Origin of the sequence: Bradyrhizobium sp. 147, assembly GCF_023073935.1 — a bacterium.
Classification (GTDB): domain Bacteria; phylum Pseudomonadota; class Alphaproteobacteria; order Rhizobiales; family Xanthobacteraceae; genus Bradyrhizobium.
Map to the genome: position 1 here is coordinate 1 of NZ_JADPKL010000020.1, position 56,266 is coordinate 56,266.

The 56,266-nt window shown below is 64.5% G+C and carries 50 protein-coding genes, 2 tRNA genes and 2 pseudogenes (1 of these 54 cut by a window edge); 28 read left to right on the forward strand and 26 right to left on the reverse strand.

Features of this window, described 5'->3' with window-relative positions; all coding sequences use genetic code 11:
* The first annotated feature begins 366 nt into the window (after positions 1–366).
* Together IVA87_RS04385 and IVA87_RS04390 are read left to right on the forward strand one after the other, a co-directional pair.
* Positions 367–729: a hypothetical protein gene (locus tag IVA87_RS04385; RefSeq protein ID WP_247307495.1), complete on the forward strand. Its 363-nt coding sequence runs from the start codon at positions 367–369 to the stop codon at positions 727–729.
* A 371-nt stretch (positions 730–1,100) separates the two neighbouring features.
* Entirely contained in the window at positions 1,101–1,778 is a 678-nt protein-coding gene (locus IVA87_RS04390) for a ParA family protein (protein ID WP_247277487.1), read from the forward strand.
* A gap of 158 nt (positions 1,779–1,936) precedes the next feature.
* Here the strand turns inward: IVA87_RS04390 and IVA87_RS04395 are convergent, their stop codons facing one another.
* The 5 genes from IVA87_RS04395 to trxB form a co-directional block, all read right to left on the reverse strand.
* The gene (locus IVA87_RS04395; RefSeq protein ID WP_247332833.1) at positions 1,937–2,083 is read right to left on the reverse strand and encodes a hypothetical protein; all 147 of its coding nucleotides are present in this window, start codon (positions 2,081–2,083) and stop codon (positions 1,937–1,939) included.
* 128 nt (positions 2,084–2,211) lie between these two features.
* Positions 2,212–2,361 carry a hypothetical protein gene (locus IVA87_RS04400; RefSeq protein ID WP_164934661.1) on the reverse strand — a complete coding sequence of 50 codons (150 nt, stop codon included), beginning with the start codon at positions 2,359–2,361 and terminating at the stop codon, positions 2,212–2,214.
* Positions 2,362–2,512: 151 nt separating this feature from the next.
* On the reverse strand, positions 2,513–3,421 hold the full coding sequence (locus IVA87_RS04405; RefSeq protein ID WP_247332835.1) for a 4-hydroxy-tetrahydrodipicolinate synthase: 909 nt from the start codon (positions 3,419–3,421) through the stop codon (positions 2,513–2,515).
* Positions 3,422–3,867: 446 nt separating this feature from the next.
* A complete protein-coding gene (locus tag IVA87_RS04410; protein ID WP_247277484.1) occupies positions 3,868–4,791 on the reverse strand; it encodes a LysR family transcriptional regulator in 924 nt (307 codons plus the stop codon).
* A 4-nt stretch (positions 4,792–4,795) separates the two neighbouring features.
* Complete coding sequence (trxB, locus tag IVA87_RS04415; protein WP_247307488.1) at positions 4,796–5,761, reverse strand: thioredoxin-disulfide reductase; 966 nt, start codon at positions 5,759–5,761, stop codon at positions 4,796–4,798.
* Between the two features lie 265 nt (positions 5,762–6,026).
* On the opposite strand from trxB, the gene IVA87_RS04420 reads away from it, so the two are divergent.
* Positions 6,027–6,506 carry an Lrp/AsnC family transcriptional regulator gene (locus tag IVA87_RS04420; protein ID WP_026312113.1) on the forward strand — a complete coding sequence of 160 codons (480 nt, stop codon included), beginning with the start codon at positions 6,027–6,029 and terminating at the stop codon, positions 6,504–6,506.
* A 146-nt stretch (positions 6,507–6,652) separates the two neighbouring features.
* Here the strand turns inward: IVA87_RS04420 and greA are convergent, their stop codons facing one another.
* From greA to IVA87_RS04435, 3 genes are all read right to left on the reverse strand, one after another.
* Entirely contained in the window at positions 6,653–7,126 is a 474-nt protein-coding gene (gene greA / locus IVA87_RS04425) for a transcription elongation factor GreA (RefSeq protein WP_247277482.1), read from the reverse strand.
* Between the two features lie 220 nt (positions 7,127–7,346).
* Positions 7,347–10,811: a carbamoyl-phosphate synthase large subunit gene (carB, locus tag IVA87_RS04430; protein ID WP_247332837.1), complete on the reverse strand. Its 3,465-nt coding sequence runs from the start codon at positions 10,809–10,811 to the stop codon at positions 7,347–7,349.
* A 141-nt stretch (positions 10,812–10,952) separates the two neighbouring features.
* A complete protein-coding gene (locus IVA87_RS04435; protein WP_247307474.1) occupies positions 10,953–12,122 on the reverse strand; it encodes an MFS transporter in 1,170 nt (389 codons plus the stop codon).
* Between the two features lie 109 nt (positions 12,123–12,231).
* On the opposite strand from IVA87_RS04435, the gene IVA87_RS04440 reads away from it, so the two are divergent.
* On the forward strand, positions 12,232–12,609 hold the full coding sequence (locus IVA87_RS04440; protein ID WP_247307471.1) for a helix-turn-helix transcriptional regulator: 378 nt from the start codon (positions 12,232–12,234) through the stop codon (positions 12,607–12,609).
* A gap of 124 nt (positions 12,610–12,733) precedes the next feature.
* Here the strand turns inward: IVA87_RS04440 and IVA87_RS04445 are convergent.
* Both IVA87_RS04445 and IVA87_RS04450 read right to left on the reverse strand, forming a co-directional pair.
* A tRNA-OTHER gene (locus tag IVA87_RS04445) sits at positions 12,734–12,809 on the reverse strand.
* Between the two features lie 76 nt (positions 12,810–12,885).
* Complete coding sequence (locus IVA87_RS04450; RefSeq protein ID WP_247332839.1) at positions 12,886–13,587, reverse strand: class I SAM-dependent methyltransferase; 702 nt, start codon at positions 13,585–13,587, stop codon at positions 12,886–12,888.
* 114 nt (positions 13,588–13,701) lie between these two features.
* Here IVA87_RS04450 and IVA87_RS04455 point away from each other — a divergent pair, with 114 nt between their 5' ends.
* Positions 13,702–14,226: a DNA starvation/stationary phase protection protein gene (locus IVA87_RS04455; protein WP_247307467.1), complete on the forward strand. Its 525-nt coding sequence runs from the start codon at positions 13,702–13,704 to the stop codon at positions 14,224–14,226.
* Positions 14,227–14,371: 145 nt separating this feature from the next.
* Here the strand turns inward: IVA87_RS04455 and IVA87_RS04460 are convergent, their stop codons facing one another.
* Together IVA87_RS04460 and carA are read right to left on the reverse strand one after the other, a co-directional pair.
* Positions 14,372–14,896, reverse strand: coding sequence for a cupin domain-containing protein (locus IVA87_RS04460; RefSeq protein ID WP_247307464.1), 525 nt, complete (start codon positions 14,894–14,896; stop codon positions 14,372–14,374).
* A gap of 169 nt (positions 14,897–15,065) precedes the next feature.
* The gene (gene carA / locus IVA87_RS04465) at positions 15,066–16,256 is read right to left on the reverse strand and encodes a glutamine-hydrolyzing carbamoyl-phosphate synthase small subunit (protein WP_247277475.1); all 1,191 of its coding nucleotides are present in this window, start codon (positions 16,254–16,256) and stop codon (positions 15,066–15,068) included.
* Between the two features lie 228 nt (positions 16,257–16,484).
* Here carA and IVA87_RS04470 point away from each other — a divergent pair, with 228 nt between their 5' ends.
* The 3 genes from IVA87_RS04470 to IVA87_RS04480 all read left to right on the forward strand — a co-directional run bounded on the left by IVA87_RS04470 (position 16,485) and on the right by IVA87_RS04480 (position 19,993).
* A complete protein-coding gene (locus IVA87_RS04470; RefSeq protein ID WP_247307451.1) occupies positions 16,485–16,940 on the forward strand; it encodes a GatB/YqeY domain-containing protein in 456 nt (151 codons plus the stop codon).
* Positions 16,941–17,030: 90 nt separating this feature from the next.
* Complete coding sequence (locus IVA87_RS04475; RefSeq protein WP_247307448.1) at positions 17,031–18,170, forward strand: epoxide hydrolase family protein; 1,140 nt, start codon at positions 17,031–17,033, stop codon at positions 18,168–18,170.
* A 212-nt stretch (positions 18,171–18,382) separates the two neighbouring features.
* Positions 18,383–19,993 (forward strand): acyl-CoA synthetase, encoded by a 1,611-nt coding sequence (locus IVA87_RS04480; protein ID WP_247307445.1) that lies wholly within the window; start codon positions 18,383–18,385, stop codon positions 19,991–19,993.
* Between the two features lie 173 nt (positions 19,994–20,166).
* Here IVA87_RS04480 and IVA87_RS04485 read toward each other — a convergent pair whose 3' ends face one another.
* The 3 genes from IVA87_RS04485 to IVA87_RS04495 are packed head-to-tail and all read right to left on the reverse strand — an operon-like array spanning position 20,167 to position 21,453.
* Positions 20,167–20,679: an SRPBCC family protein gene (locus IVA87_RS04485; protein WP_247307442.1), complete on the reverse strand. Its 513-nt coding sequence runs from the start codon at positions 20,677–20,679 to the stop codon at positions 20,167–20,169.
* Positions 20,676–21,146 carry an SRPBCC family protein gene (locus IVA87_RS04490; protein ID WP_247277471.1) on the reverse strand — a complete coding sequence of 157 codons (471 nt, stop codon included), beginning with the start codon at positions 21,144–21,146 and terminating at the stop codon, positions 20,676–20,678. Before IVA87_RS04490 ends, IVA87_RS04485 begins: the two co-directional genes overlap by 4 nt.
* Positions 21,139–21,453 (reverse strand): metalloregulator ArsR/SmtB family transcription factor, encoded by a 315-nt coding sequence (locus IVA87_RS04495; protein WP_247307438.1) that lies wholly within the window; start codon positions 21,451–21,453, stop codon positions 21,139–21,141. The genes IVA87_RS04490 and IVA87_RS04495 overlap by 8 nt, the downstream gene beginning before the upstream one ends.
* Positions 21,454–21,641: 188 nt before the next feature.
* On the opposite strand from IVA87_RS04495, the gene IVA87_RS04500 reads away from it, so the two are divergent.
* A complete protein-coding gene (locus tag IVA87_RS04500; RefSeq protein ID WP_247307435.1) occupies positions 21,642–22,262 on the forward strand; it encodes a LysE family translocator in 621 nt (206 codons plus the stop codon).
* Positions 22,263–22,265: 3 nt separating this feature from the next.
* On the opposite strand, the gene IVA87_RS04505 is transcribed toward IVA87_RS04500, so the two are convergent.
* A complete protein-coding gene (locus IVA87_RS04505) occupies positions 22,266–23,069 on the reverse strand; it encodes an N-formylglutamate amidohydrolase (protein ID WP_247307432.1) in 804 nt (267 codons plus the stop codon).
* A gap of 197 nt (positions 23,070–23,266) precedes the next feature.
* Here IVA87_RS04505 and IVA87_RS04510 point away from each other — a divergent pair, with 197 nt between their 5' ends.
* Complete coding sequence (locus IVA87_RS04510) at positions 23,267–23,665, forward strand: gamma-glutamylcyclotransferase family protein (RefSeq protein WP_247307601.1); 399 nt, start codon at positions 23,267–23,269, stop codon at positions 23,663–23,665.
* Here the strand turns inward: IVA87_RS04510 and IVA87_RS04515 are convergent.
* Positions 23,662–24,224 (reverse strand): annotated as a pseudogene (locus tag IVA87_RS04515) (chlorite dismutase family protein). The gene IVA87_RS04510 and the pseudogene IVA87_RS04515 overlap by 4 nt on opposite strands.
* Before the next feature lie 261 nt (positions 24,225–24,485).
* On the opposite strand from IVA87_RS04515, the gene dnaG reads away from it, so the two are divergent.
* Positions 24,486–26,498, forward strand: coding sequence for a DNA primase (gene dnaG / locus IVA87_RS04520; RefSeq protein ID WP_247307426.1), 2,013 nt, complete (start codon positions 24,486–24,488; stop codon positions 26,496–26,498).
* Positions 26,499–26,874: 376 nt separating this feature from the next.
* Positions 26,875–29,007, forward strand: coding sequence for an RNA polymerase sigma factor RpoD (gene rpoD / locus IVA87_RS04525; protein ID WP_247307423.1), 2,133 nt, complete (start codon positions 26,875–26,877; stop codon positions 29,005–29,007).
* A gap of 166 nt (positions 29,008–29,173) precedes the next feature.
* Here rpoD and IVA87_RS04530 read toward each other — a convergent pair whose 3' ends face one another.
* On the reverse strand, positions 29,174–29,410 hold the full coding sequence (locus IVA87_RS04530; protein ID WP_247277465.1) for a hypothetical protein: 237 nt from the start codon (positions 29,408–29,410) through the stop codon (positions 29,174–29,176).
* 740 nt (positions 29,411–30,150) lie between these two features.
* On the opposite strand from IVA87_RS04530, the gene IVA87_RS04535 reads away from it, so the two are divergent.
* Positions 30,151–30,957: a lytic murein transglycosylase gene (locus IVA87_RS04535; protein ID WP_247307420.1), complete on the forward strand. Its 807-nt coding sequence runs from the start codon at positions 30,151–30,153 to the stop codon at positions 30,955–30,957.
* A gap of 58 nt (positions 30,958–31,015) precedes the next feature.
* Here the strand turns inward: IVA87_RS04535 and IVA87_RS04540 are convergent.
* A pseudogene (locus IVA87_RS04540) lies at positions 31,016–31,147 on the reverse strand (acetoin dehydrogenase); the annotation flags it as partial.
* Between the two features lie 154 nt (positions 31,148–31,301).
* On the opposite strand from IVA87_RS04540, the gene IVA87_RS04545 reads away from it, so the two are divergent.
* The 4 genes from IVA87_RS04545 to IVA87_RS04560 all read left to right on the forward strand — a co-directional run bounded on the left by IVA87_RS04545 (position 31,302) and on the right by IVA87_RS04560 (position 34,802).
* Positions 31,302–31,676 carry a response regulator gene (locus IVA87_RS04545; protein ID WP_247332842.1) on the forward strand — a complete coding sequence of 125 codons (375 nt, stop codon included), beginning with the start codon at positions 31,302–31,304 and terminating at the stop codon, positions 31,674–31,676.
* 55 nt (positions 31,677–31,731) lie between these two features.
* Entirely contained in the window at positions 31,732–32,343 is a 612-nt protein-coding gene (locus IVA87_RS04550) for a LysE family translocator (protein WP_247307415.1), read from the forward strand.
* Positions 32,344–32,932: 589 nt separating this feature from the next.
* Entirely contained in the window at positions 32,933–34,141 is a 1,209-nt protein-coding gene (locus IVA87_RS04555) for a GGDEF domain-containing protein (protein ID WP_247307595.1), read from the forward strand.
* Positions 34,142–34,181: 40 nt separating this feature from the next.
* Positions 34,182–34,802, forward strand: coding sequence for a peptidoglycan recognition family protein (locus tag IVA87_RS04560; protein WP_247332844.1), 621 nt, complete (start codon positions 34,182–34,184; stop codon positions 34,800–34,802).
* A 200-nt stretch (positions 34,803–35,002) separates the two neighbouring features.
* Here IVA87_RS04560 and rpoH read toward each other — a convergent pair whose 3' ends face one another.
* Both rpoH and IVA87_RS04570 read right to left on the reverse strand, forming a co-directional pair.
* A complete protein-coding gene (gene rpoH, locus IVA87_RS04565; protein WP_157328162.1) occupies positions 35,003–35,902 on the reverse strand; it encodes an RNA polymerase sigma factor RpoH in 900 nt (299 codons plus the stop codon).
* 220 nt (positions 35,903–36,122) lie between these two features.
* On the reverse strand, positions 36,123–37,130 hold the full coding sequence (locus tag IVA87_RS04570) for an RluA family pseudouridine synthase (protein ID WP_247307410.1): 1,008 nt from the start codon (positions 37,128–37,130) through the stop codon (positions 36,123–36,125).
* Here IVA87_RS04570 and IVA87_RS04575 point away from each other — a divergent pair.
* Together IVA87_RS04575 and IVA87_RS04580 are read left to right on the forward strand one after the other, a co-directional pair.
* The gene (locus IVA87_RS04575) at positions 37,129–37,470 is read left to right on the forward strand and encodes a hypothetical protein (protein ID WP_247307406.1); all 342 of its coding nucleotides are present in this window, start codon (positions 37,129–37,131) and stop codon (positions 37,468–37,470) included. The two genes, IVA87_RS04570 and IVA87_RS04575, sit on opposite strands and share 2 nt — an antisense overlap.
* A gap of 56 nt (positions 37,471–37,526) precedes the next feature.
* Positions 37,527–37,601: transfer RNA gene (locus tag IVA87_RS04580), tRNA-Glu, on the forward strand.
* A gap of 101 nt (positions 37,602–37,702) precedes the next feature.
* On the opposite strand, the gene IVA87_RS04585 is transcribed toward IVA87_RS04580, so the two are convergent.
* Positions 37,703–38,728, reverse strand: coding sequence for an alpha/beta fold hydrolase (locus IVA87_RS04585; RefSeq protein WP_247307403.1), 1,026 nt, complete (start codon positions 38,726–38,728; stop codon positions 37,703–37,705).
* 1,022 nt (positions 38,729–39,750) lie between these two features.
* Here IVA87_RS04585 and IVA87_RS04590 point away from each other — a divergent pair.
* Both IVA87_RS04590 and IVA87_RS04595 read left to right on the forward strand, forming a co-directional pair.
* A complete protein-coding gene (locus IVA87_RS04590; protein ID WP_247307400.1) occupies positions 39,751–41,241 on the forward strand; it encodes an amidohydrolase family protein in 1,491 nt (496 codons plus the stop codon).
* A 3-nt stretch (positions 41,242–41,244) separates the two neighbouring features.
* Positions 41,245–42,171 (forward strand): GTP-binding protein, encoded by a 927-nt coding sequence (locus IVA87_RS04595; RefSeq protein WP_247307397.1) that lies wholly within the window; start codon positions 41,245–41,247, stop codon positions 42,169–42,171.
* 19 nt (positions 42,172–42,190) lie between these two features.
* Here the strand turns inward: IVA87_RS04595 and IVA87_RS04600 are convergent, their stop codons facing one another.
* On the reverse strand, positions 42,191–42,568 hold the full coding sequence (locus IVA87_RS04600; RefSeq protein ID WP_247307394.1) for a tautomerase family protein: 378 nt from the start codon (positions 42,566–42,568) through the stop codon (positions 42,191–42,193).
* Positions 42,569–42,731: 163 nt separating this feature from the next.
* On the opposite strand from IVA87_RS04600, the gene IVA87_RS04605 reads away from it, so the two are divergent.
* Positions 42,732–43,331 carry a TetR/AcrR family transcriptional regulator gene (locus IVA87_RS04605; RefSeq protein ID WP_247307391.1) on the forward strand — a complete coding sequence of 200 codons (600 nt, stop codon included), beginning with the start codon at positions 42,732–42,734 and terminating at the stop codon, positions 43,329–43,331.
* A gap of 154 nt (positions 43,332–43,485) precedes the next feature.
* On the opposite strand, the gene IVA87_RS04610 is transcribed toward IVA87_RS04605, so the two are convergent.
* Positions 43,486–43,986 carry a hypothetical protein gene (locus IVA87_RS04610; protein ID WP_247307387.1) on the reverse strand — a complete coding sequence of 167 codons (501 nt, stop codon included), beginning with the start codon at positions 43,984–43,986 and terminating at the stop codon, positions 43,486–43,488.
* Positions 43,987–44,280: 294 nt separating this feature from the next.
* Between IVA87_RS04610 and IVA87_RS04615 the strand changes: the two genes are divergently transcribed.
* The 3 genes from IVA87_RS04615 (at position 44,281) to IVA87_RS04625 (ending at position 51,439) form a co-directional block, all read left to right on the forward strand.
* Entirely contained in the window at positions 44,281–45,963 is a 1,683-nt protein-coding gene (locus tag IVA87_RS04615; RefSeq protein WP_247307383.1) for a cache domain-containing protein, read from the forward strand.
* Positions 45,964–46,157: 194 nt separating this feature from the next.
* Entirely contained in the window at positions 46,158–49,463 is a 3,306-nt protein-coding gene (locus tag IVA87_RS04620) for a carboxyl transferase domain-containing protein (RefSeq protein WP_247332846.1), read from the forward strand.
* A 107-nt stretch (positions 49,464–49,570) separates the two neighbouring features.
* The gene (locus tag IVA87_RS04625) at positions 49,571–51,439 is read left to right on the forward strand and encodes a sigma-54-dependent Fis family transcriptional regulator (protein WP_247332848.1); all 1,869 of its coding nucleotides are present in this window, start codon (positions 49,571–49,573) and stop codon (positions 51,437–51,439) included.
* A 60-nt stretch (positions 51,440–51,499) separates the two neighbouring features.
* On the opposite strand, the gene IVA87_RS04630 is transcribed toward IVA87_RS04625, so the two are convergent.
* Together IVA87_RS04630 and IVA87_RS04635 are read right to left on the reverse strand one after the other, a co-directional pair.
* Positions 51,500–52,054, reverse strand: a complete 555-nt coding sequence (locus tag IVA87_RS04630; RefSeq protein ID WP_247307377.1) for a flavin reductase family protein — start codon at positions 52,052–52,054, stop codon at positions 51,500–51,502.
* A 56-nt stretch (positions 52,055–52,110) separates the two neighbouring features.
* On the reverse strand, positions 52,111–53,208 hold the full coding sequence (locus IVA87_RS04635) for an LLM class flavin-dependent oxidoreductase (RefSeq protein ID WP_247307375.1): 1,098 nt from the start codon (positions 53,206–53,208) through the stop codon (positions 52,111–52,113).
* Positions 53,209–53,421: 213 nt separating this feature from the next.
* Between IVA87_RS04635 and IVA87_RS04640 the strand changes: the two genes are divergently transcribed.
* The 3 genes from IVA87_RS04640 to poxB all read left to right on the forward strand — a co-directional run.
* Positions 53,422–54,336, forward strand: a complete 915-nt coding sequence (locus IVA87_RS04640; protein ID WP_247332850.1) for a 2-dehydro-3-deoxygalactonokinase — start codon at positions 53,422–53,424, stop codon at positions 54,334–54,336.
* 13 nt (positions 54,337–54,349) lie between these two features.
* Entirely contained in the window at positions 54,350–54,982 is a 633-nt protein-coding gene (locus IVA87_RS04645) for a 2-dehydro-3-deoxy-6-phosphogalactonate aldolase (RefSeq protein WP_247307371.1), read from the forward strand.
* Between the two features lie 80 nt (positions 54,983–55,062).
* Positions 55,063–56,266, forward strand: partial view of a ubiquinone-dependent pyruvate dehydrogenase gene (poxB, locus tag IVA87_RS04650; protein ID WP_247307366.1) — the 5' portion only. Its footprint extends 533 nt past the window's final position; the window shows 1,204 of its 1,737 coding nt (coding positions 1–1,204); it begins with the start codon at positions 55,063–55,065; its stop codon lies beyond the right edge, outside the window.

Below are 56,266 nucleotides of genomic sequence, written 5' to 3' on the forward strand. Positions count from 1 at the left end.
TGCCCTAGGGGCCTTCTGGACAAATATACAGCCTCCGCTCGCAATCGGCCGGCACGCACCCGCCTCACTCCGCTAACGAGTAATTCTTGCCCAGCCTCGACGAGTCAAATTCGAATTCGTGAAATCCTAATACTGGAAATGCTGAGGGATTGCCGTGACTTGCCTACTGTGCATGGGGTTGTTTTCGCGGTTTTTGTTTGGGGCCTGCTGAACCAGCACGCTGTAGGCCGCTTTCGCCCGTGGGAACTGCAGGCCCTCACCGCCTGTTGCCGAGACCGCACACGTTGCGCCTTTCGCATCCCCCTCCGGTTGCCAATCAACCGCCGTTCACCCACTATCTCACCTGTTCGACATGTGGGGGGATCGATGCCGGCGTTTCGCTCGAAGAAGTCCTTTGCAAAACCCTTGGCCGTTGCCAGCCTCGGCATTGCCCTGGCCGTCCTGGCCCTGCCGCGCGCCGGCTTCGCCTACACCCAGGAAGAGCAGCAGGCCTGCTCGCCCGACGCGATGCGGCTGTGCGGCGAGTTCGTGCCGAACGTCGATGCCATCACCGCCTGCATGATCGCGAAGAAGTCGCAGCTCTCGCCGCAATGCCGGGTGTTCTTCCGGCCAGGACCCGAGCCGGGCGAGGTCCGTGCCGGCAAGCCGACCAACATCGCGCCCAAGGCCGCGAGGAAGAGCACCAAGCCGGCGCCGAAAGCCAAGAAGAAGAAATCCGAGCAGGGCTGAGCGCGACAGCGCGCTTTCTTCCCTGAAGTTCGGCAGCCGCGTTTCCTCCCCTGGACTCGTTTTGTTCGCGCGACCGGCGCGCCGGCTTGCGGCAATTCCAAGCGCACACGACAAAAGAAGAGTCGCGAATCAGTTTGCGCGGCAAGGTTGCGTTCCGCTTTGTCCCGCTTCGCTGCTCAAAAAGCGCATGATCGCTCGCGCAGGCCGCATTTCATTGCGATTGTATCGGGCGTCGCACCAGGCAGTGTGACTCAAAAGCCAACACGCCTTGTTATTTCGTGGCGGCAACGCAACTCTCGATAAATTTTTCTTTCACGAATCAGCGCGCTGATTCATTTTCGAGCCACGGGGTCAATCTGGAGGCCGAAGGTATGAACGTTATTGTTTTTGCATCACGTAAAGGCGGTTCGGGCAAGAGTACCCTCGCTGCCCATCTCGCCGCGCAGATCAAGGCGAGCAAGCAGGTCATGCTGGTGGACGCCGATCCGCAAGGCTCGCTCACGCTCTGGCACAAGCTGCGCGGCACCAACGAGCCGTCGATCAAGGCGGCCGTGAACTCCGTCAGCGGCATCGTCTCCGCGGCCAGGCGCGACGGTTATGAATGGGTGTTGATCGACACGCCGCCGAACCTGTCGGCCGTCGTCGACGACGCGATCAGGAACGCGACGATGGTGATCATTCCGGCGCGTCCCGGCGTGTTCGACGTCAACGCGGTGCAGGAAACCATCCAGATGTGCCGCGCCGCGCGCAAGCCCTATGCGGTCGTGCTCAACGGTGCGCCGGCGCGCCGCGACGAGACCGAAAGCCCGATCGTCACCATCGCCCGCGAGGCGCTGGCGAAATTCCGCGCCCCGGTGTGGGGCGGCCAGATCACCAACCGTTCGGATCTCCTGATGGCGCTCAGCCACGGCGAAGGCGCGCGCGAGTATCAGGCCGAGAGCCGCGCGGCTCAGGAAATTGCAAGACTGTGGGCGGCGATCGAGCGTTCAGTGAAGGCTATTCGCGGCACGGCGTCGGCTTCCGGCGCAATGCACAAGCAGGCGGCATAATTTCATTATTCATTTCCCCCGACGAAAAAACGCGCGGACGAGCCGCGCGTTTTGCGTTTCTGCCGTCACCTGTCTTTCCGCGATGGCGCGCAAGCGCCAGACCCGGAATCTCGCGAGTCCGGATTCGCCCTTCGGTCGATCCGGAATGACGAGCTGAGCTACGCCACCATCAGCATGTAGAACACGATCACCGGCGACAGGGTGAGGATCACCGACCAGATGCCGACGGCCCAGAGAATGTCCTCCGTGGTAAAGCTCTGCTGTCCGGCGTCGTAATGCGACGCCATTTCATTCTGACTATTCACAAACGCCTCCGCGATTTCTTCGCTTATGGGCGCCAGTGATACGCGGGATGTTTTAAAATTCCGGGTCGCAGCTGGCCGTGCATTTTGAACACAGGTGCTACCACGGGTTAACCATCCGCGTGGCGCTGTCAGCCCGCCAGCCAAACGCGAAACAGCAGCACCGGCATCAGGCCGAGCATCACCGCCCAGAACCCGAACGACGACACCACCAGAATTCCCTGCAAGAGATCGGCCGGCGCGAATTGGCTCGCGGCCGTCGGCCGGGTGCGATGTCCCATGGTCATTCCCCCGTTTGAAAGTCTTGGCGGAAACGATAGGCGCGATTGCGTAAACGAGGCGTGGATGCACCATGCGGCAGACGCGAAGGCGGTTGGCGCGCGGTTAACCATGCAGGCGTTCTTACCCTCCTCCGAAGGCGGAGGGTAAGCGCTAGGCCGCGGCTTTCATCCGTCGCTCGATCTCGCGATCGATCGTGGCGGCGAGCTCGCTGCTCACTTCCACCATCGGCAGGCGCACTTCGGGGCTGTCGATGAGGCCGCTGCGCCACAGCCAGTACTTCGCCGGCGCAGGGCTCGGTTCGGCGAACAGCAGCCGTGTGAGCTCGGCGACCTCCTGCCAGCGCGCCATCGCGGCATCGTGATTGCCGCGCTTGAGTTCCGCATACACCGCCGCAAATGTCGCGGTCTCGACATGGGCTGACAGCACGATGCCGCCGTCGGCGCCGTCGGTGAGCGCCTCGAAATAATTTGCGTCCTCGCCGGTGAGCACGCGAAAATCCTTCGGCCTGTCGCGCAGCAGCGCGATCGATTGTTCGCGGCTCGCGCCGCAATCCTTCAGGCCGACGATGTTCTTGTGTTCGGCAAGCCGCAGCATGGTCTGGTTGGTGACGTTGACCGCGCAGCGGTAGGGAATGTTGTAGAGCGCAATCGGCCAGGCGGCGTGATCGGCGAGCGACTCGAAATGCGCCAGCAGCCCGCGCTGCGACGGCCGCACATAGTATGGACTCGCGATCAGATAACCGTCGATCGGCCAGTCCGCGGTCTCGTCGAGGCGATCCTTCAGCCGCGAGGTGTCCGCGCCCGACAGCCCGAGGCAGATCGGCAAGGTGCGGCGGCCCGCCGCCACCTCGTCGCGGACGACGGCGACGAGGCGCTCGAGTTCAGTGTCGCGCAGCGTCATGCCTTCACCCGAAGTCGCCCCCAGGATGAGGCCGTCGATGGCCTGTGCGCCGTAGTGCCGCGTCAGCCGCCGCAGTGACGTCTCGTCGAGACGGCCGTCGCGAAACGGCGTCACCAGCGGCAGCCACAGCCCGTGCAATTGGTCTCGTAGTTCGGTCATGTTTCCATCTCCTTCTCGGGAAAAAGGCCTGAGACGGAGGGCACATGAAAAAACCCCGTCCAGGCGGCGGGGTTTCGGGATTTGCTGCGATGAGGAAGCCGGTATTAGCGCGCGCAAAAATCCGAGGTCCCCGCATGGGGACCTTTTTTCGAGATGACTGCGCACGACTTCGTGATCATCCGCAAATGATGCGGGGTATGCCCAAGCCTGTCAATACACGCGGAAGGCGAAAGGCAATTTTGACGAAAAAAAGCCGGACCCGAAGGCCCGGCTTAGGTATTGGCCACGTGAGGCCGACACAATCACCTTCCAAGAGGGATTACTGAACTCCCGCGCCACTGGAGGAGGGGGACAAATGCGCAACGCGAAGGCTCAGCGCGCAAACAGTATGGGCTTGACGAGCGCCGTCCAGCAACAGCCGAGGCCGCATGTCAGTCATGCGGAAATCAGGACGGCCAGCGCTGCGCCTTGCTGACCACGAAGTCGCGGAACACTTGCACGCGTGCAACCGTCTTCAACTCCTCGGGATAGACGAAATAGGTGTCGAGCTGGATCGAATCCGATTCACCGAACAGCTGCACCAGTTTGTTCTGTTCCTCGACGAGGTAGTCGGGCAGGGCGGCGATGCCGAGGCCCTGCTGACAGGCGCGCACGAGGCCGAGGATGTTGTTGACCTTGAAGTAGGCTTCGCGCGGACCCGAGCCGTTGCGACCGGCTTCGATCAGCCAATTGCGGTTCTGAAGATGCGGGGCGAAGTTGCCGTCCGACAACGTGATGATGCGGTGGGAGTCGAGCTCCTCCAGCGTGCGCGGCGTGCCGAAGCGCTTGATGTATTCCGGCGAGCAATAGGCGTGGAAGCCCATCGCGAACAGCTTGCGCTGGATCAGATCTGGCTGGGTCGGCTTGCGGGTGCGGATCGCGACGTCCGCCTCGCGCATCGACAGGTCGAGCTCCTCGTCGGTGACGATCAAGGAGATCCGGATCTCCGGATAGAGCGCGGTGAACTCGCCGAGCCGCGGGATCAGCCAGTTGATGCCGACGCCAGGCGTGGTGGTGATCTTGAGGTCGCCGCTCGGCCGCTCGCGGCTGTCGGTCAGCTTGGCGCGCGCCGCCTGCAGCTGCATGAACACGTCATGCGCGGTGCGGAACAGCAGGTCGCCCTGCTCGGTCAGGATCAGGCCGCGGGCGTGGCGGTGGAACAGCGAGACCGAGAGCTCCTGCTCCAGCGCCGAGACCTGGCGCGATACCGCCGATTGCGACAGGCCGAGCTGCTCGCCCGCATGCGTGAAGCTGCCCGCTTCCGCCGCCGCGTGAAACACCTTCAGCTTGTCCCAGTCCATATCCGTAAATCCGTCGCGTGTTCGGGGCATGATTCTATTCCGCTGCCGCGCGCTCGCTGGCGCGAAGGGCCAAGAAACGTTCGGCTTCGAGTGCGGCCATGCAGCCGAGGCCGGCGGCCGTCACGGCCTGGCGATAAGTCTCGTCGGCCACATCGCCGGCGGCGAATAGGCCGGGCACCGAGGTCGCGGTCGAGTTCGGGGCAACCTCGACGTAGCCCGACGGCTTGAGCTTGACCTGGCCCTTGACGAGCTCGGTCGCCGGGGCGTGGCCGATGGCGATGAAGATGCCGTCGGTCTTCACGTTCGTGAGCGCGCCGGTCTTGACGTTCTTGAGGCGCACATGGGTGACCTTGTTCGGGTTCTCGGTGCCGCAGATCTCGTCGACGGCTGAGTCCCAGATCACCTTGATTTTGGGGTGCTTGAACAGACGCTCCTGCAGGATGCGCTCGGCGCGGAAGTGATCGCGACGATGCACGATGGTGACCTGGGAGGCATGGTTGGTGAGGTACAGGGCTTCCTCGACCGCGGTATTGCCGCCGCCGACCACCACGACCTCCTTGTTGCGGTAGAAGAAGCCATCGCACGTGGCACAGGCCGACACGCCGCCGCCCTGGAATTTTGCTTCGGACGGCAGCCCGAGCCAGCGCGCCTGCGCGCCTGTGGCGAGGATGACGGTGTCGGCAAGATAGACGTCACCGCTGTCACAGGTGAGGCGGAACGGCCGCTGCGCAGTTTCCAGCTTGGTGACTAGGTCGGAGACGATCTTGGTGCCGACATGGACCGCCTGCTTCTCCATCTGCTCCATCAGCCAGGGGCCCTGGATCACGTCGGCGAAGCCTGGATAGTTCTCGACGTCGGTGGTGATGGTGAGCTGGCCGCCCGGCTGGATGCCCTGGATCAGGATCGGCTCGAGCATCGCACGCGCGGCGTAGATCGCCGCCGTGTAACCGGCGGGGCCGGAGCCGATGATGACGACCTTGGCATGAACAGGAGCGGACATTTCGGTGGACGCCTTTCACGGGGGATTTGCAGCGCGGGCGCGGAACGTGCCGGGAGGCCTCGCGGAGGCGCTGAAATATCAGAGCTAATCTAAGCCTTCTGGTGAGCTATGCAAGAATTGCATTCCCTATCGGCGGATTTTTCCAACAAGGAACAAAAGTCGATTGCGCTGCACGCGCAATAAAATTGCGCTGGGCGTGTGGACTGGGTATGAGGATTGCGACAAGCCACCCAATACCGCCGCCGAGGCCAGGAGTTCCAATCACGTGTCGCGGAGCCTAGACGAGATCGACCTGAAAATTCTCACCGAGATTCAGGCCGACGGTCGAATCACGAATGTCGAGCTGGCAAAACGCGTCGGCATCTCGCCGCCACCCTGCCTGCGCCGCGTCCGGGCGCTGGAGGAGGAGGGCTATATCCATGGCTATCGAGGCCTGCTGGACGCCCGCAAGCTCGGCTTCGACGTCACCGTATTTGCCGCCGTGCACCTGTCCAGCCAGGCCGAAGCGGATTTGCGCGCCTTCGAGGAATTCGTCCGCGCCGAGCCCTTGGTGCGGGAATGCTGGATGCTGTCGGGCGAGGTCGATTTCATCCTGAAATGCGTCGCCCCCGACATGGCGACGTTCCAGGATTTCGTCACGCACCTGACCGCTGCGCCCCATGTGCGCAACGTGCGGACGTCGCTGGTGCTGCACAATTCGAAATATGAGGCGGCGGTGCCGCTCGAGGTGAAGGGGCGACGGTAGCTGGGGTGATCGCATGCCCCGGATGAAGCGCAGCGCATCTTCAGCGATGCGCTGCAGCGCCGGGAGATGACCGAGGGCCACAAACGAGAAGGCCGCCGCGCATTGCGCGGCCTTTTCGCAATGGCGTCACGGGCAGCGGCAAATCTCTACCGCCACTCCACCTTGGTGATCTCATATGCCTTGGCGCCGCCCGGCGTGTTGACCTCGACGGAGGCGCCCTTCTTCTTGCCGATCAGGGCGCGGGCGAGCGGCGAGGTGATGGAGATGCGGCCCTTCTTGGCGTCGGCCTCGACCTCGCCGACGATCTGCCACACCGTCTTCTTGTCGGTGTCCTCGTCGACCAGCGTCACGGTGGCGCCGAACTTGATGGTGTCGCCGGAGAGCTTCGAGATGTCGATGATGTCGGCGCGCGCGAGCTTGTCCTCGAGCTCGGCGATGCGGCCCTCATTGTGGGACTGCTCTTCCTTCGCGGCATGATATTCCGCGTTCTCCGACAGGTCTCCGTGCGAGCGCGCCTCCGCGATATGCTCGATGATCCGCGGACGGTCTACAGACTGGCGCTGCTTCAATTCTTCCCCGAGCGCGACAAAGCCGGCCTGGGTCATCGGAACCTTTTCCATCTCTTCTCTCGTCCTCCAGCTGCGCGCCCATAAAGGGTGGGCGCGGCAACCTTGATGCGTCGGTGTTCCCGGGGCTGAACATGCGCCCACCGGGATATTATTTCGGGTCTGGCGCCGGAACAGAACACTCACATGGCCGGACAGTTCCTCCCGCCATTGTGGCTTCCTTGCCAATCACTTAGCGGAAGGCTGAGCCCTCAAGGCCCAGCCCCGCTAGCAATCAGGTTTCCGAAAAGTAGCTCTGCAGGGTCCGAACCTCAAGGTCCCCGCCCAGATAGGCGCGGATGCCCTGCGCGGCCGCCACGGCCCCGGAAAGAGTGGTGTAATACGGCACTTTATGCAAGAGGGCCGCGCGCCGCAGCGAGCGGCTGTCGGCGAGCGCCTGCGGGCCTTCGGTGGTGTTGAAGACGAGCTGGACGTCGCCATTGGTGATGGCATCGACGATATGCGGCCGGCCCTCCAGCACCTTGTTCACCTTCTCGGTCGGGATGCCCTGACCGGTCAGGAAGCGCTGGGTGCCCGAGGTCGCCAGCACCTTGAAGCCGAGCGAATGCAGTTCGCGCACAGCCTCGGCGATGCGTGTCTTGTCGCTCTCGCGCACCGAGACGAACACCGTGCCCTTGCGCGGCACCCGCGTGCCGCCGCCGAGCTGGCTCTTGGCGAACGCCACCGCAAACGAGCGGTCGATGCCCATGACCTCGCCCGTCGAGCGCATCTCCGGGCCGAGCACCGTGTCGACGCCGGGGAAGCGCGCGAACGGGAACACCGATTCCTTGACGCCAACGTGCTTGAGCTCCGCCTTCTTTAGCTTGAAATCGGCGAGCTTCTCGCCGGCCATGATGCGCGCGGCGATCTTCGCGACCGGCGTGCCGATCACCTTGGCGACGAACGGCACCGTGCGCGAGGCGCGCGGATTGACTTCGAGCACGTAGATCTCGCCGTCCTTGATGGCGTATTGCACGTTCATCAGGCCGACCACGTCGAGGCCGAGCGCGAGTTCGCGGGTCTGCCGCTCCAGCTCCTCGATCATCCCGGCATCGAGCGAATGCGGCGGCAGCGAGCAGGCGCTATCGCCGGAATGGATGCCGGCTTCCTCGATGTGCTCCATGATGCCGACGATGAAAGTGTCCTTGCCGTCACAGAGGCAGTCGACGTCGATTTCGGTCGCGTCCGAGAGATAGCGGTCGAACAGCAGCGGGTTCTTGCCGAGCACGGTGTTGATCTGCCCGGTCTTGTCGTTGGGATAGCGCGCCTTGACGTCGGCGGGCACCAGCTCCGGCAGCGTGCCGAGCAGATAGTCGTTGAGCTGGTTCTCCTCGCGGATGATCTGCATGGCGCGGCCGCCGAGCACATAGGACGGACGCACCACCAGCGGCAGGCCGAGATCGGCGGAGACGAGCCTCGCCTGCTCGACCGAATAGGCGATACCGTTCTTCGGCTGCTTGAGCCGCAGCTTGTCGAGCACGCGCTTGAAGCGGTCGCGATCCTCGGCAAGATCGATGGCATCGGGCGAGGTGCCGAGGATCGGCACTTCGGCCGCTTCCAGCGCGCGCGCCAGCTTCAGCGGGGTCTGGCCGCCAAACTGCACGATCACGCCGTGCAGCGTGCCCTTGCTGCGCTCCTTGGCGATGATCTCCAGCACGTCCTCGGCGGTGAGCGGCTCGAAATAGAGCCGGTCGGCAGTGTCGTAATCGGTCGATACGGTCTCCGGATTGCAGTTGACCATGATGGATTCGTAGCCGGCATCGTGCAGCGCGAAGCAGGCGTGACAGCAGCAATAGTCGAACTCGATGCCCTGGCCGATGCGGTTCGGTCCGCCGCCGAGGATGATGACCTTCTTCTTGTCGGACGGAGTGCTCTCGTCCGCAGGCGCACCCGCAAACGGCGCCTCATAGGTCGAATACATATAGGCGGTGGGAGAGGCGAACTCGGCCGCACAGGTGTCGATGCGCTTGTAGACGGGACGAACGCCGAGCGCGTGGCGCTTCGCCGTCACCTCGGCTTCCGTCGTCCCGGCGAGCACTGCGAGGCGCGCATCGGAGAAGCCCATGGACTTGAGCGTGCGCATGCCGAAGGCATTGCCCGGCAGGCCGTTCTTGCGAACCTTCTCCTCCATGTCGACGATGCCGCGCATCTCGCCGAGGAACCACGGATCGATCTTGCAGGAGTTGAAGATGTCCTCGTTGGACCAGCCGAGCCGCATGGCCTGGGCGACCTGGAGCAGCCGGTTCGGCGTCGGCGTGCCGAGCGCGGCGCGGATCGCATTCTTGTCGTCGTCGCGGCCGAGACCCTCGATCTCGATCTCATCGAGGCCGGTCAATCCGGTTTCGAGCCCGCGCAAGGCCTTCTGAAGACTTTCCTGGAAGGTGCGGCCGATCGCCATGACTTCGCCGACCGACTTCATCGAGGTCGTCAGCGTGGTCGAGGCACCCGGAAATTTCTCGAAGGCGAAGCGCGGCACCTTGGTGACGACGTAGTCGATCGTCGGCTCGAACGAGGCCGGCGTGGCGCCGCCGGTGATGTCATTGGCGATCTCGTCGAGGGTGTAGCCGACCGCGAGCTTGGCAGCGACCTTCGCGATCGGAAAGCCGGTGGCCTTCGAGGCCAGTGCGGATGAGCGCGACACGCGCGGATTCATCTCGATGACGACCATGCGGCCGTCTTCGGGATTGACGCCGAACTGCACGTTGGAGCCGCCGGTCTCGACCCCGATCTCGCGCAGCACCGCCAGCGAGGCGTCGCGCATGATCTGGTATTCCTTGTCGGTCAGCGTCAGGGCGGGCGCCACGGTGATGGAATCGCCGGTATGCACGCCCATCGGATCGAGGTTCTCGATCGAGCAGACGATGATGCAATTGTCCTTCTTGTCGCGCACCACCTCCATCTCGTACTCTTTCCAGCCGAGCACGGATTCTTCGATCAGCACTTCGTTGGTGGGCGATGCATCAAGGCCGCGCTCGATGATGTCGAGGAACTCTTCCTTATTGTAGGCGATGCCGCCGCCGGTGCCGCCCATCGTGAAGGAGGGCCGGATGATTGCGGGCAGGCCGATCTCGGAGAGCGCCATCATCGCCTGGCCCAGCGCATATTCCTGATAGCGCTTGCGGCGGTCGCTTTCGCCAAGCGTCCATTGCCGGTCGAGCTCTTCGAGCGCCGCGCCCGACAGCTTCTCGCGTTCGGCATGGTATTTGTCGCGGAACGACTTCTTCAGCTCGGACGCGTTGGCGAGCCGCGACTTCGGCGTCTGCAGACCGATCTTCTCCATGGCGTTGCGGAACAACTGGCGGTCCTCGGCCTTGTCGATCGCATCCGCGGTCGCGCCGATCATCTCGACGTCGAACTTTTCCAGCGTGCCCTGCCGGCGCAGCGATAGCGCGCAGTTCAGCGCTGTCTGGCCGCCCATGGTCGGCAGCAGCGCGAAGCCGCCGGGAACGACGTGGCGCTCCTTCTCGATGATCTTGGCGACGATCTCGGGCGTGATCGGCTCGATATAGGTCGCATCGGCCAATTCCGGGTCGGTCATGATGGTGGCCGGGTTGGAATTGACGAGGACGATGCGATAGCCCTCTTCCTTCAGCGTCTTCACCGCCTGCGTGCCGGAATAGTCGAATTCGCAGGCCTGGCCGATCACGATGGGACCGGCGCCGATGATCAGGATGGTGGTGATGTCTGTACGTTTGGGCATCAACTCTCGCCGGACTGGGATTTGGGCAAAAAAAAGGGCGCGCTACCGCGCGTCCCTGTGGCCGAGAGCGCGGTGGTCTCCCTCGCGCGCGGGTGGGTCTTAGACCAGTTTTCGGGGCGGCGAAACCCCGAAAAACGCCCATCAACCGGCAATTTTGACCGGTTTTGGCCGCGCCTGCCAGCCGCGGCCGAGGTGCACCAGAAGCGAGGCCGCAACGCTCATACCGCCGATCCAGCCGAGGTCATTGGGCGAGAGAGTGGCCAGCACCGCGCCGCCCAAGGCGCCCCCGATGGCGAAGCCGAGATACATTGCCGAGGCGTTGAGCGAGAGCGCGATCATCGAGGCCTGCGGCTCGATCCGGATGATGCTGGCGATCTGGGCTGGATAGAACGCCCAGCCCGAGACGCCCCAGAGGAAGATCGCGCCCAGCACCGCATAATGCGCCTGTCCGGGCATCAGCTTCAGCACCAGCGAATGCAGGATCAGCGCACTCGCCATGCCGGCGAGCCCGAGCGCGGCGGTGGCGAGCGTGCCGAGCCGGTCGGCCAGGACGCCGCCGAGCATGTTGCCGATCGCGGCGGCGCCGCCGAACACCAGCAGTGCCAGACTGATCTGCGAGGCGTCAAAGCCGAGGCTGCGCAGGGGAACGGCGAAATAGGTGAACACGGTGAAGCCGCCAAGCGCCCATAAAATTGTGATCACAAGCGCGATCAAGACATTGCTGTGACGCGCCACCGCCAGCCGCTCGCTCAGCGAGGCAGTGTTGCGCGGCAGGCCTTTGGGAAGCCCAAGCAGAAGGCCGGCGAGTGCCAGCGTGCCGATCAGGGCGACCATGGCAAAGGTGGCGCGCCAGCCGAGCAGGCTGCCGACGAGATTGCCAAGGGGGACGCCGATGACGGTTGCGACCGTAAGGCCCGAGGTGACGAGGGCCACCGCACGTCCGCGCCGTTCGGGCGAGGCGACCGCCACGGACACCGCCAGCGCGGTCGGCATGCACAGTCCCGAGCCCAGCGCCATCAGCATGCGCGAGGCCAGCAGCAGGGTGTAGCTGGATGCCACCATTGCGGCGAGGTTGCCGGCGACGAAGGTCGTCAGCGCCAGAGCCAGCACGGTGCGGCGGTCGATATTGTTGAGCGCCACCGCCAGGATTGGCGAGCCCACGGCATAGGTGAGGGCGTAAGCCGTGACCAGCTGCCCGGCGGCCGAGACCGAAATCGAGAGCTCAGTGGCGATCGCGGGTAAAAGTCCTGCAATGACAAAGCCTTCAGTGCCGATCGCGAAAGCCGCCAAGGCCAGCCAGAACACGCTCATGAGAGAGATCCTTATGTTCAACGTTTATTGAACTATCGGTTGGGCCGGTCGAGGTGTCAATTGGTTCAAGAACTATTGAACATTGCGGCCTTGTCGCTATGATGGACCCATGAGCCGCATGCCGCTTCACCCGACCCGCGAGCAGATCGAGCTGCCGATGGTCCTGGATTGCCTAAGCGATCCGATCCGATTGGCGATCGTCTACCAGCTCGCGCAGCAAGAACGTGTCAGCAGCGAGCTCTGCTGTGGCGATTTCAGCGGCCTCGGCGGCAAGTCCAACCTCGCCTATCACTTTGCCAAGCTGCGCGAATGCGGCCTGATGCAGACCCGCGTGGCCGGCACCAACCGTTTCATGCGGCTGCGCCGGGAGGATCTGGATGCGCGCTTCCCGGGCCTGCTCGATGCCGTGATCAAGTCGGCGGCTAAAGATGCGGATCGGCTTCAATTGCTGCCGGAGTGCGAAGTGGTCAGCGCGGATCGCAAGTGAGCGGATTGCGCGATTGGAGCGCCAGCCTGTCTTCTCTTCCGCTGCGCTCCAGCTACGCCGGACACGCTTCGCCCCTACGCGTCGTGCGTGGCCGCGCCACGCGTAGCCCCGCAGGGGCGAAGCGTGGAGACCCGGCCTGGATTTGAACCAGGATGAAGAGCGTTGCACCGCCCTCGCGTAGACGCTTCCGCCACCGGGCCGCATCGATCATTACCGATCGGAGGCGCGGCAGGCCACCTCGGCTGGTCGTTATGCTTAACGGATCAGAGATGATGCTTAACGGATCAGAGATTGCCGCACGATGAAGGTCATGCGCCAGCGATTATGGCCGATATTGGTGTGCGCGCGCTGGACCACGAACCCGGCCGCCGTCAGCTTCGCGGTGATCTCCGCCTCGCTGTAGCGCTGGAGCCCGATGCGCGAGCGCAGCTGGCGATAGTCCGAGAGCGCGGTGCTGATCAGCCCGATCAGCGCGTCCTTCAGGAAGCCGTGCCGCCGGCCGAAGCTGAGCAGCGCCATCACGTCCCTGACCATGCCGACATTGGGCTGGAGGATATCCCCGAGCACCAGCTTGCCGGAGGGTTTTAGGATCCGGCGGATGTTGAGGAGAGCGCCATCCAGCTCGTCCGGCGTCATGTATTGCGCGACCGAGTTCATCACGACGAGATCGATCGACTGGTCCTGCATCTTGCGGACGTCATCGAGCGAACGGACGCGGATCTTGGTGTTCGGAGCGAACCGCGCGATCAGCCGGCCGCGCACTCCCGGCGCGGGCTCCGCGAGGATCAGCTTGCCACAGGCGGCGGCCACCTGGTTCGCCGACAGCGCCTCGCCGCAGGCATAGTCCAGCACCACGGCGTCGGACGAGGGGATATAGCCGATGATGTCCCGCGCAATGATCTGGAAGTGCAAGTCGCGATGCAGCTTGCTGACATAGATCGTATGCGTGGAGTCGTAATAATCGATCCAATCGTCCATGCTATTCGAAGGTCCCGGCCAAACGGTTCCGCCAACGGAACCGGCGCTGCCCGCCTTGCGTTAGGGGTGCGACGGCGCGCCGTCAATGTCCGCGTCCTAACAGGAAGGTCTCCCGTGAGCAAAACCAACAACAAGGTCTCGCCCGATCTCGACACCCCCACCGATCTGCCGCCCGATGGGGTCAAGAAGGTCTCGGAGGCGCTCAACGTGCTTCTGGCCGACGCATTCGCGCTGTATCTGAAAACCAAGAATTTCCACTGGCACATCAGCGGCCGGCATTTCCGCGATTATCATTTGCTGCTCGACGAGCAGTCCGACCAGATCTTCGCCACCACCGACCAGCTCGCCGAGCGCGTCCGCAAGATCGGCGGCACCACGCTGAGGTCGATCGGCCAGGTCGCAAAACTCCAGACCATCAAGGACAACAACGAGGACTACGTTCCGCCGCGCGAGATGCTGCGCGAGCTGATGCAGGACAACAAGCATGTCGCGGCGGCGATGCGTAAGGCGCACGAGGTCTGCGACGAAGCCGGCGATGTCGCCAGCGCCAGCATCCTCGAAAACTTCATCGACGAGACCGAGCGCCGCACCTGGTTCCTGTTCGAAGCCACAAGGCAGGAGGGCAGCAACGCGGCATAGGGCGAGCTTGTAGGGCTTGCTTGTAGGGTGGGTTAGCCTTGCGGTTGCGCGAAGCGCAGTCGCTGGGCGTAACCCACCGCTCTTGCATCCGCGATGACAGAGATGGTGGGTTACGCCTTCGGCTAACCCGCCCTACGCGCTCGATTCACGAGTGCCACAACCTCATCAGCGCGCCTTCCTTGCCCGTCACCGGATCGGCCGGTGGCATCGCGACTTGCGGAATCGTCTTCAGCGCCTTGGCGTGATTTTCAGCCGTCGCCCGCGTGATCTCCATCTTGGCGCCTGGCGGATAAGCTCCGATCACGCAGAAATCGTCGCTCGCCTTGATGCATTGGTGGCCGGTACCGGCCGGCAGGATCGCGACGTCGCCCGCCTTGATCTGAAGCTCCTGGCCATGGTCGCCGCCGAAGCGGACGCGAGCGCTGCCGCGCGCAACGCCGAGCACCTCATGCACGGTCGAATGATAGTGCAGATAATCGTAGATGCCGTTGCGCCACGTGCCGCCCCAGCCGTTCGCTTCGAACAGCTCTTCGATAGTCTCTTCCGGCTGCTCCGGATCGAGCTTCACCGCGCCCTGGTAAACCAGGAACGGGAGGATGTTGTTTGGCACGAGCCCGTCATCTTCGAACACGATGGCGAGCGGCTCGGCCTTGTCGCGGACGACGGACATGGCGGGCTCCTGCTACACGAGAGTGCCCGGACAACATTTCACCCTGTGCAGGCGTTCCTCGATAGGTCTCGTGTCCCGGACGCGATGCGTCGCTGAGCCCGGACACGAAACGCCGTGTCTATAGGCCCCGGTTCAGCAGCGGATCACGCCGCAAAGGCGATAGCGCGCCTTACGCGCTCTTCTTCTGCCGCATCAGATCGGCAAAGCGCTGGAACAGATAGTGCGAGTCACGCGGGCCGGGCGAAGCCTCCGGGTGGTACTGCACCGAAAACACCGGCTTGCCGTCGAGCTGGATGCCGCAATTTGAGCCGTCGAACAGCGAGATGTGGGTCTGCGTCGCACCCTTCGGCAAAGTCGTCTCGTCCACGGCAAAGCCGTGGTTCATCGAGGTGATCTCGACCTTGCCGGTGGTCTCGTCCTTGACGGGATGGTTGGCGCCGTGATGGCCCTGGTGCATCTTCTTGGTCTTGGCGCCGACGGCGAGACCGAGCATCTGGTGACCGAGGCAAATGCCGAAGGTCGGCGTGCCCGACTTGATCACGTCCCGGATCACAGGAACGGCATATTTGCCGGTTGCGGCCGGATCGCCCGGGCCGTTCGACAGAAAGACGCCGTCCGGCTTCATCGCAAGGATATCCTCAGATGAAGTCGTTGCCGGCACCACCGTCACCTTGCAGCCGACACCGGCGAGCAGGCGCAAGATGTTGCGCTTGATGCCGTAATCGATCGCCACCACGTTGAACTCCGGCTTGTCCTGGCGGCCGAAACCCTTGTCCCACAGCCAGGGAGTCTCGTCCCAGGTGAAGCGCTGGCCGGAGGTGACCATCGGCACGAGGTCCATGCCTTCGAGGCCCGGCCACTCGCGCGCCTCTTCCTTGAGACCGTGCAGATCGAACTCGCCCTTCTTGGAATGCGCGATCACGGCGTTGGGCATGCCGTTGGAGCGGATCAGCGCGGTCAGCGCGCGGGTGTCGATGCCGGAGAGGCCGATGATGCCGCGGGCCCTCAGCCACTGGTCGAGGTGCTTGGTGGCGCGGTAGTTCGAGGGATCGGTGATCGCGGTGCGCAAGATCACGCCGCGCGCCCCGGGCGTTGCCGCCATGTTCACCGTCTCGATATCTTCCTCGTTGGTCCCGACATTGCCGATATGCGGGAAGGTGAAGGTGATGAGCTGGCCGGCATAGGAGGGATCGGTCAAAATCTCCTCATAGCCGGTCATCGCGGTGTTGAAGCAGACCTCGCCGACGGCGTGGCCTTCGGCGCCGAGACCGAAGCCTTCAAGCACCGTGCCGTCGGCAAGCACGAGGAGCGCGGTCGGTTTGTGGTCCGGCCAGGCGGGATCGTTGTCATGTTGTGTCATGAGCGCGTTTCATAGTCTGCGCGGGCGCCGCCGTCAAAGCGGGACAGGCCGGATTCACATGCGTTTTTGCATATTTGACGGGCGGCTTCGGGCACTTAAGGCGGAACTGGCAACTTTGCGCCATTTCGAGCCCCGGCAAGGAAACAATGCACCGGAGGGCCGGTCCGGTATGGCCTCTTGCCCGCGAACGGCTTAGATCAGGCGCGACAGATTGAGAGGACCCGACCAATGCTGCGCGACGACATCAACAATGCGGTCAAGGAGGCCATGAAGGCCAAGGACGAGCGCAAGCTGTCCACGCTGCGCATGGTCAATTCGACCATCAAGAATGCCGACATCGATGCTCGTGGCAGCGGCAAGCCGCCGCTGTCGGACGCCGACATCCTTGCGGTGCTGCAGAAGATGATCAAGCAGCGCCAGGAGGCCGTTGAGCTTTACGACAAGGGCGGCCGCGCCGAGCTCGCCGCCCAGGAGCGCGAGGAGATCGCGGTGATCTCGGCGTATTTGCCGAAGCAGATGTCGGACGACGAGGTGAAGAAAGCGATCTCGGATGCGATCACTGAAACCGGCGCGGCCGGCATGAAAGACATGGGCAAGGTGATCGCAGCGTTGCGGGCGAAGTACGCGGGACAGATGGATTTCGGTAAAGCCAGCGGCTTGGTGAAGGCCGCATTGTCGGGCTAGGCTTTTCCCTCTCCCTTCTGGACGAGGGTGGCTCGCTTTGATGCCGCATCAGTTCGGTCTATTCTCTCAAAACGAAAATGGGGAGGCATGATGACCGGCGCCATCAAACCGTTCCGCATCGCCATCAGCGACGACGTCCTCGCCGACCTCAAGTCGCGCCTCGCCCGCACCCGCTGGCCGGAGGCGGAGCTGGTCGATGATTGGAGCCAGGGCGCGCCGCTGCAATGGATCCGGGAGATCTGCAGCTATTGGGCTGATGGCTACGACTGGCGCGCCCGCGAAGCAAAGCTGAACCGCTTCGAGCAGTTCACCACCGAGATCGACGGACTCGACATCCATTTCCTGCATGTGCGCTCGACGCAGCCGTCCGCGCTGCCGCTGATCATCACCCATGGCTGGCCCGGCTCGATCGTCGAATTCCAGAAAGTGATCGCGCCGCTGGTCGATCCTGCCGGGCATGGCGGCAATCCGGCTGATGCGTTTCATGTCGTCTGTCCCTCGCTGCCGGGCTTCGGCTTCTCGGCCAAGCCGAAGACCACGGGCTGGGGCGTCGACCGCATCGCGGCGACCTGGGCGAAGCTGATGGACCGGCTGGGCTACGCGCGATACGGCGCGCAGGGCGGCGACTGGGGCTCGGCGGTGACGAGCTCGCTCGGCGCGCAGGACGCCGAGCATTGCGCTGGCATCCACATCACATTGTCCTTCAACTCGCCGCCACGCATCGAGGGCCAGCCGACGGCGGAAGAGAAGCGCGCGCTCGCCGGGCTCAAGCATTATGTCGATCTCGATTCCGGCTATTCCAAGCAGCAGTCGACGCGGCCGCAGACGCTCGGCTATGGCCTGACGGATTCGCCGAGCGGGCAGGCGGCCTGGATACTGGAAAAATTCTGGGCCTGGACCGATTGCAACGGCCATCCCGAGAACATCTTCACCAAGGACGAGCTGCTTGACAACGTCATGCTGTACTGGGCGACGGAGACTGCGACGTCCTCTGCGCGGCTCTATTGGGAAAGTTTCGGCAAGCGCCGCGCCACGCCTGTCGTCAAGCTGCCGACGGGCGTCGCGGTGTTTCCCAAGGAGATCATCACGCCGGTGCGACGCTGGATGGAGCCCAACTTCCTCAACATCACGCATTGGAGCGAGATGGAGAAGGGCGGCCATTTCGCCGCCTTCGAGCAGCCCGAGCTGTTCGTGCGCGATGTCCGGACGTTTTTTGCGACGGTGCGGTAAGTCTCACCGTCATGCCGGGGCGCCCCGGCTTGTCCGCCGAAGCTTGATGAGCGAGGGCGGAAGGGCGAGCCCGGAATCTATCGCGCCACGGGAAATGCCGCATGATGGATTCCGGGTTCGAAGCTGGTGTCGGCCCGCAATGACCGCGTGGGGCTTGTCCCGAGCATCCACGGCTCTAGACTGGGCGACAACTCCCCTGGAAACGTGCTGCCATGCTGACCGAAGCCGCAACTTACGACGAGCTCTATCGCAATTTCCGCTGGGACATTCCGGCGCGATTCAACATCGCGGAGGCGTGCTGCGATCGCCACGCCGACGGCAGCGGCCGGCTCGCGCTGATCTATGTCGACGAGAACGGCCTGACCACGCGCACGTCCTTTGACGAGATCGCCGAGATGTCGCGCCGCTTCGCCAACGTGCTGAAGGCGGATGGGCTGTCGCGCGGTGACCGCGTCGCGGTGTTCCTGTCGCAGTCATTGGAGCTGCCGATCGTACACATGGCTGCGTTCCGCACGGGCCTGATCTCGATTCCGCTATTCGCGCTGTTCGGCGAGGACGCGCTGGAATTCCGCCTGTCGAATTCCGAGGCCAAGGCCATCGTGACTGACGAAGGAGGCTGGGAGAAGCTGGCGAGGATCCGCGATCGCCTGCCGGAGCTGACGAACGTCTATGTCGTCGGCGAGCGCGTTCCGGCAGGCGCGAAATCGTTCTGGGATTCGGTGAAAGCGGCCTCACCCGACTTCATGCGGGTCGACACCTCCGCCGATGATCCCGCACTGATCATCTATACCTCTGGCACGACCGGCAATCCCAAAGGCGCCCTGCATGCGCACCGCGTCGTGCTCGGCCATCTGCCGAATGTGGAGATGTGCCACAACTTCCTGCCGCGCGCCGGCGATCTTATGTGGACGCCGGCGGACTGGGCCTGGATCGGCGGCCTCGTCAACGGCCTCTTGGCGTTCTGGTATCACGGCATTCCCCTGGTCGGTCATCGCGCGCGCAAATTCGAGCCGCAGGCAGCGATGCAGATGATGGCCGATCTCGGCGTGCGCAATGTCTTCCTGCCGCCGACGGCACTGAAGCTGATGCGACAGGCCGGCGTGAAGCACCCCGGCGTCAAGCTGCGCAGCATTTTTACCGGCGGTGAATCTCTGGGTGGCGAATTGCTCGGCTGGGTGCGCGAGACCTTCGGCATCGATGCGCACGAAGTGTTCGGCCAGACCGAGTGCAACCTGGTGATCGGCAGCAATTCCAACCTGTTTCCGATCCGCCCCGGCGCGATGGGCAAGGCAACGCCAGGCTTCGACGTCCGCATCGTCAACGACAAGGGCGAGGAATTGGCGCGCGGTCAGCGCGGCATCATCGGTGTGCGCCAGCCATGTCCCGTCACCATGCTCGAATATTGGCGCAATCCGGAGGCGACGGCGAAGAAATATGCCGGCGAATTCCTGCTCACCGGCGACCTCGGCGTGCAGGATGAGGACGGCTATTTCTGGTATGTCAGCCGCGAGGACGACGTCATCACCACCGCCGGCTATCGCGTCGGCCCGTCCGAGATCGAGCATACGCTGATGAAGCATCCGTCGGTGGCGATGGCCGCGGTGGTCGGCATTCCCGATCCGATCCGAACCGAATCGATCAAGGCTTGGATCGTGTTGCGCCCCGGCTTCACCCGCAGCGACGCACTCGCGCGCGAGATCCAGGAGTTCGTCAAGGTGCAGCTTGCCGCCCACGAATATCCCCGCTTCGTCGCCTTCGCGGAGACGCTGCCGATGACCGCCACCGGCAAGGTGCTGCGGCGCGAGCTGCGGGCGAAAGGTTAGCCTCTGACAATGGCAAAGACGCCTCAAGCCCCCGGGGCCCATAACCGTACGAGATGTTGTGGGCGCGAAGCCGTAACCACGAGTCTTCGCCAAAACTTCACTCTTCGCTATGGCGCCCGGATCGGCGCCCGCTGAGGCGCGCTTGTCTGGGACGAACACGGAAACCGTCGCACCTACGGCGTCTTGATGCCCATCGCCTTCAGCGCATCGAGCATCCGCTGTGGCGGGCCCGGCTTGACGACCAGCGGCTTGCCGGTCTCGAGCAGGCTCTTGAGGCTGGACAGGATCGCCGGCCAGCCGGAGCGCCCGCCTGCGAGTATGTCGTCGCTGAGCGGGCGGTCGTGGCCTTCGCTCATGGTGAGCCGGACCGCATCGCCGGCCTGTGCGATCTCGTAGGTGACGAGGGTCGGGCCGAGCTTCTCGATCAGATCGGGCCAGTTCACGTTGAACGTGACCGCGAGCTTGCGCGGCGGATCGTAGGCGAGAACCTCGCCGCTGATGTGCACGGCGCCGTCGGGCGTGCGCACGATGAAGGTGCCGCCGAGCCGTGGCTCGACCTCGACGGCATTGCCGAAGAAATACTGTCGGCTGAACTCCGCCGAGGTCAGCGCCTCCCACACCTTCTCGGGCGTGGAGGCGATGTAGATGGTGTAGACGGTCAGCGGCGTGAACTGCTCGAGCTTCATTTTGCGTCGAATCCCTTGTTGAGCGCCGTGCGCGGGATGGCGAGTACTTTGCCTCTCTCCAGCAGGCTCTTGAGCCCGGACAGGATCGCCGGCCAGCCATTGGAGACGGCGCCGAGATACTTGCCGCCCTCGACAAACCCGTCATGCAGCACGGTCAAACGCACCAGCGAGCCGAACGGTTCGATGGTGAAGACGACGCGCGATATCGGCTCGCCGCGCAGCTCCTCGTATTTCTGGTGCTTGAAACTGTAGGACAATCGCCGCGGCGGATCGGCTTCGAGGATTTCGCCGGAATCGGTGATCTCGCCGTCGAGCGTGAGGGCGAAGGAAGAGCCTACCTTCCAGTCGGATCTGACCTCGGCGCCGAACCAGTATTGCCGCGTAAACGCGCTGTTGGTTAGCGCCTCCCAAGCTTTTTCCGGCGTGGTCTCGATGTAGGTGACGTAGACGAATTCCGGCTTACTCATCGCGTTTCTCCAGCTGACGTTTCAATTCGCTGAGTGCGGCGAGCTTGCCGCGCTCGAATTTCCTGATCCAGCGTTCGCCGATCTGATGGATCGGCACGGGGTTGAGATAGTGCAGCTTCTCGCGGCCATGCCTGATGGTGGTGACGAGATTGGCCTCCTCCAGAATGCCAAGGTGCTTGGTCACCGCCTGACGCGTCATGGCAAGGCCTTCGCAGAGCTCGTTCAGCGTCTGGCCGTTCCGGGCGTGAAGCCTGTCCAGCAGCGACCGTCGTGACGCATCGGCGAGCGCTTTGAAGACCTCATCCATGGTTATGATGATAGGCAACCAAATGGTTGCATGTCAAGCGGGCTCGAGAAATCATGTTGGTCGCGTGCAGTCTCTCCGCGTGCGGGACGAGGCGAAGAGCTTCCCGCAAGCGGGAACACGAGATCTGCGAGCTTCCGTTCCCGCCTCCGCCATGCATTAATGCGTACAAACCGCAGCGAGTCCTCCCCATGATGTCCATGCAAGCCTATCTCGCCTTCGTCGCCGCCTGCATCGCGCTGGCGTTGCTGCCGGGGCCGATCGTCACCCTCGTCATTGCCAACGGCCTGCGGCACGGCACCCGCGCGGCGCTCACCAACGTTGCCGGCGCGCAAGCGGGTCTTGCCATCGTGATCGGCATCGTCGCGGTCGGTCTGACCTCGCTGATGGCGACCATGGGGTACTGGTTCGACTGGGTGCGCTTTGCCGGCGCCGCCTATTTGGTGTGGCTCGGCATCAAGTTGATCTGGACGCCGGTCGACGGCGTCGACGTCGACGCGCCGCCTCCGCCGCCGCGCGGCGGCTTCTTCCTGCAAGGATTCCTGGTGCTGCTGTCGAACCCGAAAGTGCTGGTGTTCTTCGGCGCCTTCATTCCGCAGTTCATGGACATGAACCAGCCGCACTTTCCGCAAGTCGCGCTGCTTGGTGCCACCTTCATGGTCACGGCGGTCATGACCGACGCGCTCTACGCCATCGCCGCCGGCCGCGCCCGAAAATTCTTCTCGGCCCGCCGCACGCGGATGATGTCGCGCATTTCCGGCGGCTTCATGATCGGCGGCGGCATCTGGCTGGCGCTGACCAGGGCGAAGTGAGGCTCACACCAACATCTGAGTCTTCAGCTCAACCTCGATCTCGGCAAGGATCCGCGCCAGCCGTTCCGCCCATTGCTGCTGGCCGGACTGGTCGGCGATCAGATCCTGGCGGATCTCGATGCCGGTGTTGACGAGGCCGCGCGCCTCGCCGTGCACGGGGATGGTGTAGTCGGTGAGGTCGTTCACCGCATAGGGCTCGTTGTCGCCGACGACGAGATCGCTTTCAGCGCGGAGATGTTTCAAGAGGAGCTGCGGCAGCACGGTGTCGCGGTTATAGAGGGCGCCGACGTGCCAGGGCCGCGCGACGCCGGCATAGACCGGCGTAAAGCTGTGCAGCGACACCAGTACTGTCGGCCGCTTGTCGCGCAGGCGGCGGTTGATCGCGGCGTCGATGCGATGATGATAGGGCGCGAAGATCTCGCGCCGCCGCGCCTCGCGCTCCCATTCCGAAATGCCCTCGTTGCGCGGAATCGCGGTGGCTTCGGAGATCACGGGAATCGAGCTCACAGCCGCGGGCGGGCGGTTGCAGTCGATCACGAGCCGCGAATAGCGCTGCGCGATCAGATGCACGTCGAGCATTTTTGCGAGCCGCTCGGCGACGCCGGCGATGCCGATGTCCCAAGCGATGTGCCTGACAAGCTCGTTTTCCGCGACGCCAAGATTGCCGAGCGTGCGCGGCAGCACCCGCCCGTAGTGATCCGCGGTGAGCAGGAAGGGTGATTGGCCTGCCGCATTCACCTCATGCACTGGCGCAATGTCGCCCTCGCCGAGGAGTTGATCGGTCGCGTCGGCCGTATCTAAAGCCATCCTGATTGCCTATGGAAAAGCTGTCGCCCTGAAGTTCGAAGAAAATCGGTATAGATTGGTTCGCTTCAAATCACCATGCTTGACCGAGGATGCCGCTGAGAGCGTCATTGCCTGCACATCGTCCTACTGGCTTTCGCCAGGACGACAGCGAATATGCGACGTTGTCGTTCCGCGCCATTGCCAGCTATACACACCGGATGACCTGCGATCGTCTCTTCGTCTACGGCACCCTGATGCGCGGCTTCGATCATCCGATGGCGCGGCTGCTCGCGGCACATGCGGATTTCCTTGGCGATGCGACCTGCCGCGGTCGGCTGGTCCTGGTGAAGCATTATCCGGGGCTATTGCTGTCGGACGCCCCGTCCGACATCGTCCATGGCGAGCTGTTTCACTTACGCGCGGGCGACGAGCTGCTGCGCGAGCTCGACATGTACGAGGCCTGCGGCGAAGGCTTTCCGGAGCCGACCGAATATCTGCGGCAGCTGATCGACGTGTCGCTGCCGGACGGCACCAGCAGCAAGGCCTGGACCTATGTCTACAACTGGCCCGTCACCGATCTTCCGCGCATCGAGTCCGGCCGTTTCCTGGAGCATTAGGCCGACAGCACCTCCTTCACCATGCGGATGTCAACCTCGCGCTCGACATAGGTCCACTCCTCGGTCTGCCGCAGCATCGCCACCAGCTCTTCGAACAACGCGGCATCAACCGGTGCGAATTCGAACCAGGTCAGAAAGTCGAAAGGCCCGCCGAGGTCGCGGCAATGATAGAGCTGGCGCGCGATGGCGGGCAGGTAGCGCAGGCTGCTCGCGATGTGGTGCGATCTGTCCTCGAAGATCTTGCGGCGCTCTTCCTGCGTCAGCTCCCACCAGGCCTGCGACTTGCGGATCGGGATCAGCGCTGCGCTGGTCGCCTCTAACCGGCCGAGGCCGGCCTGCACGGCGACGAGCTGCTGCTTCTCAGGCCGCTCGGTGTAACGCAAGCTGCTCGCGACGCCGACCAGCCGCCACGCGTTGCGCGAGGGCACCAGCGGCAACGAGACGGCCTCACTGTCGGTCACCGACAGTGCCGGCACGAAGGGCAGGGGCTCGCCCGCACGGGCGAGATCGACGTCACGCGCCAGCCCCCGCTCTGGCCGCCTCGAAAGGTCCTGAACATGGGGGTATGGAAGCGTGGAACCGGGCGCGGTTCAAGGCCTCTCTCCAAGTCATTTGCGGGGCGTTCGAAGCGCGAGCCCGGAAATCCATTTCCGCCAGCGGTCCGGTGGCGCGATGGATTCCAGGGTCGCGCTCTGCGCGCCCCGGAATGACGCGGGCTGTGAACAGCGCGTATAATCCCGACAAACCTGACTTTTGTGCAGGCGGCACCTATATGCCTGATCTTGGCCCGGCTCATCTCGCTCGGGCAAGACTGGATCTCATGCGCTTCACGCCCCAATTCCTCGACGAGCTTCGTGCCCGGCTTTCGGTCTCCGAAGTCGTCGGCAAGCGCGTCAAGCTGAAGAAGGCGGGGCGGGAGTGGAAGGGGTTGTCGCCGTTCCAGCAGGAGAAGACGCCGTCCTTCTACGTCAACGACCAGAAGGGCTTTTACCACGACTTCTCCTCCGGCAAGCACGGCGACATCATCAGCTTCGTGATGGAGACGGACGGCGTGCCGTTCGCCGAGGCCGTCGAGCGGCTCGCGGGCATGGCGGGCCTGCCGCTGCCGGCCGTGACGCCGGATGCGGCCCGGCATGAGCAGCGGCGCAAATCGCTGCATGACGTCATGGATCTTGCGGCAAAATTCTTCGCCGAGACGCTGGCCTCGCGCTTAGGTGCCAAAGCGCGCGGCTATCTGGCCGACCGCGCCATTTCGCCGGCGACGCAACTGCAGTTCCGCCTCGGCTATGCGCCGCCCGACCGCTTCGCGCTGAAGGAGCATCTCGGCAAGCTCGGCGTGTCCGTTGACGACATGGTCGAGACCGGACTGCTCGTCGCCGGCGACGATATTCCGGTGCCGTACGACCGCTTCCGCGACCGCGTGATGTTTCCGATCACGGATTTGCGCGGCCGCGTCATCGCCTTCGGTGGGCGCGCGCTGGAGAAGGACGTTCCGGCCAAATATCTGAACTCGCCGGAGACGCCGCTCTTCCACAAGGGCGACAATCTCTACAACCACCAGACCGCGCGCAAAGCCACCCATGACGGCGGCGCCCTGATCGTGGTCGAAGGCTATGTTGACGTCATCGCCATGGTCGCCGCGGGCTTCGCAGGCACCGTCGCGCCGCTCGGCACCGCGCTCACCGAAAGCCAGCTCGGGCTGCTGTGGAAGATGGCGGACGAGCCGATCCTCTGCTTCGACGGCGACCGCGCCGGCCAGAAGGCGGCTTACCGCGCCGCGGACCTTGCCTTGCCGTTCCTCGCGCCGGGCAAGAGCCTGCGCTTTGCGCTGCTGCCGGAGGGGCAGGACCCCGACGATCTCGTTCGCTCGGGTGGCCGCGGCGCGATCGAGGACGTGATCGCGGCGGCGCGACCGCTCGCGGAGATGATCTGGTCGCGCGAGCTCGAAGGCGGCAATTTTGCCACGCCCGAGCGCCGCGCCGCTCTGGAGGCGCGCATCAAGGAGCTCTCCAACGGCATCCGCGACGAGGTGGTGCGGCGCTATTACCGCGACGACTTTGCCAATCGGCTCCAGCGCGCCTTTGCCCCCGAAGGCGGGCGCGGCGGCTTTGGCGGCCGGGGCAGTTTCCGCCAAGGTGGCGGCGGTCGGCCATTCCAGCCCAGGGCTGGGGGAGGCGCGAATCGATTCGGTGGCCATGGATTTGGCGGCGCCCGCCGCGGCCCGCCCGGTCCCGTCCCGCTGCCGTCCGGTCCATACCAGGCGGCGAGCCCCCAGCTGGCGGCAAGCCCGATCATGCGCGGCCAGCGCAGTGCCATCTCCCGCCGGGAGGCCTTGATCCTGCAATGCCTGATCAACCACCCCTGGCTGCTCCATGAGCACTTGGAGGAGGTGGCCGCCCTGGAGCTGGCCCATCCCGAGGCCCATAAGCTCAGGGCCGGCATCATCGCCGCCTTCGCCAACGATCATCACCACTCACCGGACCCGGGCGAGCAGGCCGAGAAGATGCGGGGCGACCTTGAGAAGGGCGGGTTTTCGCAAGTTCTTCAAAGGGTTGAGAACGGCATCACCACCGTGGCGGTGTGGGGCGCCCGGGAGGGCGCGGCGCGGGATGACGTTCTTGCCACTTGGCATCAGCTGGTTGCCTTGCATCGGCAATGGCATTCACTACTTAGAGAGCTGAAAGACGCTGAGCTGGCCCTGGGGGAGGACCCCAGCGAGGCCAATTTGGCGTGGCTGCGTGACGTCAAGGCTCGGATAGGCGAAGTCGACGGTACCGAGGCTCTGATCGAGGGTTTTGGCGAACTGTCGGGTCGGCTCCAGAAGAGCATGTAATGAAAGAATCATGCGGACGGCCGGGGTCGGAACCGCTAAAAGACTCGCCAAATCCTTGGTTTGGCGGCAGAAACAGGGTTAATCGAGGCTTAACGGTCTTGTAGCACTTTGGCCCGAAGGCGGCCGCAGGCAGAACAGATGCGTCAGGAATGAATCCGCGCAACCGCTGTTGGCACTACACCTGCATCCGCTGCGACAAAGAGGCTCACGAAGCGTTAGGCAAATCCGGCGAGAGAAAGTTGGGGGTGGCGAGAAGTTTGTGCGCCGCCCTTTCCGTGTCGAGAGCTGCCGAAGCGAGAGCGTCGAGCAACAGGTTCATGTGAATTCAGGCAGGCGGGGCGCGCCGTCTGCATTGAAGCGCGTTGAGGAGCAATGGATGGCCACCAAGGCAAAGACGCTGCAGGCGAAGGACAAGGAAAAGGACGACAAGGCAGCGGATGCGCCGGAGAAGGACTCCCAGGACGCGCCCTCGCCCTTGCTCGACCTGTCCGACGCCGCCGTGAAGAAGATGATCAAGCAGGCCAAGAAGCGCGGCTTCGTCACCTTTGATCAGCTCAACGAGGTCCTGCCGTCCGACCAGACCTCGCCCGAACAGATCGAGGACATCATGTCGATGCTCTCGGACATGGGCATCAACGTCACCGAAGCCGACGACACCGAAGGCGAGGAAGACAAGGACGAGGGCGAGGACGAGACCGACAACGAGCTCGTCGAGGTCACCCAGAAGGCCGTCACCGAGGTCAAGAAGAGCGAGCCGGGCGAGCGCACCGACGATCCGGTGCGCATGTATCTGCGCGAGATGGGCACGGTCGAGCTGCTGTCCCGCGAAGGCGAAATCGCCATCGCAAAGCGCATCGAGGCCGGCCGCGAGGCGATGATCGCGGGTCTGTGCGAAAGCCCGCTGACATTCCAGGCCATCATCATCTGGCGGGACGAGCTCAACGAAGGCAAGATCTTCCTCCGCGACATCATCGATCTCGAAGCGACCTATGCCGGCCCCGACGCCAAGGGCGGCATGAACACCGCGATGATCGCCGGCCCGAACGGCGAAGCGTCGGCCGAGGGTGGCGAAGCCACCGCGTCCGCCGCTGCCCCCGCGCATGTCGCGCCGCCCGCCGCGCCGCCGTCGCCCACCCCGTTCCGCGCCGCGCCTGCGCCCGGTGCCACTGAGGCCGGCGAGGACAAGGATCCAGCCGAGTCCGCCGCCGAGTCCGACATGGACGACGACGAGTTCGAGAACCAGATGTCGCTCGCGGCAATCGAGGCCGAGCTCAAGCCGAAGGTGGTCGAGATCTTCGACAAGATCGCCGACAGCTATAAGAAGCTGCGCAAGCTTCAGGAGCAGGACATCCAGAACCAGCTCCAGAACGAGTCGCTCTCGCCGCACCAGGAGCGCAAGTACAAGAAGCTGAAGGACGAGATCATCGTCGAGGTGAAGTCGCTCCGCCTCAACCAGGCCCGTATCGACTCGCTGGTCGAGCAGCTCTACGACATCAACAAGCGCCTCGTCTCCTACGAGGGCCGCCTGATGCGTCTTGCCGACAGCCACGGCGTCGCGCGCGAGGACTTTTTACGCAACTACACCGGCTCGGAGCTCGATCCGCGTTGGCTCAACCGCGTCTCGAAACTCTCGGCCAAGGGCTGGAAGAATTTCGTTCATCACGAGAAGGACCGCATCAAGGACCTTCGTCACGAAGTGCATCAGCTCGCCGCCCTCACCGGCCTCGAGATCGTCGAGTTCCGCAAGATCGTGCACTCCGTGCAGAAGGGCGAGCGCGAGGCACGCCAGGCCAAGAAGGAGATGGTGGAAGCCAATCTCCGTCTGGTGATCTCGATCGCCAAGAAGTACACCAACCGCGGCCTGCAATTCCTCGACCTGATCCAGGAAGGCAACATCGGCCTGATGAAGGCGGTCGACAAGTTCGAGTATCGCCGCGGCTACAAGTTCTCGACCTACGCCACGTGGTGGATCCGGCAGGCGATCACCCGCTCGATCGCCGACCAGGCGCGCACCATCCGCATCCCCGTGCACATGATCGAGACGATCAACAAGATCGTGCGCACCTCGCGCCAGATGCTCAACGAGATCGGACGCGAGCCGACGCCGGAAGAACTCGCCGAGAAGCTCGGCATGCCGCTCGAAAAGGTCCGCAAGGTCCTCAAGATCGCCAAGGAGCCGCTGTCGTTGGAGACGCCGGTCGGTGACGAAGAGGATTCGCACCTCGGCGATTTCATCGAGGACAAGAATGCGATCCTCCCCATCGATGCCGCGATCCAGTCCAACCTGCGCGAGACCACCACGCGCGTGCTGGCATCTCTGACGCCGCGCGAAGAGCGCGTCCTGCGCATGCGCTTCGGCATCGGCATGAACACCGACCACACGCTGGAAGAAGTCGGCCAGCAGTTCAGCGTGACGCGCGAACGCATTCGTCAGATCGAGGCGAAGGCGCTGCGCAAGCTGAAGCATCCGTCGCGGTCGAGGAAGCTGCGGAGCTTCTTGGATAATTAATTCTGATCGTCATGCCCCAGCCTGACCCGGGCATCTATCCGAACGAAACGGCGGGCGCAAGCCCGCCGTTTTTGTTCGTGCCTGTCTGCCAGCAGCGTTCAGCCAAGAAGCGTCATCTGCTTCTGTCAGCTGCTTGTCTGCAAGATGGGGCGCTGGCGATGTTTGCCTATTTCTTCTTCACCCCGACCCGCTCAATCCGCTTGATCTCGAGCGGTGGCCGACCGCTCTTTTCGGCGATCTCGCGGTCCTGCTCCATGATGAAGCCGCGCGCGGGCTCGTCGCCGTCGAGGCCGCCGAGCAGCTCGGTGGGCACGCGGCGGTTGGAGCGCTGGGTATCGTCCTCATAGACGACGTTGAAGAAGGCGAACTCGCCTTTGGGATTGGTTCCGGGTTTCTTGGCCATGGCGGCTTGTCGTCGATCAGGGCGCCGCAGTCAAATGACTTCGGCGGTTATCGACGTTGGCGATGCATTGAAGGCGAGGGTGCCCGCCGCGGCTGCCGGATCAGATGTCGTTGCCTCGGAGTGCCAGGCGTGATGTGAACTCCCAATCAACGGCGGGCCGCGAAGCCCGCCGTTGATCTTTAGTCTTCAGTTATCTTTGGTCTTCGGTGTCGCCCGGGGCTGGCGGGGTGACAACCTAAAATAGAAGACTATCGAAGGCGCCATGCGATGGCAAGGCAAATCGTGGCGGCGTTGAGGTCGCAGCGGGCGGATCAGATATGCGTTGGCCGCGGCATGCCGACTTGATGCGCGTCGCAACAATCGTTTGGATCACCAAATCACTTTGTTCATTGTTCGGGCCGTCGCAATGCAGCGCGACTGGCTCGCAGCGAGGCGCGCCAGGCTGTATGTCTTCCCGCCTGCCTGCAATGTGTGATCGCGAGCGCCGAATCGAGGTCCACTATCGCGATAAATCATGCGGTCACCGGGCCGCTGCGCGCGTCTCGTTAAACGCCGCCCGGAAGACGAGAGGAGAGTGTCGGAATCGTCCATCTCGCGTCGCTTGGATACGATGTCGAGGCGGATCAAGCTCGCGCGCCTTCACGGCGAGGCTTTGCTGCTTTGACGCGAATTCGGTTCCCGGGCATGATCGCGCGCTGCTTTCCGCGCTCATTCTTCAGAGGATTAGAGGATTCTCCGGTATGTTGAGACACGCTTTGGCCACCGCCTCCATCGTCTGTCTGGCCGGTGGGTCGGCGCAGGCCGCGCGCTGCGGCGGCGACTTCAACGCTTTCGTCGCCAGCATGGCCGCGGAGGCGCAAGCCTCCGGCGTCTCGGCGAGCGTGACCAATGCGGCGCTCAGCGGTGTGACCCAGGATGGCGCCGTGCTTGCCTTCGATCGGCGCCAGCGCCACACCTTCAATAAGAGCTTCGAACAGTACGTCTCGACCCGCGTCGGCCCCGGCCGCATCAATGGCGGGCGGGCGCTGCTCCAGCGCCATGCCGCGCTGCTCTCGCGGATCGAGCAGAAGTTCGGCGTGCCCCGCTACATCCTGGTCGCGATCTGGGGGCTGGAGAGCGATTTCGGCAAGGGCGATACCGGCAAGCTGCCGGTGATCCGCACGCTGGCGACCCTGGCGCATGACTGCCGCCGTACCGATCTGTTCCAGGGCGAACTGCTCGCCGCGCTCAAGATCGTGCAGCGCGGCGACCTGCCGCTGCGCGATCTCATCGGCGCCTATGCCGGCGAGATCGGCCAGACCCAGTTCCTGCCGTCGTCCTACATCAAATACGGCGTCGATTTCGACGGCGACGGCCACGTCGACCTCCGCCACAGCGTCCCCGACGTGCTCGCCTCGACTGCGAACCTGCTCCACACCAGCGGCTTCAAGATGGGCCAGCCCTACGGTGAAGGCACGCCGAATTTCGAGGCAATGCGCGAGTGGAACAGGGCGGTGGTCTATCGCAAGACGATCGGGTATTTCGCGGATCGGCTGATGGGGCAGTGAGGGGGCGCACGGCTAACGCTCGCAAGTGACGGGGGGCGTCGCGCTGCTGTCGCGCCGCGCCCGGGCGGAAGCGCTGGAGCAGATCCATGAAGCGGGCGTCGTTGCCGATCAGGATGCGGGGCTCGTTCCTCTCGATGCCTCGGCTCATGCGCAGGGCGGCATCCTTCGGCGTGGTCTTCGCCGCGTTCTCGGGTCATGGCGGCGGCGCCGCGAATCGCAGACATGGATCTCCCCGTCAGTCCGGAAAGCGGGAACTATGATTTACATTTTTTCAGAATGGAACTGAACCACGGCCGATTTGGGCTTTTAACATACGATACGAAGCAAGCATTGGGAGCCGCTCCATGGGACAGGCACAGCCATTTCGTGCAACAGCGCTGATTGTCGAAGACGACCACATGCAGCGGGAGATGCTTTGCGTTCTCCTCGAGGAAAGTGGGTACGACGTGATCCAGTGCGAGAGTGCGGAGGCGGCCGAACGCGTGCTGGAGAAGAATGCGCGCGCACTCTGCCTGATGCTGACGGACGTTCAGCTCGCTGGCCGCATGAACGGGGTCGAACTCGCTCACCTCGCCAAGGGCCATAATCCGAAGCTCGACGTCGTCGTCACCTCCGGGCGGCCCCTGATGCAGCCGCTGCCTGACGGTGCCAAGTTCTGGGCCAAGCCGTGGGCGCCGCTCGACGTGTTGCGCGAGGCCGAGATCGCGCAGCTGTCCTGAGGGCGGTCGCCGACCATCGCTTTTCCGACGTAAGGCGCGGTGATAAGGTCCAATCATGACCTGGTCGTTCCTGCTCACCTCGCTCATGGTGGTCGCCTCGCCCGGCACCGGCGTGCTCTACACGCTGGCGGCGGCGCTCACCCGCGGCTCGCGCGCCAGCATCGCCGCGGCCTTCGGCTGCACGCTGGGGATTGTGCCGCACATGATGGCGGCGATGCTCGGCCTTGCCGCGGTGCTCCACACCAGCGCGCTTGCCTTCGCCGCGCTGAAATGGTGTGGCGTCGCCTATCTGCTCTACATGTCCTGGCAGGCGCTGCGCGAGCGAGGTGCGCTCGCGGTCGAGGGCAAAATCAAGGAGCGGTCGAGCGGCCGCGTCATCGTCACCGGCTTCCTGATCAACATCCTCAATCCCAAACTGTCGATCTTCTTCCTCGCCTTCCTGCCGCAGTTCATCGCGCTCGACGAGGCCCATGTGCTGGCGCGGATGCTGGAATTGAGCGGCGCCTTCATGGCGATGACCTTTGCGGTGTTCGTCGTCTATGGCCTCTGCGCCGCCTCGGTGCGCGAGCGCGTCATCTCCCGGCCCCGCGTCATGGCCTGGCTGCGCCGCAGCTTCGCCGCCGGCTTTGCCGCACTCGGCGCCAAGCTGGCGTTCGCGGAGCGGTAGTCTTTCTTTCTCCCAATAAAAAAGCGGGCCTTGCGCCCGCCACCTTCAAACTCTCGATCTTGCCCGACGCCCGGGCGGAGCGAGGCTCCACCCGGGCAAAGAAAAAGAAGCTGCGTTACTTCTTCTTCGCCTTCTTGGCCTTCTTCGCCTTCTTCTTCGCCGCCTTCTTCGCTTTCTTAGCCATAGTATCCTCTTAGGGTTTAATGGTGGGAACGCGACACGAGGGATGCTCGGCGGAGGGCCAGCCTCGCAACATCCTCGACGACAAACTCAGCAGATTCGCGCTCCTCTGCCCCGTGCCGTCACATCTGTGTCATCGTGTTATCCACAGCTCAGATGCATTTTCAGGTGATTTTGCTGCGCGAATCCGCATCGCCGCGTCGGCGCACCGTCGCTTGCGACAGGCTTAACGATCCGACAACAGCCAGGCGCCGTTCATGAATCCAAAACCAAAGGCGCGTTTTCAAGAGTCGCAGTGAGACTCCATTAAGCGCAACTCGCGCATTGTCGCCGGAAGAAAACGGGGATGGGTGATGGACGGACGGCTGCCAGGGACGGGGGGCGCGACGCTGCGCGTGCCGCACGCGCCATGCTGAACGTACCGACATTGTGGACGGTCTTCGTCGTCAACTTCCTGGCGCTCGGTGTGATCTGGGCCTACGTGACGCGCTCCTATCCGAAATTCGCAGCCGCGCGATTCTGGATGGCCTCGTCCTTCGTCGGCGCCGCCGGCGCGATGACGGCCCTGATCCGTCTGTTCGTCGCCTCGCCCCTGCCGCTTCTGCTCGGCGCAGCCGGCGTCATTGCCGCGAGCTGCCTCGCCGCCATGGGCATTCAGCGCTTCTATGACCGGCCGGTCTCGTGGCGTCTCATGACCGCAACGGGAGGCTTGAGCCTCACCGGCGTCATGGTCTTTACAGTCAGCTTCGAGCACATGCAGCTGCGCATGCTCAGCTACACGCTCGGCCAGGCCTTGCCGCTGGTGCTGGCGCTGCGCCTCCTGCTGTCGCCGGAGGGGCGTGTCAGCCCCGGCGCGCGGCTGTCCGGCATCGTCATCCTCGGCATCATCGCGATCCTGTTCGCCCGTATGGTGGGCAATCTGCTCGGCCACGATCTCTCGGCGCGGGCCGGCGGCCAGACCCATGCCGTCATGGTGCTGGGGCTGCTGTTCCTGTCGATGACGCTGAATTTCGGTTTCCTGCTGCTGGCAATGGACAGCTTGCGCAACGAGGTTGCCGACCTCGCGCTGCTCGACGATCTCACCGGCGTCGCCAACAGGCGGCATCTGCTGCAGCGCCTGACCGAGGAATGCGCCCGCTCGGAGCGCGGCGGCGCGCCGTTCTCGCTGCTGGTGATCGATCTCGACGGCTTCAAGACCATCAACGACACGCATGGCCATGCCGCGGGCGACGCCTGCCTGAAGCACTTCACGCTGATGGCGCAGACGCGCCTAAGGCCCGGCGACATGCTGGCTCGTACCGGCGGCGACGAGTTCTGCATCGTGCTGCCGTCGTCGTCGCTGCGCGAGGCTGCCGCGATCGCTCGCCGCGTGCTCGAGGTCTGCCGTCAGGACGCCGCGGCCTGCACCGGCCGCGACATTCCGATCGCGATCTCGATTGGGGTTGCACAGTGGGACCGCGGCGTCGGTCAATTCCCGGACCGCCTGATCGCGCATGCCGACCACGCCCTCTACGCTGCCAAGAAGAACGGCAAGAACGATCTTGCCGTCTACGATCCGGCCCCGCCGCTCTCGCCCGAGCCGATCGGTCCCGGTGAGGCCGCGCACCACTTCGCGTAAGGGCGTGCTACATCAGGGGTCGCATTGGACCCGCATCACGATGTCCCGCCTGCTCGCGGTCGTTCTTGCCGCCCTGTACCTGACCGTCCCCGCCGCCGCTGAGAATGCCGAGCTGGAAAAACTCGCGCGCGCCTCCGGCACGCCCGAGATTCCCGGCCTGAAGATCGTGTGGCTTGCGCCATGGCGCGACGTCGACAGCGCAAACCGTTGGCGCAACATCATCGTGCACCAGACCGAGGGGCCCGCCGGTTCGGCGCGGGGCGGCGCGCTGGCGCAGGCGAAGAACCCGACCCGGCGCGGGGTCACGGTGTGGGTCGAGACCGACGGCACGGTCTATTGGGCGGTGGCGGAGAATTTGGTGCCGACCCATGGCGACGGCGCCAACCGCAACGACAACAAATACATCGATAACAGGTCGACCTATCGCCAGATCGTGCGCGACAATTCGATCGGCGTCGAGTTCGCCGGCAATTATCCTGACGTTGCGGCCGGGCCGACCGAGGCACAGGTCGCAGCCTGGAAGATCCTGGTTAGGGTGCTGCGCACGCGCTACGGCATCCCGGCCGATCGCGTCTACGCGCACAATTGGATCGACTACAAGGACGCCCGCTATTGCGAAGGCTGCTGGCTCGCGACGCTGGCGAGGGTTTGGGGGGAGTGAGCGCCCGATCGTGCATCAATCCCGCTCGCTGCGGCACTTCCGCCGGCCCGTCTGCCGCCAGCACGCGCGGCGCATGACAGCGCGCGTGATGCTGCACTTCGCACCGCTCAACAAGGCACCGCCCCAAACAAAAAAGCCGGCGTTGCCGCCGGCTTTTGTCTCTCTTCGACCCGCCAATTCCTGGCGCCGACAAAGCCCGCTTAATGCGCGGCTTCCAGCGCAGCCTGTTCCTGTCTTGCGATCGTGCCCTTGACCGCGGACTGCACCTTCTCGAAGGCGCGGACCTCGATCTGGCGGACGCGCTCGCGCGACACGCCGAACTCGGCGGCAAGGTCTTCCAGCGTCATCGGCTCATCGGCGAGGCGGCGGGCCTCGAAGATGCGGCGTTCGCGCGGGTTGAGCACGCCCATGGCGCCGTTCAGCGCGTCACGGCGGTGATCATACTCCTCGTGCTCCGCCATCATGGCTTCCTGGTTGGGCGTATTGTCGACCAGCCAGTCCTGCCATTCGCCGGCTTCGCCGTCGTCGCGGATCGGCGCGTTGAGCGAGGCGTCGCCGCCGAGACGGCGGTTCATGTCGATCACGTCCTGATCCGTCACGCCCAGCCGCTTGGCAATGGTCGCGACCTGGTCGGGGCGGAGATCGCCTTCGTCCAGCGCGTTGATCTTGCTCTTCGCCTTGCGCAGGTTGAAGAACAGCTTCTTCTGGTTCGCGGTGGTGCCCATCTTCACGAGTGACCAGGAACGCAGGATGTACTCTTGAATCGACGCCTTGATCCACCACATCGCGTAGGTGGCGAGACGGAACCCCTTCTCGGGTTCGAATCGCTTCACCGCCTGCATCAGGCCGACATTGCCTTCCGAGACGACCTCGGAGATCGGCAGGCCGTAGCCGCGATAGCCCATGGCAATCTTGGCCACGAGGCGGAGATGGCTGGTGACGAGTTGGTGCGCCGCGTCGCGATCGTCATGCTCGCGCCAACGCTTGGCGAGCATGTATTCCTGCTGGGGTTCCAGCATCGGAAACTTGCGGATCTCGGCGAGGTAGCGAGAAAGGCCGGATTCTCCATTGAGGACCGGCAAAGCAGCGGTACGGGCCATAGTGCGCCCTCCAAAAGGTTCAGGCCCCCGATAGCGGCGGGCCAGGCAGACGACCGCTGTGTTAAAGCCGGCCGTAGCTGCGATGTTCCGCGTTGGGTCAATTTCAACGCAGGCGCAATATAGCCTATCGGGGCTCGAAAAGGGAAGGATTGCTGACGTCACGTCCCCGTGTGGCAGCTATAACTTTTTGTAATGTAAAGGCTTTCTGAAGGGGCCTGCGTCATAGCGCCGCTTTGAGGCAGCTTTGAAGGAGAAGCAAATCCTCCGGCAGCGGTGCCTCCCAGTGCAGTAATTCTCCGGTTCTTGGGTGCTCAAATACGAGCAGGTAAGCGTGTAAGGCCTGTCGCCCCAGCGCCGTCAAGGCCGCCTGCGACTCAGGCCCGAGCTGGTTCGCCTTGGTCTTGAAATGCGGACCATAGACCGCGTCGCCCAGCAGGGGATGGCCGATATGGGCGAGGTGGACGCGGATCTGGTGGGTGCGTCCGGTCTCGAGCTCGCAGGCGAGCAGGGCAGCGACGGGTTTGCCATCGCGGCCGGCAAAGCTCTCCAGGATTTCCCAATGCGTCACTGCCTCGCGGCCGCCCTGGCGCACCGCCATCTTTTCGCGTGCATGCGGATGGCGGTCGATCGGCGCGTCCACCGTGCCGCGATGCCGGTTCGGCACGCCCCAGGCGAAGGCCATGTAGCCGCGCCGCATCTCGCCGGTGCGGCCGTGGTCGGCGAATTGCGCGGACAGCGAGGCATGGGCGAGGTCGTTCTTGGCGACCACCATCAGCCCTGTCGTGTCCTTGTCGAGCCGGTGCACGATGCCGGGCCTGCGCACCCCGCCGATGCCGGATAGGGAGGCGCCGCAATGGGCGATCAGTGCGTTCACCAGCGTGCCGGTCTCGTGCCCGGCCGCGGGGTGCACGACCAGGCCCTTCGGCTTGTTGATGACGATGATGTCGTCGTCCTCGAACACGATATCGAGGGCGATATCCTCGCCTTTCGGCTCCGCCGGCGCCGCCTCCGGCACGTCGATTGTGATCGTATCGCCGGGACTGACGTGATAAGCGGGGTCGCGGACCGCGGAGGCCTTCAGGTGTACTGCGCCCGCCAGGATCAGGGCTTTCAGCCTCGATCGCGACAGTTCGGTAAGGTGCGCCGCCAGCACGCGGTCGAGCCGGGCCGAGCCCTCGTCGCCGGCGACGACAACCTCCAACCTTTGCGCAGAGCCCGAGCTTTCCATGACGACCGAAACCGCTGTTCCCGAACCGACCCCCGAGCAGGCCGCGCTGTTCGCGCGGGTGCGGCGGATGATGCTGATCGCGGGGTTGACCACGGCGCTGGCGATCTGCGCCGTCCTGATCGCGGTGGGCTACCGTCTTTTCAAGTCGGAGGGAAGGGCGGTCGAGGTGGCCGGCGACGTCATCGCTACCCTGCCGAAAGGCGCCAGGATCGTCTCGACCGGCGTGGCGGGCGATCGCCTCGTGGTCACACTGGACATCGGCGGCGTCACCGAGCTCCGCACCTTCGATGCCCACACCTTGAAACCGGCCGGAATGTTGAAATTTGCCAATGAGCCCTAAAACGGCTGCTGGGTCCTTGCGGCGGACAAATTTCGAGGTTATTGGCTAACCCTCACGCTCCCTTCGTCTAGCGGTTAGGACGCGGCCCTCTCAAGGCTGAAACAGGGGTTCGATTCCCCTAGGGAGCGCCATTTGCCTACGAGCTGGGCACTCCAAAATCGGCCGTTTTTACGGCTCGAAGCCGCAACGAGCGCTTGAGCAAGCTCTTCATGTGGCTTGGCACGGCGCGCCCTTACGCGGTCGTGCCGTCGATCGAGCGGCGGATCACCCGCTGCACTTCCGCATTCGATAGAAACAGGTCGTGGTTGACGATGCCCCAGCCTTCCTGGGAGGCATCGATCACGCGCACACCAAGCCGCGCGATGGCGGCCTTTTCGGCGGCGCCGACCCTCGTCATTCCACCTGCGATTTGTCCCGACAGCGCCAATGCGCGATCGTTCGTCGCAGCAATCACGGTGATCTTGCCGGCGAGCGGGCCGATGCGCTGGATCGCCGACGAGAATACGTCCATGTCGATATCAGGCGCGGCAAACACGACCGAGCCGATCTTGCTCGCAACGGTGTCGCCGTAGCGGGCATAGAGCTGACGCAGGCTTTCGAGCGTCAGCATGGTTCCCATGCTGTGCGCAACGATGTGCACTCGACCGGCGCTTGGAGCCGACACCAGCGCAGAGAGCACGCGTTCGAAATCGTCGCGAGACCACATCGCGCTGTCGCGGTCATAGGCATAGTCGAACAATCCTGCCTTGGAGGGCCAGGAGAACACCATGGTCCGGCCGCGGAACTTGATCCCATCGGAGAGATGGGCGCCGTCCAGCACCGCCGTCTCGAATGTCTGCTTGAAGCCGTGCACATAGATCAGCACGTCTCCTCCGCCGGCCTGCGCAACGAGATCGGCAAGGTCGGCCGACACCGGCTCGACCCGATCCACGCGCCAATCGCCAAGTCCAACAGAGGCAAGAGAAAGACGGCTTTCGTCCGGCGCCACCAGCTTCGCCCGCGCGACCGTCATGCTGGTCGCGCGCTCCGGCCCGAACCAGGGTTTCGTGCGACCGCCGCTCACGGGCTTGCGCGTGGTGGTAACAAGCAATGTGGGGTCGATAGAAAGGGACGAGGCGTCGAAGCGCGCGCCGGTCGCACCCAAGCCGGCGCATCCGCCGAGCGCGAGGGCACTCCCTGCCGACACAAATCCGCCGAGCAGAGCGCGGCGGGAAACAGCATGATGCGAGTCGCGTTGCAGGAGACGTCGGATGATCACAGGAACCTTTGGGAACTTTGCCCACCGTAACGCCGCCCCGGCTAGCTCCCTGAATGACAATGGAGGCGAGAAGACGGCGGAGCCGCTTCGCGATTGGCTGTATGATCATGGCGTTCGCGTCCGCCGCCGCAGGACGTGCGAGCCGTCCCGTGAAGTTCTGGAACCGGCTGGCGTCGTTTCAATGATGACCGGCCGACACCCTTGCGGCATAGCAACCTAGCGCCGGTCGTAAAAATTGCCGGGCCGTCGCGCGGTATCGGCGGCGGCTCGGATGGGACCCACTGACGTCGGGCAAAACAGCGAAATTGGCGTCAAGCCTTCCTTGCAAAAATATTCCACTTTACCGAAATTCGGATTTGTCGTATGTGTCGCCCATTCCAGCCCACCAAAGGGGCGGTCGTACGTCGTCACGAACGCGGGCTGGAGTTGCGGTGGACGCGGGCGGCGTTAAAGGCGGGCTTGTGCGTGCAGGGCGAGATGAACCTCGTGAGCATGGCACGTCCTGCGAAGACGGACGGCGCCCATGTCCGGCGAGGCCTTTTGGCGGAGCCGGATGGCTCGCGTACGGCGAAACCGTGTGGTCCTGGCCGTCGTTGCTACGGTCAAGCTCTTGCGGATGCGGCGTTGGCGTCAACCGGCGCGGTGTCCGTGACTTCTGCGAGGGCGAGGGAGGCCAGAACGAATTCGGCTCCCGGGAGAGCGCGGCATAGGCCGTCAAACCATCGCGCAGGGAAGGCCTGGTTTCGGCTGCCCTGTGTCTCCCCTGTGCATTGCGTGTGCATTCGTTCAGCGCAGGGGTCTTATGGGTGCCAGCCGGCGCCCGGTCTTCCCTGCGCCCTTTCCTCCGAGAGGGTTGAAGAGGAGAGCACAGCTCGGGCACAACATGCCGCGCGGCTGCAAGCGCGCGTCCGTGATCTCCTGTCAACGACCTTCCGTGGAAGCATGATGCGTCGGCCTCGGTGGAGGTGGTCGTTGCCCGCGGAATCTGCCTTGATGCGATATCAGCGCGGAGGAGTTTCGACATGAGCGGCTTGGTGATCTCTGGCGGTCGGGTGGTGGATCCCGCCAGCGGAATGGACGCCATCGGCGACGTTGCGGTGGTGGACGGCAGGATCGCCGCGGTCGGCGCCTCGCTCGGCAGCGCCGAGCGGGTGATCGACGCGACCGGCCTCGTGGTCGCGCCCGGCTTCATCGATCTGCACGCGCATGGCCAGTCGGTCCCGGCCGACCGCATGCAGGCCTTCGACGGCGTGACGACGACGCTCGATCTCGAGGCGGGCGTGCTGCCGGTCGCATCCTGGTATGAACGCCAGGCCAGGAAGGGGCGCGTGCTGAATTACGGCGCCGCCGCTAACTGGGCATTTGCGCGCATCGGCGCGATGACGGGCTCTAATGCGGAGAGTTCGCTGGAGGCTTTCGGCAATGCCATGCGCGACCGCCGCTGGATCGACAACGTCGCGACCGATGCGGAGGTCGCCGGCATCCTCGATCGCCTTTCGCGCGGCCTCAACGAGGGCGGCATCGGCATCGGCATCTTGAACGCTTATGCGCCCGGCGCCGGGGTGCAGGAGCTCACTGCGGTCTGCCAGCTCGCGGCTGCAAAGGACGTGCCGACCTTCACCCACGTCGCCTTTATGTCGCGCATCGATCCTGAGAGCGCGGCGGAAGCCTATATCCGCCTGATCGGCTATGCCGGCGCCACCGGCGCGCACATGCACATCTGCCATTTTAATTCATCGAGCAAGACCGACATCGAGCGCTGCCGCGTGCTGGTCGAGAAGGCGCAGGTGCAGGGCCTGCCGATCACGGTTGAGGCCTATCCTTACGGCACCGGCTCGACCGTGCTCGCCGCCGCCTTCTTCAGCGATCCCGAGTTCGTCGAGCGCAACGGCACCGGCTATGATTCGGTACAGCGGGTGACTGATGGCCATCGCTTTCGCGACCGCGAGGAGTTGCTCAAGGCGCAGGCCGAAGAGCCGTCCTCGCTGGTGCTCTGGCACATCCTCGACACCGAGAACAATGCGCATCACCGCGACCTGCTCGACCTCTCGGTGCTGTATCCCGGCGGCGCGATCGCCTCCGACGCGATGCCGTGGACGCTGCCTGACGGCTCGACCTACACCGGCGATGCCTGGCCCCTGCCGGATGATGCCACCTCGCATCCACGCTCGGCCGGCTGCTTCACGAAATTCATCCGCGAATGGGTGCGTGAGCGCAAGACGGTGTCGCTGCTCGAAGGCGTGCGCAAATGCGCGCTGATCCCCGCGGAGATATTGTCGCAGAGCACGCCGGCGATGCGCGCCAAGGGCCGGCTCGATAGGGGCGCGGATGCCGACATCGTCGTGTTCGACTACGAGAAGCTCTCGGACCGCGCGACCTTCACGGCGATGAACCGCCCCTCCGAGGGCGTGCGGCATCTGATCGTCAGCGGCGAGCCGCTGATCAGTGATGGCGTGCTGGACGTGGCGGCGCGGCCTGGCCGCCCCGTGCGCCGGCCCGCCATCGGGAGCTGATTCATGCCGGTCCCCATCCTCCTGGTGACGGGCTTTCTGGGGGCGGGCAAGACCACGGTCGTCAACCATCTGCTGGCGCATGCGGACGGGCGACGCATCGCCGCCGTTATCAACGATTTCGGCGCGATCAACATCGATGCGGAGTTGATCGCCGGTGCGAGCGACGGCGTGGTCAGCCTCGCCAACGGCTGCATCTGCTGCTCGCTCGAAGGAGATCTCTTGCGCACGCTGTCGACGTTGCTGCGGCGCGATCCTAAGCCCGAATATATCGTCATCGAGACCAGCGGCGTCGCCGATCCCGCCGACATTGTGCGCAATCTGATGGATCCGGTGATCCTGCGCGAGGCGCCGCTGGAGACGGTGCTCTGCGTGCTGGATGCGACGGCGCCGCCGGCCGCCCTGGAGGATGCGCTCCAGCGGTCGCAGTTGCGCGTTGCCGATATCGTGGCGCTGAGCAAGCTGGATCTGGCGGATGCCGGCGCAGGGCTGCGCATGCGCGAGGCCATCCGGGCACAGCGCGTCCCTGCCGCGGTGGTCGATGCGAACCATGGCGAGATTCCTGCCGCGCTGCTGTTCCCCGCGAACGTAGATCGCGCGCCTGCGCTGCGCGAGCCAGGGCCGAAACGTCCCGCCGAGGAGCGCTTCGAGACGCTGAGCTGGACCTCGGAGCAGCCCATCTCGCTGCCGCGTTTGCAGCAGGCCATCAGCCGCCTTGCGCCAAAGCTGGCGCGCGCCAAAGGTCTGTTCGAGACCATCGAGCAGCCCGGCCGCCTGATGGTGTTTCAATTCGCCGCCGGCCGCGCCACGCTGGCGCCGGGTGAAGCGCCGGCCCCAGGCGCGCCGCGAGCACGGATCGTTTTCATCGCCGAGCTCGGGGTGCTCACGAAGGCGGAGCTGGATGGAATCATGGAGGCGTGCGTTGCAGGCTGAAGCTGCAGCTCGTACCACATCAGGCGAATTGCGCGATGCCGTTTCCGACCGACCAATTCTCCTTGGGCGCATCGAGCACGTTCACGAACACGTCCGCGGGCCGGATGCCCGGGCTTTCTCCGAGCAGGTCCGCGATGCGGCGATACAGCGCCGTCTTCTGCTCTGCGGTGCGCGAGGCGAACACCGTGATCTGGATCAGCACGGCGTCATCGCTGCGCTGGACGCCGTAGGCGTTGCCGCAGCGGAAATTCGCGGGCGCGAGCTCGCTGATGGTCATGAATTGGTCGCCCTCGGGCACGTTCAGCGTCTCGCGCATCGCGCGGTAGAGGCCGTCGAGGATCGCCTGCCGATAGGCTTCCGGCTTGCCGGCGCGCATCGAGATGTGGAGCAGAGGCATGGGGATTCCCTTTTTGGTTTCGGCGCGACCGCCTGCTAGCGGGCCGCGCATAGACGAAGCTGGCGATCAATTTGTTTTTGACGTAGTGTCAAAAAATCACGTTCTTGACACCTTGTCAAATACTATCGGCCAAGTCAGGACCGGCAGTGAAAGAGGATCGCCATTGAGACCGCGCGAGTTCGACCACGACGACGTCCTGCGCATCGCGTTCGAGCAGTTCTGGCGCAAGGGTGTGCGCGGCACATCGCTGTCGGACATCGCGCGTGATGCCGGCGTCCAGCGCGGCAGCCTCTACAATGCGTTCGGCAGCAAGGAGGCGCTGTTCTTGCAAGCCTATGAACGCTACGCAGGCGATTATCTCCTCGTCCTGCAAAAGGCGCTCGGCGCGGGCTCATTGCGCAAACGCCTCGCCGCGTTCTTCGACTTGACCATCAGCAACTTCCGCTCGGGCTCTCCCCCGCGGGGATGTCCGACCACGCGTGGCTTGATGGAGCTCGGCGCGGCCGAAGGCGAAGGGCTGGATGAGGAGGCGCGTCAGGCTTTTGCAAGCCTCGTCTCGCGCATCACTGCTCTGGTCCAGGATACGCTGTCAGCGGGCGCCGAACGTGGCGAGTTCAGCGGCAACCCCGCCGCCGCAGCCCTGCACATCGTTACGGTGACGCGCGGTCTCGCCGTGCTCGAACGTGCATTCGGCGACGAGCCGCAATTGCGCAAGATCGCCGCCCACACAATCGACCTCGTGCTGGGTAAGAAGTGTGGCTAGGTGGATATGCGACAAACGACGATCCCAGCGGTGGTCGCGCCGGGATCGTCTGGAGGTTTTATGGAAGGCGTCGAGCTCCGCCTCTCCATGGCGACGTTGATAGCGCAAGGCCGCTCCGGATGCGACTAGAAGCCGTCAAAATGTCAGCACAACGTCAGTGCAGCGTCGGACTGCCCACAAACCAGCTTTTCATAGCCATCGTCCGATCATGCGCGAATGAGCGGACGTGCCGGTCGGGCAGGATGAGACCTGCCATGCGGAAGATCGTTGCAAGCCCGCGCACCGGCGCCAGCGCCCAATCGGCTCCCTCCGGCGGCAGCCAGCACTCGAACTGCTCGCGCGCGACGTCGATGCGCTCCTGCTGGGTCGCGGCAATCGCCCGCAGGATTCCGTGCTCACTATCGGACATGCGCGGGCAGGTGGGGCAATGCACTTCGATCGCCGTATGCGCCATGCACGCAAAGATCTCGATGATGGATTCCAGTGAGGGCACCGCATCGCCGACGCGAAAATGGTCGTACACCTGCTTGATCTCGGCCGCAGTCGGGACGGCGCTTCCGCTGCGTGCTTTCGCCCGAAATCCCCAGATGAAGAGCCGCTCCGCCGCGCTCAGCGCGGGAAGGTTGAGGGACCCGGTATATGTCGATTGATGCATTGAGACTCCGGCCTTCGGCTGTGCTCACGCCATGGCTGGCGTTGATCATCTGCGCCGATGGTTCTGCCAGAGCCCTCTGCAAGTCAACGTTCGCAGGGGCGATATCGAGGTCTTCTAGATTTGAGAAGCTTCAATCTCGGATGCAGCCAGCTTTGCAGGCCCGCGAAGCCGGGCGGTGCACCTGCACTCGTCCCTACGCAATTTTGCGGGGACTTGGGAAACCAATGCTTAAAGCTTTGCTAAGGAGCGCAGGATAAACTGGCATATCTGCCCTTCCAATTCCTGCGAGCACCGATGATTTTCTCCCGCATCAGTTTCAAGCTGGTCCTGATTGTCGGCATCAGCCTCCTCGGCATGGTCGCGCTGGTGCCGCTCGCGCTATCCACCCTGCGCGCGCAGATGATCGCCGACCGCCAGGCCAAGACGCAGCACATGGTGGATGTCGGCTACGGCATCCTGGCGCATTACCAGAAGCTCGAGAGCGAAGGAAAACTCTCGCGCGAGCAGGCCCAGGCCGGGGCAATGGCTGAAATCAAGAGCCTGCGCTACGACAAGGTCGAGTATTTCTGGATCAACGACATGGCCCCCAAGATGGTCATGCACCCGATCAAGCCCGAGCTCGACGGCAAGGACCTCTCCGGGATGAAGGATCCCGCGGGCAACGCCCTGTTCATGGGCTTCGTCGACGTCGTCAACAAGCAGGGCGCGGGCTTCTACGGCTATCTCTGGCCGAAGCCCGGGTTCGACCAGCCGGTCGGGAAAATCTCCTATGTGAAGGGCTTTGCGCCCTGGGGCTGGATCATCGGGACCGGCATCTATCTCGACGATGTCGACGCCGTCTTCCGCCAGAATGCGATGACCTTCGGCTATTTATGTCTCGCCGTGCTGGTCCTGGTCCTCGGCGCCTCCTTCCTGATCGGGCGAAGCGTCACCCGGCCGCTGGCCAGGATCACCGGGCTGACCGAGCGGCTCGCCGCCGGCGATAGCTCATTCGATGTGCCCTACACCGATCGCCGCGACGAGGTTGGCGGGCTCGCCAAGGCGCTCGCCATATTCAAGGACAATGCGTCGGCGGTCAGCCGGATGCATGCCGAGCAGGAAGAGTTGAAGCAGAAGGCCGACGACGAGAAGCGCAGGGCGATGGCCGATCTTGCCGGCAAGTTCGAGGCAAGCGTTCAGGCCGTCGTGCGCGATGTCTTCAACGAGGCGCGCGCGATGCAGCAGGCTGCGCAGGGCATGTCGGAGACCGCGAACAAGGCGACCGACCGCGCGAGCTTCGTCGCCACCGCCTGCCAGCAGGCCTCGAGCAACGTGCAGACGGTGGCCTCGGCCGCCGGCGAACTGTCGTCCTCGATCGCCGAAATCAGCCAGCGCGTCGCGCAGGCCGCCAGCGTGGCCGACAAGGCCGCCGCCGATGGTCAGCGCACCAACGACACCGTGCAGGGACTGGCCGCTGCCGCGCACAAGATCGGCGAGGTCATCGACCTCATCAATCAGATCGCCTCGCAGACCAATCTGCTCGCGCTCAACGCCACCATCGAGGCAGCGCGGGCCGGCGAAGCCGGCAAGGGCTTTGCGGTGGTCGCGAGCGAAGTGAAATCGCTGGCGAGCCAGACCGCGAAGGCGACCGACGAGATCGGAGCGCAGATCACCGCGATCCAGGCCGAGACCAACCAGGTGGTCGGCAACATCGAGAGCATTCGCAAAACCATCATGGAAGTCAACGAGATCTCCTCGTCGATCGCAGCCGCGGTCGAGGAGCAGGGCGCTGCGACCCAGGCGATCGCCCACAGCGTGCAGGAGGCGGCCGCCGGTACCGACCAGGTCTCGCAAAACATCGCCGGCGTCACCGATGCCACGGCGGCGACAGGCCAAGCCGCCGGTCTCGTGCTGCAATCGAGCGGCCGACTGACGCAGAAGCTGCAATCGCTGGAGAACGAGGTCAGCGTCTTCGTTGCGGGCGTGCGGGCGGCCTGATCGTCGCCGATCCGTCTGCCGTGACGTGGACTATTGGCCTCGTCACGGCGCATGCGACTAGATCGAAATTCCGGCCTGCGGGAGCGGTCATTGCGGCCGTCCTTCTCGCTCTTGACGGCTGCGGTTAAAGTGAAGAAGCAGGATCTTCGAACCTGCCGACCCGCGCCTGGCCTCGCGGGCAAGGAGACCGTTGCATGTCGTTCAAGAAGCTCCTGATCGCCAACCGCGGCGAGATCGCCATCCGCATCGCGCGCGCCGCGGCCGATGCCGGCATTATGACGGTTGCGATCCACCCCGCTGACGATGCGCTGTCGCTGCATGTGCGTGTTGCCGACGAAGCGATCGAGATCGCCGGCCGTGGTGCGCGGGCCTATCTCGACATCGACGCGGTGGTGACGGCGGCGAAAGCGGCCGGTTGCGATGCCGTGCATCCCGGCTACGGCTTCCTCAGTGAGAACGCGGCATTCGCAACAGCCTGCGCTGACGCGGGCGTCGCTTTCGTCGGGCCGAAGCCGGCAGCGCTCGAGCTGTTCGGCGACAAGGTTGCGGCACGGCAATTGGCGAAGCGCTGCGGTGTGCCGATCATCGCGGGCACCAGCGGGCCGTCGTCACTGGAGGAGATCACAGCCTTCTTCGCCTCGCTCGGCGGCGACGCGGCGATCGTGATTAAGGCGATGGCCGGCGGTGGCGGTCGCGGCATGCGCGTCGTGGACAACGCCGCCGATCTCGCGGAAGCCTATGCGCGCTGCCAGTCCGAAGCCAAGGCGGCGTTCGGCTTCGACGGCGTCTATGCCGAGCGGCTGATCCGGCAGGCGCGCCATATCGAGGTGCAGATCATCGGCGACCGCTTCGGCGCGATCTCTCACCTGTGGGAGCGCGAATGCACCATCCAGCGCCGGCATCAGAAGCTGATAGAGGTCGCGCCGAGTCCCTCGCTGAGCGATGGCTTGCGCGGCCGCATCATCGAGGCGGCGAAGCAGCTCGCCGCGGCCGCCTCTTACGACAATCTCGGCACGTTCGAGTTCCTGGTCGATGGCAGCGCCGACGACAGCTTTGCCTTCATCGAGGCCAATCCGCGGCTCCAGGTCGAGCACACCGTGACGGAAGAGGTGCTCGGCCTCGACCTCGTCCGCGCTCAGCTCGCGGTCACCGCAGGTGCGACGCTCGCCTCGATCGGCTTTGCGCAAGTGGATATTCCGAAGCCGCGCGGCTATGCCATGCAGCTTCGCATCAACATGGAGACGCTGGACGAAACGGGGGCGACGCACCCGACCGGCGGCGTGCTCGCCGTGTTCGAGCCGCCGTCAGGGCCCGGCGTTCGCGTCGATAGCTTTGGCTATGCCGGCTATAAGACCAGCGCGGCGTTCGACTCGCTGCTGGCGAAGGTCATCGTGCATACGCCGGTCGATGCCTGGCACGACGTGGTCGCGAAGGCCTCGCGTGCCTTGCGCGAGTTCCGAATTGACGGCGTCGTCGCCAACATCGCCTTTCTTCAGGCCGTGCTTGCGCATCCCGATTTCAGGACCAACCGCATCGCGACCGATTTCATCGACCGCAATATCGGCAAGCTCGTGGACGCATCCGACGGTGCTGCAAAGCCGCTGTACTTTGCTGCGGCCGAGCGAAGCAGCGCTCACGGCGCCGAGGCGAACGTCGCGCAAGTCGTGCCTGAAGGGGCGGTGATGGTCGCGGCCCCCTTGCAGGGAACCATCGTCACTATCCAGGTGAAGGAAGGCGAGATCGTCCGCCCCGGCCAGCAGCTCGCCGTGATCGAATCCATGAAGATGGAGCACCTCGTCATGGCCGAGCAAGGCGGCCGGGTCATGAAGCTCGTTGTCGCCGACGGCGTCACGCTGATGCATGGCGAGCCGATTCTTTTTCTGGAACCGCTCGACGTTGCGGCGGATAGCACGGCGGCGGAAGCCGACATCGATCTCGATCACATCCGTCCCGACCTCGCGGAGCTGATCGCGCGTCAGGCCAATACGCTCGACGAGAACCGCCCTGCCGCGGTCGAACGCCGCCGCAACACCAACCAGCGCACCGCGCGCGAGAACGTTGCCCAGCTCGTCGACCCCGGCTCGTTCATGGAGTATGGCAGCCTGGCGATTGCGGCCCAGCGCCGCCGGCGCAAGCTCGACGATCTCATCAAGAACACGCCGGCCGACGGCCTCGTCATGGGCGTTGCCACCGTCAACGCCGAAAAGTTCGGCCCGGAAGGCGGGCGCTGCATCGTCGTGGCTTATGACTACACCGTGCTCGCGGGTACGCAGGGCCACATGAACCACAAGAAGATCGACCGCATGCTGACGCTGGCGGAGGATTGGCGCGTGCCGCTGGTGTTCTACGCCGAAGGCGGCGGGGGCCGGCCCGGCGACACTGACCGGCTCGGCATGACCGGCCTCGACGGGCCGTCCTTCGTGCAGTTCGCAAGGTTGTCCGGCCTCGTGCCCGTAGTCGGTGTCGTCTCCGGCTATTGCTTCGCCGGCAATGCTGCGATGCTCGGCTGCTGCGACGTCATCATCGCGACCAAGAACGCCTCGATCGGCATGGGCGGCCCGGCAATGATCGAGGGCGGCGGGCTCGGCGTCTATCATCCGGCCGAGGTCGGGCCGGTCTCGTTCCAGGCGCCGAACGGCGTCATCGACATCCTCGTCGAAGACGAAGAGCAGGCAACGCGCGTTGCGCAGAAATACCTGTCCTATTTCCAGGGCGCGGTGTCGAATTGGGAAGCCGCCGACCAGCGCCTGCTCCGCCGCGCCATCCCCGAAAACCGTCTTCGCGTCTACGACATCCGCCGCGTGACCGAGCTCGTCGCGGACAAGGACTCCATGCTGGAGCTGCGCCGCGACTACGGCGTCGGCATGATCACCGCGCTGATCCGCATCGAAGGCAAGCCGTTCGGCCTGATTGCCAACAATCCGCGCCATCTCGGCGGCGCGATCGATGCCGATGCCGGCGACAAGGCCGCGCGTTTCCTCCAGCTCTGCGACGCTTTCGATCTGCCCGTCGTCTCGCTCTGCGACACACCCGGCTTCATGGTCGGCCCGGAAGCGGAGAAGACCGCAATCGTGCGCCACGTCTCGCGCATGTTCGTGACCGGAGCCAGCCTCACAGTGCCTTTATTCGGCATCGTGCTGCGCAAGGGCTACGGGCTCGGCGCGCAGTCGATGATCGGCGGCGGCTTCCACGCCTCGTTCTTCACCGCGGCTTGGCCGACCGGCGAGTTTGGCGGCATGGGGCTGGAGGGCTATGTCCGTCTCGGCTTCCGCAAGGAGATGGAGGCGATCGCCGATCCCGAAGAGCGCGAGACCTACTACCGCAACAAGGTCGCCGAGCTCTATGCCAACGGCAAGGCAGTTTCGATTGCCTCCGTGTTCGAGATCGACAATGTCATCGACCCCGCCGAGACGCGGCGCTGGATCATGGCGGGCCTGCGCTCAGTGCCAAAGCCGCCCGCGCGGACGGGCAAGAAGCGGCCGTGCATCGATACGTGGTGAGCGCGGTGCAGCAATTTTGACTGCGCCGCGTGCGTTCCCGGTTCCCGATTGACATCCCCGCCCGCGGTGCCAGACTTTGCGCAAAATACAGGGTGGAGACGTCCGCGATGGCCAGCCTTTCGGCCTCGAACCATGTCGCCCGTGTCTTGTCCGTCGCCAATCAGGCTACTGACCGCTTGGCGGACGTCGATGCCTCTTCGCGGATTGCCAATTCCTGGCGGCGCTGCCTGGTCAATCACAAGCTCGATCCCGCCCGCCGCGGGCCGCCGCAGACGCTGACCGAAGCCGAGATCCGTCACGTTGCCGAGCCGATGGAGGAGACGATCAGGCTCGCAACGCCCGAGCTCGACGATCTCGCCACGGTGCTGCGCGAGGCTGGCTATTGCGTCAATCTCGCGGACGCGAGCGCAACCATGCTGTTAAGCCGGTTGCCGGGCGAGGCCGACGCCGACATCTTCCTGCGCTGGAAGGTCTACACCGGCTCCAACTTTTCGGAGGCCTTCGAAGGCACCAACGGACTCGGCACCTGCCTTGCGGAGCAGAAATCGATCCTGGTGCATCGGGACGAGCATTTTCGCGAACAGTGGAGCATTTTTTCCTGCGCGGTGACGCCCTTGTTCGACCAAGCGGGTCGCATTGCTGGCGCCGTCAACATCACGTCGTGTCGTGATGACCTCAGCCGCGCCTCGCATCAGCTTGCGCTCGCGGTGACGATGGCTGCGGCGCGGCGAATGGAGGACGCGATCTTCCGCGGTCATTTCCGCGACGCCTGGGTTGCGACCGTGCCTGGAGACGGCGGCCGCGGCCTGCTCGCCTATGACGATGATCGGCGCATCGTCGGCGCCTGCCGTTCTGCGCGTGCGCTGCTGGGCCTAACCGACGGCATGATCGCGTCCGGCATCGATCTATCACGCTATGTCAGGTTCGTTCGTCACGCAGCGCGCGGCGCGGACGAGATCGTCGAGTTGCGCCGCGCCGACGGCAGTCCGTTAGGCCGGGGCCGTGTCGCGCCCCCGTTGCGCGCGAGGGCGCGTCGGCCGGCCCCGCGCGGCGACGGCTCCGTCGATCGGTTCGACGCGTTGCACCGGCTCGCCGGTAGCGACCCCGGACTGATCAGAAGCGTAAAACGGCTCAGGCGCATCAGTGACCACAATCTGCCGGTGCTGCTGCATGGCGAGACCGGCGTCGGCAAGGACGTGTTCGCGCGCGCCATTCATGCGGCCAGCAACCGCGCGCGCAACAATTATGTCGCGCTGAACTGCGCGGCGATGCCGGAGAGCCTGATCGACGCCGAGCTGTTCGGCTACGAGGCCGGCGCCTTCACCGGTGCGCGGCGCGACGGCTCGAAAGGCCTGATCGTGCAGGCCGATGGCGGCACGCTGTTCCTGGACGAGATCGGCGACATGCCGATCGCGCTCCAAACCCGCTTGCTGCGCGTGCTGGAAAACCGCGAGGTCTGGCCGCTCGGCGCGCTCAAGCCTGTCGCCGTCGACATCCGCCTGATCAGCGCCACCCATCGCGATCTCGGCCGCATGGCCGAGGAGGGCGCCTTCCGCGCCGACCTCTATTTCCGCCTGCGCGGCATGGAGGTGCGATTGCCGGCGTTGCGCGAGCGCGCCGACCGCGACGACGTCATCCGCCATATTGCACGCGAGGAGGCGCCGAACTGCCCACTCTCGGATGAAGCCTGGTCGCAGCTCGTGGCCTATCCGTTCCCCGGCAATATGCGCCAACTCCGCCACGTGCTGCGGCTTGCCGGCTGCACCGCGGAGGACGGTGTCATCACCGATGCCGATCTCGATTTGCCGCGGTTCGGAAAGGCGGAGCCGGATCTCGAAGCGGCCGAGCGCGCCACGATCGTCGAGGCGCTGCGCAGGCAGGGTGGTCGCGTCACCGAGGCAGCACGCGCGCTGAAGCTCAGCCGCGCGACGCTTTATCGCAAGATCAAGCTGCTGAAGATCGAGACGACGCAGTAGCGTCGAAAAAACGAGTCGCTCCCGCAAGCGGGGCGAGAGAGCACGCCGCCTCTGCCGCCGTCACGAAAAATCCGTCCAGCTCAGATGCCGTGCATCGAGGTCGCCGATCGTCACGCCCTCGCGGATCTCCTGCGGCCTGTGAAAATTACCGCGCAGATAGACCAGCGGCTTGGCGCCATCCGCATGCGACACGCCGCGCACCTCGCCGATGAAGATCGAATGCGTCTTCGTCTCGAACTCCTGCGCCAGCACGCAGTCGAACGCCGCGACCGCGTCCGTCAGCACCGGCGCGCCGGTCTTGCCTCGCGTCCATTGTCCGAAAGCGAAGCGGTCGTCGCCGTTGACGCCTTTCTGGCCGCTGAAAGTCAGCGCCAGCAGGGCGTGATCCTCGTGCAGGAAGTTGATTGCAAATGCGCCTTCCTCGCGAATGCGCCCGTGTGCGCTGGCGCTACGGTTGACGCAGACGATCAGCGACGGCGGATTGTCGGAGAGCGAGCAGGCCGAGGTCACGGTCAGTCCGGTGCGCTTGCCGTGCTGGGCGCCGACCGTCACCAGCGCAACCGCGCCGGCGCATTGGCGCATCGCCTGCTTGAAATCCTTGGCGTCGACCGTCACGCGGAAATCTCCGAGATTGGGTGGGTGCGGCACGATCGCGCCGCACCCATACCTGGTCAAGCCGCCTTGCGCGCGGAGCCGAGATGCGTCAGGCGCGGCATCACCTCGTTCTTCAGCAGCGACAGCGAACGGTGCCAGGCTTCGGCCTTGTGCTTGTAGTCGAAGCCGAACACCAAGAGGACGCCGAAGCCGCCGACCTCGTCGTAGATCTTCTCGATCTTCTCGGCGACGGTCGCCGGCGAGCCGACGATCCAGTTCCGCTTGGCGCAATATTCGACGGTGACGTCGCTGTCGGGCACGTCAGGCGCGTGCTTGAGGTAGTCCTTGAAGCCGAAATGGCCGAGCAGCGGCAGGAAGTATTCGCTCATCATCCGGCCCATCATGTCGCCGGTCGAGAGCTTCCAGGCTTCCTCGTCGGTATCGGCAACGAACACCTCTCGCACCAGCCGCCAGTCCTGTCGGTTCGGTTTGCGTCCGGTCTTGGCGGCGCCGATCTCGACCGAATCCCAATGGCTCGAGACATAGGCCGGGTTGAGGTTGAGGCTCATCGGAATGAATCCGCGCTCGCCTGCCAGTTTTAGCGTGTCGGAATTCTTGGAAAGCCCGGCGACGCCGATCGGCGGATGCGGCGCCTGGAACGGCTTGATGTGAGGCTTGAGGAAGTCGAACATCGTGTCAGGCTTGGTCACCGTCCAGAACTTGCCCTTGTGGGTGAAGGGCGCCGGCTCGGTCCACAGCTTCAGGATGATTTCCAACGCCTCGCGGGTCATGTCGCGGTTCTGTCCGCTCATGCCGTCGACGTTGAACATCGCCCAGTCGCTCGGCAGGCCGCTCGCCGCGACGCCGAAATTGAGACGGCCCTCGGAGAGATGATCGAGCATCGCGACGCGGTTGGCGAGCTCGGCCGGGTGATGGTAGGGCAGCAGGAAGCCGCCCGGGCCGATGCGAAGCTTCTTGGTCTGCATCAGCGCCTGTGCGATTAGAAGATCCGGCGTCGGGTTGGGTTCCCAGGGAGCGGTGTGGTGCTCGCCGACCCAGGCCTCCTGATAGCCGAGCTCGTCGAGCCAGCGCATGACCTGCAGGTCCCAGTCGTTCCCTTCCTTCAGGCCGCACTCCGGCGGATGCGAAGGCATCGTGAAATAGCCGATCTCCATGGGTTTCCTCATCTGATGTTGACGCGTCTTGTTGCGCGTTGGCGGAGCTGAGTGGCGAAGCTTCAGCAAGCGGTGTGCCAGCGCGGTGGGGCCTCAAATCAGTGAGAAAGGGCTGGTTTGCCCTCGCAATAGCCGGTATCTCGGCACAGACTTGCAACATGTCGTCTCATGTCGCGAGACGACGTCTTAGCCGCAAGACGAGGACAGTTTCGAATGACCGAACCCGCCTACGTCGCGGTGGACTGGGGCACCAGCAGCTTTCGGCTCTGGCTGATCGATCGTGCCGGTCAGGTGCTGGCGGAACGCCGCAGCGGCGAGGGCATGCTGGCTGCGGCCAAGACCGGCTTCCCTGCCGTGCTGCAATCGCATCTTGCGACGCTCGAAGCGCCGGCTCATCTGCCGGTTCTCGTCTGCGGCATGGCCGGTGCCAAGACGGGCTGGGTCGAGGCCGGCTATGTCGACACGCCGGCGCCACTTGCCGCCATCCTGAAGCAGGCTGCGCTTGTGCCCGGCGAGCTGCGCGACATCCGCATCCTGCCGGGCATCGCGCAGCGCGATGCAAACAAGCCGGACGTGATGCGCGGCGAGGAGACGCAGTTGCTCGGCGCGCTCGGCCTCGATGCCGCCGGCGAGGCGCTGGTCTGCATGCCCGGCACGCATTCGAAATGGGTCCGCGTGAAGGGTGGCATTGTCGAGCACTTCTCGACCTTCATGACCGGCGAGCTCTTCAGTGTCGTCTCGCGCGAGACGATCCTGTCGCTCGCGGTCGCCGGCGCCGATGACGTTGAGGACGTCGCAAGCTTCAAGGCGGCGGTGGTTGCTGCATTCAAGGCACCGGCCTTCGCCGCCAATCTTCTGTTCACCGCGCGCTCGCGGCAGCTCTTGTTCGGCGGCACGCCGGCCGCGGCCCGCGAAACGGTATCGGGTACCCTCATTGGCGTCGAGCTCGCAGCGGGCCTTTCCGGGGCCGTCCCGAAAGCTGGCGTCAAGCTGATTGCCTCCGGCCGGCTCGCGATGCTGTACCGGCTCGCCTTCGAGGCGTTGGCAGTCACCGTGCAGCCGATTGACGCCGATGAAGCGGTTCGCCGCGGTCTTTCGATGGCGGCCGCCGCGATCTGGATGAAATGAGAGGAATCTTGAAATGAGCGTTGCCTTTCCGCCGATGAAGCGTCCGCTGGTCGCGATCTTGCGCGGCGTCAAGCCGGAGGAGACCGAGGCGATCGTCGGCGTGCTGATCGAGGCCGGCGTGACCGCAATCGAGATCCCGCTGAACTCGCCAGATCCGTTCCGCTCGATTGCCACCGCTGTGAAGCTCGCGCCCGCCGGCGTGTTGATTGGCGCCGGCACTGTGCTGACGGCCGCAGACGTCGATCGTCTCAACGAAGTCGGCGGCAAGCTGATGGTCTCGCCGAATGTCGATACCGGGGTGCTGGCGCGCGCGCATCAGCACGGCATGGTGACGATGCCCGGCGTGTTCTCGCCGACCGAGGCGCTTCTGGCGGCGCGCTCCGGCGCCTCGAGCCTGAAGTTCTTTCCGGCGAGCGTGCTCGGCGCATCCGGCATCGCCGCGATCCGCGCCGTGCTGCCGGCCGGCGTGATGATTGCCGCTGTCGGTGGTGTCTCCGACCAGAATTTTGCCGAATATATCAAGGGCGGCGTGACGGCGTTCGGGCTCGGCTCAAGCCTCTACAAGCCCGGCATGACGGCGACGGACGTTGCCGCTCGCGCAAAGTTGACGATCGCGGCGTACGATCGGGCGATTGCGCAAGCCTGAGCCGCCAATAAACAAGCCGTGATGCCGTCACGGTCCTGCGTTATCCTATCTTGCTGCACCAGCGAGTTCAGGAGACCGACATGGCAATCAACAACGTAGCCGATCTGTTCGTGGCGACGCTCGAACAGGCCGGCGTCAAGCGCATCTATGGCATCGTCGGCGATAGCCTGAACGGCCTCACCGAGGCGCTGCGCCGCCGCGGCACCATCGACTGGATCCATGTCCGGCACGAAGAGGTCGCGGCGTTTGCCGCCGCCGGCGAAGCCGAGATGACGGGAAGCCTTGCGGTGTGCGCCGGCTCCTGCGGCCCCGGCAATCTGCATCTGATCAACGGCCTGTTCGACGCGCATCGCAGTCGCGTTCCGGTGCTGGCAATCGCGGCGCAGATCCCCTCGGCCGAGGTCGGCGGCGGCTATTTCCAGGAAACGCATCCGCAAAACCTGTTCCGCGAATGCAGCCATTATGGCGAGCTGGTCTCCGATCCCAGCCAGCTTCCTTACGTGCTGGAGAATGCGATCCGTGCGGCGGTCGGCCTGCGCGGTGTCGCCGTCGTCGCCATGCCCGGCGATGTCGCTTTCCGCAGTCCGCCGAAGCGCGCGCTGTCGACGACGCGCGGGCTTACGCCGGCAGCGCCGAAGGTCGTGCCACAGACGGGTGAGTTGCAAGCGCTCGCGGATCTCTTGAACGGTGCCGAACGCGTCACCTTGTTCTGCGGCCGTGGCTGCGCCGGCGCGCATGCGCCGCTGATGCAGCTTGCCGAAACGCTCAAGAGCCCGATTGTGCACGCGCTCGGTGGTAAGGAGCATGTCGAATACGACAATCCCTACGACGTCGGAATGACCGGCTTCATCGGGTTTTCCTCGGGCTACGCGGCCATGCACGCCTGCGACGCGCTCGTTATGCTCGGCACCGACTTCCCCTACAAGCAGTTCTTCCCGACCGACTGCCAGGTCGCGCAGATCGACATCCGCCCCGAAAATCTCGGCCGGCGCTGCAAGATCGATCTCGGCCTCGTCGGCGACGTCAAGCTGACCATCGAGGCGCTGCTGCCGCTATTGAAGACCAAGACGCAGCGCAGGCATCTCGACGATGCCATCGCGCACTACAAGAAGGCGCGCGAGGGTCTCGACCAACTCGCCAGGGGCACGCCGGGAGCCAAGCCGATCCATCCGCAATATCTGGCAAAAGTCATCAGCGACCATGCGTCCGACGATGCCGTGTTCACCGCCGATGTCGGCACGCCCACGGTGTGGGCCGCGCGCTATCTCGACATGAACGGCCGGC

Coding starts and splice junctions, on each gene's coding strand:
- IVA87_RS04385 (WP_247307495.1), top strand. CDS start 367: ATGCCGGCGTTTCGCTCGAAGAAGTCCTTTGCAAAACCCTTGGCCGTT.
- IVA87_RS04390 (WP_247277487.1), top strand. CDS start 1,101: ATGAACGTTATTGTTTTTGCATCACGTAAAGGCGGTTCGGGCAAGAGT.
- IVA87_RS04400 (WP_164934661.1), bottom strand. CDS start 2,361: ATGGGACATCGCACCCGGCCGACGGCCGCGAGCCAATTCGCGCCGGCC.
- IVA87_RS04405 (WP_247332835.1), bottom strand. CDS start 3,421: ATGACCGAACTACGAGACCAATTGCACGGGCTGTGGCTGCCGCTGGTG.
- IVA87_RS04410 (WP_247277484.1), bottom strand. CDS start 4,791: ATGCCCCGAACACGCGACGGATTTACGGATATGGACTGGGACAAGCTG.
- trxB (WP_247307488.1), bottom strand. CDS start 5,761: ATGTCCGCTCCTGTTCATGCCAAGGTCGTCATCATCGGCTCCGGCCCC.
- greA (WP_247277482.1), bottom strand. CDS start 7,126: ATGGAAAAGGTTCCGATGACCCAGGCCGGCTTTGTCGCGCTCGGGGAA.
- carB (WP_247332837.1), bottom strand. CDS start 10,811: ATGCCCAAACGTACAGACATCACCACCATCCTGATCATCGGCGCCGGT.
- IVA87_RS04435 (WP_247307474.1), bottom strand. CDS start 12,122: ATGAGCGTGTTCTGGCTGGCCTTGGCGGCTTTCGCGATCGGCACTGAA.
- IVA87_RS04440 (WP_247307471.1), top strand. CDS start 12,232: ATGAGCCGCATGCCGCTTCACCCGACCCGCGAGCAGATCGAGCTGCCG.
- IVA87_RS04450 (WP_247332839.1), bottom strand. CDS start 13,587: ATGGACGATTGGATCGATTATTACGACTCCACGCATACGATCTATGTC.
- IVA87_RS04460 (WP_247307464.1), bottom strand. CDS start 14,896: ATGTCCGTCGTCCGCGACAAGGCCGAGCCGCTCGCCATCGTGTTCGAA.
- carA (WP_247277475.1), bottom strand. CDS start 16,256: ATGACACAACATGACAACGATCCCGCCTGGCCGGACCACAAACCGACC.
- IVA87_RS04470 (WP_247307451.1), top strand. CDS start 16,485: ATGCTGCGCGACGACATCAACAATGCGGTCAAGGAGGCCATGAAGGCC.
- IVA87_RS04475 (WP_247307448.1), top strand. CDS start 17,031: ATGACCGGCGCCATCAAACCGTTCCGCATCGCCATCAGCGACGACGTC.
- IVA87_RS04480 (WP_247307445.1), top strand. CDS start 18,383: ATGCTGACCGAAGCCGCAACTTACGACGAGCTCTATCGCAATTTCCGC.
- IVA87_RS04485 (WP_247307442.1), bottom strand. CDS start 20,679: ATGAAGCTCGAGCAGTTCACGCCGCTGACCGTCTACACCATCTACATC.
- IVA87_RS04490 (WP_247277471.1), bottom strand. CDS start 21,146: ATGAGTAAGCCGGAATTCGTCTACGTCACCTACATCGAGACCACGCCG.
- IVA87_RS04495 (WP_247307438.1), bottom strand. CDS start 21,453: ATGGATGAGGTCTTCAAAGCGCTCGCCGATGCGTCACGACGGTCGCTG.
- IVA87_RS04500 (WP_247307435.1), top strand. CDS start 21,642: ATGATGTCCATGCAAGCCTATCTCGCCTTCGTCGCCGCCTGCATCGCG.
- IVA87_RS04505 (WP_247307432.1), bottom strand. CDS start 23,069: ATGGCTTTAGATACGGCCGACGCGACCGATCAACTCCTCGGCGAGGGC.
- IVA87_RS04510 (WP_247307601.1), top strand. CDS start 23,267: ATGACCTGCGATCGTCTCTTCGTCTACGGCACCCTGATGCGCGGCTTC.
- dnaG (WP_247307426.1), top strand. CDS start 24,486: ATGCGCTTCACGCCCCAATTCCTCGACGAGCTTCGTGCCCGGCTTTCG.
- rpoD (WP_247307423.1), top strand. CDS start 26,875: ATGGCCACCAAGGCAAAGACGCTGCAGGCGAAGGACAAGGAAAAGGAC.
- IVA87_RS04530 (WP_247277465.1), bottom strand. CDS start 29,410: ATGGCCAAGAAACCCGGAACCAATCCCAAAGGCGAGTTCGCCTTCTTC.
- IVA87_RS04535 (WP_247307420.1), top strand. CDS start 30,151: ATGTTGAGACACGCTTTGGCCACCGCCTCCATCGTCTGTCTGGCCGGT.
- IVA87_RS04545 (WP_247332842.1), top strand. CDS start 31,302: ATGGGACAGGCACAGCCATTTCGTGCAACAGCGCTGATTGTCGAAGAC.
- IVA87_RS04550 (WP_247307415.1), top strand. CDS start 31,732: ATGACCTGGTCGTTCCTGCTCACCTCGCTCATGGTGGTCGCCTCGCCC.
- IVA87_RS04555 (WP_247307595.1), top strand. CDS start 32,933: ATGCTGAACGTACCGACATTGTGGACGGTCTTCGTCGTCAACTTCCTG.
- IVA87_RS04560 (WP_247332844.1), top strand. CDS start 34,182: ATGTCCCGCCTGCTCGCGGTCGTTCTTGCCGCCCTGTACCTGACCGTC.
- rpoH (WP_157328162.1), bottom strand. CDS start 35,902: ATGGCCCGTACCGCTGCTTTGCCGGTCCTCAATGGAGAATCCGGCCTT.
- IVA87_RS04575 (WP_247307406.1), top strand. CDS start 37,129: ATGACGACCGAAACCGCTGTTCCCGAACCGACCCCCGAGCAGGCCGCG.
- IVA87_RS04570 (WP_247307410.1), bottom strand. CDS start 37,130: ATGGAAAGCTCGGGCTCTGCGCAAAGGTTGGAGGTTGTCGTCGCCGGC.
- IVA87_RS04590 (WP_247307400.1), top strand. CDS start 39,751: ATGAGCGGCTTGGTGATCTCTGGCGGTCGGGTGGTGGATCCCGCCAGC.
- IVA87_RS04595 (WP_247307397.1), top strand. CDS start 41,245: ATGCCGGTCCCCATCCTCCTGGTGACGGGCTTTCTGGGGGCGGGCAAG.
- IVA87_RS04600 (WP_247307394.1), bottom strand. CDS start 42,568: ATGCCTCTGCTCCACATCTCGATGCGCGCCGGCAAGCCGGAAGCCTAT.
- IVA87_RS04610 (WP_247307387.1), bottom strand. CDS start 43,986: ATGCATCAATCGACATATACCGGGTCCCTCAACCTTCCCGCGCTGAGC.
- IVA87_RS04615 (WP_247307383.1), top strand. CDS start 44,281: ATGATTTTCTCCCGCATCAGTTTCAAGCTGGTCCTGATTGTCGGCATC.
- IVA87_RS04620 (WP_247332846.1), top strand. CDS start 46,158: ATGTCGTTCAAGAAGCTCCTGATCGCCAACCGCGGCGAGATCGCCATC.
- IVA87_RS04625 (WP_247332848.1), top strand. CDS start 49,571: ATGGCCAGCCTTTCGGCCTCGAACCATGTCGCCCGTGTCTTGTCCGTC.
- IVA87_RS04635 (WP_247307375.1), bottom strand. CDS start 53,208: ATGGAGATCGGCTATTTCACGATGCCTTCGCATCCGCCGGAGTGCGGC.
- IVA87_RS04640 (WP_247332850.1), top strand. CDS start 53,422: ATGACCGAACCCGCCTACGTCGCGGTGGACTGGGGCACCAGCAGCTTT.
- IVA87_RS04645 (WP_247307371.1), top strand. CDS start 54,350: ATGAGCGTTGCCTTTCCGCCGATGAAGCGTCCGCTGGTCGCGATCTTG.